Source organism: Gottfriedia luciferensis (assembly GCF_002156865.1).
GTDB classification, from domain to species: domain Bacteria; phylum Bacillota; class Bacilli; order Bacillales; family Bacillaceae_G; genus Gottfriedia; species Gottfriedia luciferensis.
On the sequence record NZ_NCTA01000028.1, the window covers coordinates 57,672 to 115,342 of the forward strand.

Annotated in this window: 55 protein-coding genes and 4 tRNA genes (1 of these 59 only partly in view); 14 read left to right on the forward strand and 45 right to left on the reverse strand. The window is 34.0% G+C overall.

Translation table 11 applies throughout. The features are described from left to right. Nucleotides 1–154: 154 nt before the first annotated feature. From B7R67_RS16165 to B7R67_RS16185, 5 genes are all read right to left on the reverse strand, one after another. On the reverse strand, nt 155–1,774 hold the full coding sequence (locus B7R67_RS16165) for an amidohydrolase (protein ID WP_088072025.1): 1,620 nt from the start codon (nt 1,772–1,774) through the stop codon (nt 155–157). 278 nt (nt 1,775–2,052) lie between these two features. Beyond that, on the reverse strand, nt 2,053–2,334 hold the full coding sequence (locus tag B7R67_RS16170; protein WP_088072026.1) for a cupin domain-containing protein: 282 nt from the start codon (nt 2,332–2,334) through the stop codon (nt 2,053–2,055). Nucleotides 2,335–2,361: 27 nt separating this feature from the next. Next, nucleotides 2,362–3,780 (reverse strand): MATE family efflux transporter, encoded by a 1,419-nt coding sequence (locus B7R67_RS16175; RefSeq protein ID WP_088072027.1) that lies wholly within the window; start codon nt 3,778–3,780, stop codon nt 2,362–2,364. Nucleotides 3,781–3,826: 46 nt separating this feature from the next. After that, a complete protein-coding gene (locus B7R67_RS16180) occupies nt 3,827–5,299 on the reverse strand; it encodes an aldehyde dehydrogenase family protein (RefSeq protein ID WP_088072028.1) in 1,473 nt (490 codons plus the stop codon). A 13-nt stretch (nt 5,300–5,312) separates the two neighbouring features. Further along, a complete protein-coding gene (locus B7R67_RS16185; RefSeq protein ID WP_088072029.1) occupies nt 5,313–6,599 on the reverse strand; it encodes an NAD(P)/FAD-dependent oxidoreductase in 1,287 nt (428 codons plus the stop codon). Between the two features lie 184 nt (nt 6,600–6,783). Here B7R67_RS16185 and B7R67_RS16190 point away from each other — a divergent pair, with 184 nt between their 5' ends. Continuing rightward, a complete protein-coding gene (locus B7R67_RS16190; RefSeq protein ID WP_088072030.1) occupies nt 6,784–8,016 on the forward strand; it encodes a MerR family transcriptional regulator in 1,233 nt (410 codons plus the stop codon). Between the two features lie 153 nt (nt 8,017–8,169). On the opposite strand, the gene B7R67_RS16195 is transcribed toward B7R67_RS16190, so the two are convergent. Then, complete coding sequence (locus B7R67_RS16195; RefSeq protein ID WP_088072031.1) at nt 8,170–9,618, reverse strand: DEAD/DEAH box helicase; 1,449 nt, start codon at nt 9,616–9,618, stop codon at nt 8,170–8,172. Between the two features lie 773 nt (nt 9,619–10,391). Between B7R67_RS16195 and B7R67_RS22530 the strand changes: the two genes are divergently transcribed. Next, a complete protein-coding gene (locus B7R67_RS22530; RefSeq protein WP_235822190.1) occupies nt 10,392–11,111 on the forward strand; it encodes a GGDEF domain-containing protein in 720 nt (239 codons plus the stop codon). A 302-nt stretch (nt 11,112–11,413) separates the two neighbouring features. Here B7R67_RS22530 and B7R67_RS16205 read toward each other — a convergent pair whose 3' ends face one another. Next, complete coding sequence (locus B7R67_RS16205) at nt 11,414–14,290, reverse strand: Ig-like domain-containing protein (RefSeq protein ID WP_158095134.1); 2,877 nt, start codon at nt 14,288–14,290, stop codon at nt 11,414–11,416. 435 nt (nt 14,291–14,725) lie between these two features. On the opposite strand from B7R67_RS16205, the gene B7R67_RS16210 reads away from it, so the two are divergent. Beyond that, nucleotides 14,726–15,934 (forward strand): macrolide family glycosyltransferase, encoded by a 1,209-nt coding sequence (locus B7R67_RS16210; RefSeq protein WP_088072033.1) that lies wholly within the window; start codon nt 14,726–14,728, stop codon nt 15,932–15,934. A 374-nt stretch (nt 15,935–16,308) separates the two neighbouring features. On the opposite strand, the gene B7R67_RS16215 is transcribed toward B7R67_RS16210, so the two are convergent. The 3 genes from B7R67_RS16215 to B7R67_RS16225 all read right to left on the reverse strand — a co-directional run bounded on the left by B7R67_RS16215 (nt 16,309) and on the right by B7R67_RS16225 (nt 18,279). Then, nucleotides 16,309–16,515 (reverse strand): hypothetical protein, encoded by a 207-nt coding sequence (locus B7R67_RS16215; RefSeq protein ID WP_088072034.1) that lies wholly within the window; start codon nt 16,513–16,515, stop codon nt 16,309–16,311. A 77-nt stretch (nt 16,516–16,592) separates the two neighbouring features. Further along, entirely contained in the window at nt 16,593–17,282 is a 690-nt protein-coding gene (locus B7R67_RS16220) for a hypothetical protein (protein WP_142289579.1), read from the reverse strand. Nucleotides 17,283–17,739: 457 nt separating this feature from the next. Continuing rightward, nucleotides 17,740–18,279 (reverse strand): Cthe_2314 family HEPN domain-containing protein, encoded by a 540-nt coding sequence (locus B7R67_RS16225; protein ID WP_235822191.1) that lies wholly within the window; start codon nt 18,277–18,279, stop codon nt 17,740–17,742. Between the two features lie 556 nt (nt 18,280–18,835). Between B7R67_RS16225 and B7R67_RS16230 the strand changes: the two genes are divergently transcribed. Continuing rightward, a complete protein-coding gene (locus B7R67_RS16230; RefSeq protein WP_235822192.1) occupies nt 18,836–19,606 on the forward strand; it encodes a hypothetical protein in 771 nt (256 codons plus the stop codon). Between the two features lie 110 nt (nt 19,607–19,716). Here B7R67_RS16230 and B7R67_RS16235 read toward each other — a convergent pair whose 3' ends face one another. The 3 genes from B7R67_RS16235 to B7R67_RS16245 form a co-directional block, all read right to left on the reverse strand. Continuing rightward, nucleotides 19,717–20,418: a DUF2711 family protein gene (locus B7R67_RS16235; RefSeq protein ID WP_088072036.1), complete on the reverse strand. Its 702-nt coding sequence runs from the start codon at nt 20,416–20,418 to the stop codon at nt 19,717–19,719. A gap of 109 nt (nt 20,419–20,527) precedes the next feature. Further along, nucleotides 20,528–20,944, reverse strand: coding sequence for a hypothetical protein (locus tag B7R67_RS16240; RefSeq protein WP_088072037.1), 417 nt, complete (start codon nt 20,942–20,944; stop codon nt 20,528–20,530). Between the two features lie 270 nt (nt 20,945–21,214). Further along, nucleotides 21,215–21,715 carry a hypothetical protein gene (locus B7R67_RS16245; protein ID WP_088072038.1) on the reverse strand — a complete coding sequence of 167 codons (501 nt, stop codon included), beginning with the start codon at nt 21,713–21,715 and terminating at the stop codon, nt 21,215–21,217. A 296-nt stretch (nt 21,716–22,011) separates the two neighbouring features. Here B7R67_RS16245 and B7R67_RS16250 point away from each other — a divergent pair, with 296 nt between their 5' ends. From B7R67_RS16250 to B7R67_RS16265, 4 genes are all read left to right on the forward strand, one after another. Then, a complete protein-coding gene (locus tag B7R67_RS16250) occupies nt 22,012–22,989 on the forward strand; it encodes a hypothetical protein (protein ID WP_088072039.1) in 978 nt (325 codons plus the stop codon). A gap of 105 nt (nt 22,990–23,094) precedes the next feature. Continuing rightward, the gene (locus tag B7R67_RS16255) at nt 23,095–23,592 is read left to right on the forward strand and encodes a helix-turn-helix domain-containing protein (protein ID WP_158095135.1); all 498 of its coding nucleotides are present in this window, start codon (nt 23,095–23,097) and stop codon (nt 23,590–23,592) included. Between the two features lie 64 nt (nt 23,593–23,656). Then, nucleotides 23,657–23,836, forward strand: coding sequence for a hypothetical protein (locus B7R67_RS16260; protein WP_088072041.1), 180 nt, complete (start codon nt 23,657–23,659; stop codon nt 23,834–23,836). 1 nt (nt 23,837) lies between these two features. After that, nucleotides 23,838–25,535: a recombinase family protein gene (locus B7R67_RS16265; protein ID WP_158095136.1), complete on the forward strand. Its 1,698-nt coding sequence runs from the start codon at nt 23,838–23,840 to the stop codon at nt 25,533–25,535. Here the strand turns inward: B7R67_RS16265 and rlmH are convergent. The 22 genes from rlmH to B7R67_RS16375 form a co-directional block, all read right to left on the reverse strand. Then, nucleotides 25,470–25,949, reverse strand: a complete 480-nt coding sequence (gene rlmH / locus B7R67_RS16270; RefSeq protein ID WP_088072043.1) for a 23S rRNA (pseudouridine(1915)-N(3))-methyltransferase RlmH — start codon at nt 25,947–25,949, stop codon at nt 25,470–25,472. The genes B7R67_RS16265 and rlmH overlap by 66 nt on opposite strands. A gap of 59 nt (nt 25,950–26,008) precedes the next feature. Further along, entirely contained in the window at nt 26,009–26,200 is a 192-nt protein-coding gene (locus tag B7R67_RS16275; protein WP_088072044.1) for a CxxH/CxxC protein, read from the reverse strand. 73 nt (nt 26,201–26,273) lie between these two features. After that, complete coding sequence (locus B7R67_RS16280; protein ID WP_088072045.1) at nt 26,274–27,068, reverse strand: MBL fold metallo-hydrolase; 795 nt, start codon at nt 27,066–27,068, stop codon at nt 26,274–26,276. A gap of 2 nt (nt 27,069–27,070) precedes the next feature. Continuing rightward, nucleotides 27,071–27,871: a two-component system regulatory protein YycI gene (locus tag B7R67_RS16285; protein WP_088072046.1), complete on the reverse strand. Its 801-nt coding sequence runs from the start codon at nt 27,869–27,871 to the stop codon at nt 27,071–27,073. Further along, entirely contained in the window at nt 27,858–29,204 is a 1,347-nt protein-coding gene (locus tag B7R67_RS16290) for a YycH family regulatory protein (protein ID WP_088072047.1), read from the reverse strand. Before B7R67_RS16290 ends, B7R67_RS16285 begins: the two co-directional genes overlap by 14 nt. Then, complete coding sequence (gene walK / locus B7R67_RS16295) at nt 29,201–31,036, reverse strand: cell wall metabolism sensor histidine kinase WalK (protein ID WP_088072048.1); 1,836 nt, start codon at nt 31,034–31,036, stop codon at nt 29,201–29,203. The genes B7R67_RS16290 and walK overlap by 4 nt, the downstream gene beginning before the upstream one ends. Then, entirely contained in the window at nt 31,036–31,740 is a 705-nt protein-coding gene (gene yycF / locus B7R67_RS16300) for a response regulator YycF (RefSeq protein WP_056467188.1), read from the reverse strand. Before yycF ends, walK begins: the two co-directional genes overlap by 1 nt. Nucleotides 31,741–32,103: 363 nt before the next feature. Continuing rightward, a tRNA-Phe gene (locus B7R67_RS16305) sits at nt 32,104–32,176 on the reverse strand. A gap of 6 nt (nt 32,177–32,182) precedes the next feature. Then, nucleotides 32,183–32,258 (reverse strand) — tRNA-Asp (locus B7R67_RS16310). A gap of 20 nt (nt 32,259–32,278) precedes the next feature. Continuing rightward, nucleotides 32,279–32,350 (reverse strand) — tRNA-Glu (locus B7R67_RS16315). A gap of 18 nt (nt 32,351–32,368) precedes the next feature. Then, nucleotides 32,369–32,441 (reverse strand) — tRNA-Lys (locus tag B7R67_RS16320). Between the two features lie 143 nt (nt 32,442–32,584). After that, nucleotides 32,585–33,874: an adenylosuccinate synthase gene (locus B7R67_RS16325; RefSeq protein ID WP_088072049.1), complete on the reverse strand. Its 1,290-nt coding sequence runs from the start codon at nt 33,872–33,874 to the stop codon at nt 32,585–32,587. A gap of 203 nt (nt 33,875–34,077) precedes the next feature. After that, a complete protein-coding gene (dnaB, locus tag B7R67_RS16330; RefSeq protein ID WP_088072050.1) occupies nt 34,078–35,439 on the reverse strand; it encodes a replicative DNA helicase in 1,362 nt (453 codons plus the stop codon). A 25-nt stretch (nt 35,440–35,464) separates the two neighbouring features. Next, nucleotides 35,465–35,908: a 50S ribosomal protein L9 gene (gene rplI, locus B7R67_RS16335; protein ID WP_088072051.1), complete on the reverse strand. Its 444-nt coding sequence runs from the start codon at nt 35,906–35,908 to the stop codon at nt 35,465–35,467. Next, nucleotides 35,905–37,881: a DHH family phosphoesterase gene (locus B7R67_RS16340; protein ID WP_088072052.1), complete on the reverse strand. Its 1,977-nt coding sequence runs from the start codon at nt 37,879–37,881 to the stop codon at nt 35,905–35,907. The genes rplI and B7R67_RS16340 overlap by 4 nt, the downstream gene beginning before the upstream one ends. Before the next feature lie 78 nt (nt 37,882–37,959). Further along, nucleotides 37,960–38,886, reverse strand: a complete 927-nt coding sequence (locus tag B7R67_RS16345; protein ID WP_088072053.1) for a YybS family protein — start codon at nt 38,884–38,886, stop codon at nt 37,960–37,962. A gap of 131 nt (nt 38,887–39,017) precedes the next feature. After that, a complete protein-coding gene (gene rpsR, locus B7R67_RS16350) occupies nt 39,018–39,251 on the reverse strand; it encodes a 30S ribosomal protein S18 (protein WP_025568960.1) in 234 nt (77 codons plus the stop codon). A gap of 77 nt (nt 39,252–39,328) precedes the next feature. Further along, nucleotides 39,329–39,817: a single-stranded DNA-binding protein gene (gene ssb / locus B7R67_RS16355; protein WP_088072054.1), complete on the reverse strand. Its 489-nt coding sequence runs from the start codon at nt 39,815–39,817 to the stop codon at nt 39,329–39,331. Nucleotides 39,818–39,852: 35 nt separating this feature from the next. Then, a complete protein-coding gene (gene rpsF / locus B7R67_RS16360) occupies nt 39,853–40,143 on the reverse strand; it encodes a 30S ribosomal protein S6 (RefSeq protein ID WP_088072055.1) in 291 nt (96 codons plus the stop codon). Between the two features lie 129 nt (nt 40,144–40,272). Next, entirely contained in the window at nt 40,273–41,373 is a 1,101-nt protein-coding gene (gene ychF, locus B7R67_RS16365) for a redox-regulated ATPase YchF (protein WP_088072056.1), read from the reverse strand. A 163-nt stretch (nt 41,374–41,536) separates the two neighbouring features. Next, on the reverse strand, nt 41,537–41,734 hold the full coding sequence (locus B7R67_RS16370; protein ID WP_088072057.1) for a DUF951 domain-containing protein: 198 nt from the start codon (nt 41,732–41,734) through the stop codon (nt 41,537–41,539). A gap of 37 nt (nt 41,735–41,771) precedes the next feature. Then, a complete protein-coding gene (locus B7R67_RS16375; protein WP_088072058.1) occupies nt 41,772–42,674 on the reverse strand; it encodes a mechanosensitive ion channel family protein in 903 nt (300 codons plus the stop codon). A gap of 198 nt (nt 42,675–42,872) precedes the next feature. On the opposite strand from B7R67_RS16375, the gene yyaC reads away from it, so the two are divergent. Next, nucleotides 42,873–43,448 carry a spore protease YyaC gene (gene yyaC / locus B7R67_RS16380; RefSeq protein WP_088072059.1) on the forward strand — a complete coding sequence of 192 codons (576 nt, stop codon included), beginning with the start codon at nt 42,873–42,875 and terminating at the stop codon, nt 43,446–43,448. A gap of 111 nt (nt 43,449–43,559) precedes the next feature. Here yyaC and B7R67_RS16385 read toward each other — a convergent pair whose 3' ends face one another. The 10 genes from B7R67_RS16385 to rpmH all read right to left on the reverse strand — a co-directional run bounded on the left by B7R67_RS16385 (nt 43,560) and on the right by rpmH (nt 52,520). Next, nucleotides 43,560–44,396: a ParB/RepB/Spo0J family partition protein gene (locus B7R67_RS16385; protein WP_088072060.1), complete on the reverse strand. Its 837-nt coding sequence runs from the start codon at nt 44,394–44,396 to the stop codon at nt 43,560–43,562. Further along, nucleotides 44,389–45,150, reverse strand: a complete 762-nt coding sequence (locus B7R67_RS16390) for a ParA family protein (RefSeq protein WP_088072061.1) — start codon at nt 45,148–45,150, stop codon at nt 44,389–44,391. The genes B7R67_RS16385 and B7R67_RS16390 overlap by 8 nt, the downstream gene beginning before the upstream one ends. A gap of 129 nt (nt 45,151–45,279) precedes the next feature. Continuing rightward, nucleotides 45,280–46,131 (reverse strand): nucleoid occlusion protein, encoded by an 852-nt coding sequence (gene noc, locus B7R67_RS16395; protein WP_088072062.1) that lies wholly within the window; start codon nt 46,129–46,131, stop codon nt 45,280–45,282. A gap of 85 nt (nt 46,132–46,216) precedes the next feature. Further along, on the reverse strand, nt 46,217–46,936 hold the full coding sequence (gene rsmG, locus B7R67_RS16400; RefSeq protein ID WP_088072063.1) for a 16S rRNA (guanine(527)-N(7))-methyltransferase RsmG: 720 nt from the start codon (nt 46,934–46,936) through the stop codon (nt 46,217–46,219). 20 nt (nt 46,937–46,956) lie between these two features. Then, nucleotides 46,957–48,843 (reverse strand): tRNA uridine-5-carboxymethylaminomethyl(34) synthesis enzyme MnmG, encoded by a 1,887-nt coding sequence (gene mnmG, locus B7R67_RS16405; protein WP_088072064.1) that lies wholly within the window; start codon nt 48,841–48,843, stop codon nt 46,957–46,959. A 20-nt stretch (nt 48,844–48,863) separates the two neighbouring features. Continuing rightward, complete coding sequence (gene mnmE / locus B7R67_RS16410; RefSeq protein WP_088072065.1) at nt 48,864–50,240, reverse strand: tRNA uridine-5-carboxymethylaminomethyl(34) synthesis GTPase MnmE; 1,377 nt, start codon at nt 50,238–50,240, stop codon at nt 48,864–48,866. A 163-nt stretch (nt 50,241–50,403) separates the two neighbouring features. After that, the gene (gene jag, locus B7R67_RS16415; protein WP_088072066.1) at nt 50,404–51,042 is read right to left on the reverse strand and encodes an RNA-binding cell elongation regulator Jag/EloR; all 639 of its coding nucleotides are present in this window, start codon (nt 51,040–51,042) and stop codon (nt 50,404–50,406) included. Next, on the reverse strand, nt 51,039–51,803 hold the full coding sequence (gene spoIIIJ, locus B7R67_RS16420) for a YidC family membrane integrase SpoIIIJ (RefSeq protein WP_088072079.1): 765 nt from the start codon (nt 51,801–51,803) through the stop codon (nt 51,039–51,041). The genes jag and spoIIIJ overlap by 4 nt, the downstream gene beginning before the upstream one ends. A 60-nt stretch (nt 51,804–51,863) precedes the next feature. Then, entirely contained in the window at nt 51,864–52,244 is a 381-nt protein-coding gene (gene rnpA / locus B7R67_RS16425) for a ribonuclease P protein component (RefSeq protein ID WP_088072067.1), read from the reverse strand. A 141-nt stretch (nt 52,245–52,385) separates the two neighbouring features. After that, entirely contained in the window at nt 52,386–52,520 is a 135-nt protein-coding gene (rpmH, locus tag B7R67_RS16430) for a 50S ribosomal protein L34 (RefSeq protein ID WP_056467137.1), read from the reverse strand. A 727-nt stretch (nt 52,521–53,247) separates the two neighbouring features. On the opposite strand from rpmH, the gene dnaA reads away from it, so the two are divergent. From dnaA to gyrB, 5 genes are all read left to right on the forward strand, one after another. Further along, on the forward strand, nt 53,248–54,594 hold the full coding sequence (dnaA, locus tag B7R67_RS16435; protein WP_088072068.1) for a chromosomal replication initiator protein DnaA: 1,347 nt from the start codon (nt 53,248–53,250) through the stop codon (nt 54,592–54,594). Between the two features lie 156 nt (nt 54,595–54,750). Then, nucleotides 54,751–55,896 (forward strand): DNA polymerase III subunit beta, encoded by a 1,146-nt coding sequence (dnaN, locus tag B7R67_RS16440; RefSeq protein ID WP_088072069.1) that lies wholly within the window; start codon nt 54,751–54,753, stop codon nt 55,894–55,896. Between the two features lie 218 nt (nt 55,897–56,114). Further along, on the forward strand, nt 56,115–56,333 hold the full coding sequence (yaaA, locus tag B7R67_RS16445) for a S4 domain-containing protein YaaA (protein ID WP_088072070.1): 219 nt from the start codon (nt 56,115–56,117) through the stop codon (nt 56,331–56,333). A gap of 17 nt (nt 56,334–56,350) precedes the next feature. Continuing rightward, the gene (gene recF, locus B7R67_RS16450) at nt 56,351–57,472 is read left to right on the forward strand and encodes a DNA replication/repair protein RecF (protein ID WP_088072071.1); all 1,122 of its coding nucleotides are present in this window, start codon (nt 56,351–56,353) and stop codon (nt 57,470–57,472) included. Nucleotides 57,473–57,570: 98 nt separating this feature from the next. Continuing rightward, nucleotides 57,571–57,671, forward strand: partial view of a DNA topoisomerase (ATP-hydrolyzing) subunit B gene (gyrB, locus tag B7R67_RS16455; RefSeq protein ID WP_088072080.1) — the 5' end (the start) only. It continues 1,819 nt past the right edge of the window; the window shows 101 of its 1,920 coding nt (coding positions 1–101); the start codon lies at nt 57,571–57,573; its stop codon lies off the right edge, out of view.

Consider the following 57,671-nt stretch of genomic DNA (forward strand, 5'->3'; position numbering starts at 1 on the left):
AATTTAATCGACATGATTCTGCATAAATCTTGTTTTTGAATAGTTAAAAATAGATCGTATACTTTCAAAAAATAGACTGTCGGGAAAAACCTGACAGTCTATTTTTATCCTCTTTAACGTAATCCTCTGTTTTTTGCATGCAAACCATGATACTTCAAATTTTTACTGATTGTTCCCGTTTATAAATAATTTCACCATCAATAATAGTTGTTTCTACTTTTAAATCTTTAATTTGGTTTGGGTTAACACTTAAAATGCTGTCACTTAATATAACTAAATCGGCCAACTTTCCTACCTCTATGCTCCCTTTTATCTCTTCTTCAAAACTCGCATAAGCTCCATTCCAGGTGTATAGTCTAATAGCTTCCATTACTCCTATAGCTTGATTAACACCGAACTCCATTCCAGACTGGCTTTTTCTGTTGACAGCAACTTGAATTCCTAATAATGGATTAAAGTCAGTGACTGGCGCGTCCGATCCACCTGCTGCCATGATCCCTCGATCAATATAATCACGAACTGCGTACATATAATTAACACGATCACCATAGTGTTGAACATATATCTCTCCAAATTCATATGGAAATGGCGGATTCGGAATAGGAATCATCTCGAGTTTTTTCATTCTCTCTTGTAAATCCGGTGAAGAAATTCCCGCATGCTCAATCCGGTGACGATGGTTTTTTCTAGGTAATTCCTCCAACGCCTTTTCTACGCAATTTAAATACATTTCTATCGCTTTATCACCTTGCGCATGTACAGTAATTTGATAGCCTTTTTTATGTGCTTCACCTAAAATCTGGTAGATCTCTTCCTCACTATAATAAAGAATGCCATAATTGTTAGGGTCACTGGAGTACGACTCACGGGTTGCAATTGTAGGCCCGGTGCTACTTCCATCTGTAAAGAGTTTAACTGGTCCAACTTTGAATCTATCATCTCCAGTACCAGTTAATACACCAGCTTTGATCATTTTATTAACAAATTCATGAGAGTTATTTAACTGACATATCATTGCATAAATCCGTACACGAATATCCTTACTCTTTATAGCTTGTTGCAGCAAACGGTAACTCTCAGGACCATGTCCACCTGCCTCATGTATACTTGTTATGCCCGCTGCAACGAAATGCTCTGATGCAATTTTCACAGACTTCATTAGTTCACTTTCCGTATAACTAGTAATCTCATTTATCCCCATATTTGCTGCTTCTATTAATTTTCCCGTGAGCATTCCTGCCTGATTCTTTTCAAAAACTCCGCCATTAGGATTCGGTGTATCCTTGTTAATTTGCGCAATTTCTAATGCTTTGCTATTCACCACACTTATATGGCCACAAGTACGGGATACAATAATGGGATGTTCAACTGAAATTTCATCCAGCTCATCGATTGTTGGGTAACGCTTTTCCTTCATAGCAGTTTCATTAAATCCCCAAGCGCGTATCCATTCACCTTTAGGAGTTTCTAATGCTTTCTTTTTCAGGTCATCTAACAAAGCCTCAATGGAATCAATATGTTCAGCTTTACAACTTACCGCCAATTGATTGATTCCATAAAAAATAAGGTGAATATGAGAATCAATGAATCCAGGAAGAAGTGTTTTTCCTTGCAAGTCAATTACATCTGTTTTTTCTCCTATAAAACTCTTAACCTCCTGATTTGAACCAACAACTGCAATACGATTATTTCTTATTGCTACAGCTTCGACTACTGTATTCATTTGGTCTACGGTAATAACTTCTCCATTTATCAATACAATATCAGCTTTCATAAACTCCCTACCTTTCGAAATTATCTTTCTGAGTAACCAGTTTAGTATTTAAAGCTATATCTCTCGATTGGCTATTCCGCTTTCTATTGAGATTTATCAATAATGGTAGTAAATATAAACTCTATTAAAGGAATCTCGTTGTGTAGACTTTACTTATGGGAACAATATCGATTAATTGGTCCACTATGCTTCTTCGCTTTACTTTACTATTCTAAACTTTTTATCCTTTACTTAAATGGGGCAGTCATCTACTTTCATTTTCCCACTCCCATATCACATTATTTCAGCTTGATCTCATGGTTCAATTTATAATTCTTTTTCAAAAAGACTGGACAGTCCCATTCACAGACAAGGTCCTTAGCCAAGGATACAACCCAGTCCTTTGTAATATGATATTTTTCTCCATCAACAGTAATAAACACTTCACCATCCGTCACATAGAAAACTTCCTGTTCTTCTAGATGCCACGTTCCTTTATCTGTTTTGCCTACCCATGGTTCCCATGTGTCAACCCCTAGTTGTTGCGCTTCCTCTACTGTAATTTTTTTCGCAAAAAACATGATAATTCCCCACTTTCTGTAATTTGTTCATAAATGCACTTTTTCCCCATTGGTATCTTTTAAACGTTTAAACTCTTTTTTCATAAAGTATATGGCAACGAGAATGCCAGGAATTTCTGCTGCAGGACCTGCGTACCATATACCTTCAACACCCCAGAATTTAGGGAAAATAAATAGAAATGGGAACGAAAACAGCAGTACTTTGCTAACACTAATAAACGTAGCTGACCAGTTTCTTTCTTGCGATTCGAAGTAACCAGAAATAAGTAAGCTGACTGCATTAAGTGTAAACATGGAATTGAATACAACTGTCGTCCATATCCCCAGTTTCTGCAGTTCAGGATTACCACCGGAAAAAAATGAAACAATTGGATCTGCAAAAACAATTAGAATGGCAGTCAAACTCACAAAGAAAGCGATCGTAAAAATGAGCCCCATCTTAATAGCTTGTTTAACTCGATCTAGGTTGCCCGCACCGTAATTATAACTAATAATTGGTTGAAGGCCTGTCATCCCTCCGAGCGCTGCCAAGGCGAGTAAATTAGTAATATAACCATTTTGAATCGTAAAGGCTGCAACATGCAGACCACCACCGTAGCTTTGCAGTAAATTGTTGAAGAAAATAATTGCAATAAACATCATGAACTGACTGGAGAAAGATGCAAAACCCGTCCAGGCCACTTCGCCGATTGTCTTGAGATTAATGATCATATCTTTCATTTTTGGCTTAAGTTTTGTTTTACCGAACCAGAAATAAAAAATTAATAAAACTGGGATCGATTGTGAAATCGTATTAGCCCATGAGGAACCCATCATTCCCATGTCATATTTCGTTATCATGATCCATTCTGTAATCGCAGAAACGATTGCTGCGACTAACCAACTGTTCATCGATAATACAGGTTTTTCATCGATATTGGTTAAAATACTTAGTACAACTGCCAATATCGTTAATGGCAATGAAATCCATAGCAGACGGCTATATTCCACCGCATATGGAAGTACTTCATCACTAGCTCCGAATAAGGTCATAATTTTATTTTCAAATACTAATCCAAGTACAGCTAGCAAAGTGGAGAAGAAAAGAGTAAACCATAACGTTTGCCCCATAATACTTCTAGCTTCTTCGATCCTCCCTTTTCCAAGTCGAAGTGAAATGACTGCACCTGCCCCAACTCCCAAAAGAACGCCAAACATACGAGTAATAACCATTACCGTAAATCCAATTCCGACCCCTTCGATTTCCAGCTCCTGAAAGCCGCTAACGAAATAGCCATCGACAACCGCTACAACTCCTAAAATCGCGTTAGCCATAATCCCTGCCAAAGCAAAGCGTAAATATAATATCGGAATGCTTTTAGTTCCCAGCGCTGAATCATATGCTGAGTTATTCGTTTCTTCTAGTTGTACTATCGTCGATGAAGGCTGTTTGGCTTTTATTTCCATGAGCATATCCCCCTATAACATAATTTATGTAGCACGTTAAGCCCAATTAATTCGCGTACCAACCTACAGGCTTGGCATACTGGTGGATATTGATTTGCTTCGTTTCCATAAATTGCTCCAGCCCCACAGCACCTAACGCCCTGCCGATTCCACTTTGCTTATACCCTCCCCAAGGACCTTCAACATAAGCGAGATGATAACTATTAATCCAAGTTATTCCCGCACGTAATTTACTAATCACACGTTTTGCTCGATCCATATCTTCAGTAAACACAGCACCTGCTAATCCATAAATGGAATCATTCGCTTTTTGGATGGCATCTTCCTCATCTTTAAATTTCTGTACAACAAGGACTGGTCCAAAAATCTCTTCCTTCACAATAGCCATGTTCACATTTACGTCAGCAAAGATCGTTGGGGCAATAAAAAATCCGCGATCAAGCCCATTTTCTGTTAAGCGCTTACCACCACAAACTAATCTTGCACCTTCTTCGATTCCGCTCTTGATGTAATTCAAAATTTCATTCATATGAGACTCGGTTGTGAGAGCTCCCATTTCAATGTTCTCATTTTCACCATTGCCAACTACAATTTTACTTGAACGCTCTGCTAATCTTTCAACAAACTTATCGTAAATAGTTTCTTGTACAAGCAAACGAGACGCAGCTGAACAAACTTGGCCAGCATTGTGGAAAATACCAAACATCGCATTCTCGACTGCAGTTTCAAAATCCACATCTTCGAACACAATAAGTGGAGATTTCCCACCCAGCTCAAGTGTGATTTTTTTCATATTGCCTGCAGCTGCGCGAATAATGCTTTGACCTGTTTTTGTTCCACCAGTAAAGGCAATCTTGTCAACATCATGGCTCTCTGCAAGCTCATTCCCAACTTTTGATCCAGGTCCCAATACCAAGTTTGCCACTCCAGCGGGAAGCCCAACCTCTTCGAAAATTTCAAATAATTTGAATGCGCTTACAGGAGTGGCCTCAGCAGGCTTAAGGACAACTGTATTCCCTGCGGCGAGTGCAGGGGCAATTTGCCAAACAGCTAACATAAGCGGGAAGTTCCAAGGTACAATCAGTCCACAAACACCAATCGGTTCATGAATAATAATTGTTTCCGAAGAGTCAGCACGAGTGTAAGATTCATTTTTCATGCTTTTGATTAAGTCAGCGTAATAGCGGAAGCATTGAATCGATACCGGAATATCTACATAGTTGGTTGCACGAATAACCTTACCGTTATTTGCTGTTTCCAAACTTGCAATTTCAACTGCCTTCTCTTCAAGACGGTCTGCAATCTTATAGAGATAGTCAGCTCTTTCATCAGCCGATAAGGTCGACCAAATCCCCTTGTCAAAAGCTTTACGAGCCGCTTTTATCGCAATCTTTGCATCGTTTACTGATCCATCAGCAGCCGATGCAATCACTTCTCCAGTCGCAGGATTTATAATGTTTCTTCTAACACCGGATAATGCTTCAACCCATTTCCCATCAATAAACATGTTAATATTCATAAACAAAACTCCTTTATGAAATAATATCGAACAGTTTGAAACCGAAATGTGCTAGATTTACTAGCATCGTTTTCTGATTATAGAACGGGAATGATTTGAGGCGTTCCTTTTCAAATCGATATCCACCTGCACTTCCCGTAACAATCCACTGTGCCAATAACTTACCAAATAATGTCGAAAGTGAAGCTCCGTGACCAGTATAACCCGTTGCGAAATATGCACCTTCTTTGGATCTACCGATCACCGGGAAGGTATCGATTGTAACCCCAATAAATCCACCCCAATGAAAATCAATCTTGCTTCCTGCCAGTTTTGGCATTATTTTAACCATGGCATCGTAAACACTTTGATAAACGGCATCACCTAAGTTTGGACGAACATCACCACCACCAAAAACAATCCGATTATCTGGCGTACGTCGGAAGTAGTAAAGGAAATTGCTTGTATCAAAAACCATGCGATCTTTAGGAATGACAGTATTCACAAGTGATTCTGGGAGCTGTTCAGTAGCAATAATACGTGCCGAAAGTGGCAGTACGCCTTTGTTCAGTTCATTCACGATTTTTCCGGAGTAACCATCAGTAGCCACAATAATGTCTTTCCCAATAACAGTACCTTTTTCTGTTACTACCTTCACACTGTTTTGGCCGTACTCAATAGATAGTGCTTTTGAATGCTCAAAAATTTTTGCACCAATCGATTTAGCTGCCTCTCCCAAACCAATTGCATAGTTCAGCGGCTGGAACGAGTAACTCGAACTGTCAACTAAGCAGCCATAATAAAGTGTTGAATTGATTTCTTGATGCAACTGACTTCGATCAAGCACACTTGATTCATATCCGAAATTTTTGTTTAAGTATTCGCTTTCATATTTTAATGCTTCAAAATGTTTGGCTTTGTAAGCCGCTACTATGTGACCTGTCTTTCTAAAGTCACACTTGATTTGATGCTCGTCAATGATGTTTTTAACCAGTTCAACACTCAACAATGAGAGATCATTTAGTTGTCTCGCCTCTTCGGCTCCATACTTTTTGACAAGCTCCTGCATCGTTGGCTTATAGCCTGGCAATACCATCCCGCCATTGCGACCGCTTGCGCCATATCCGACCGTTTTTTGCTCAAGGACAACAACACTCTTTCCTAGTTTTTGCAAATGATAAGCAGAAGAAAGACCTGTGAAACCTGCGCCAATAATGACAACATCTGCCTCTTCATTTCCTTCAAGAATCTTCCCTTTTTCATAGCTGTTTGCAGTCGCTGCCCAAAGTGAGAGAGTATCCATTCGATCCATCTTATCCATAGCTCGCTTCTCCTTATGTGACATGTATGTTACAATACTGTCAAGATTATTCTGATTATTCAAACTTCATGGGTCCATCATATAACTTGAAGCTTCCTCCAAGTCAATAGCCATTTGAGAGTTTTTTAAATTCATTTTCTAAAAAAAGTGGAATAACTCCACTTTTTTCGATAGGAGAGTATCTATGAAAATTGGTACGTTTGCAAAGCTTTTTAATGTTACGACTGATACCGTACGTTATTACATTGAACTGGGATTATTAATAGCAGACAAAAAAAACACACAGTATCAAATGAACCAATTATGTCTTGACGACATGGCCTTTATTACTGAGCTTAAAAAATTTCATTTTTCGCTGCTAGAAATACAACAAATTTTATCTTATCAACGTGTCACAAACTTTTCGGACCATGAGGATATCGACTACTACAACAATTTGCTCATGGATAAAAAGAACCAGCTTACCAAGAAAAAAGAAGATATATCAAAAGCGATCCAATTGATTGAAAAAGCGGTTCAAAACAGTTCGCCCTCATTTAATGAAGAGAATTATACAGGGATTCCACTTTCCTTTGTAAATCTACTTTATTGTCCGAAGTGCCGCATTCCACTTGAAATGGAAGACGTAACGATTAAAAAAATCTATATTCAAACTGGGAATTTAACTTGTACCTGTGGATACGAGGCAGTTATCGAGGAAGGAATTATTATTACATCGAACTTATACGAGACGTCTCCTTATCCTTCCTATTTTTACGATAAAGAAACAATTAAAGAGATTAGTCCTAAAATGATTAATTTATTTGAAAAAAGTAACTTTTGGTTTCAAAAAGTTCTGCAAAATACAGATTTAAAAAACAAATTAATTGTGGAAACAAACGTTGACGTTTTTGTGACACTACCCAAATATATCGATACTCTTGAAACAAGTGCATCCTATGTTTTCTGTGGCTATTCGCTTGCGATGCTCAAGAAAGTAAAAAAAAGAATTGAGCGAATAAATCCTATGCTAAACGTCCTTTATATTTTGAATTCTGATTTAAATCTGCCATTGAAACCACTTTGCATAGATGTTTTTGTAGATAGTTTTACAGTAACTGATTTTTCATTGCTCAATCCGAAATTCCCTATTCACGTTCTTAAAAACAGTTTACATAACAGTTCAACGATTGTTGGAGGTTACTCCTATTATGATAGCTCGGCTAAATCCTTGAAAAATATCTCAGCCTTATATCCAAATTCCCACGAGCGTATTTTGTATCCAAAATATATGGAAGAAAACTTATCATTTAACGGATTTCAAATCGAGCATAGTGAAAATATCGGTTACTGTAAAGATCCAGGACCTTTTTTTGATTATCATGTAATAGGTGAAAAATTCCACATGTTAATGTACTTGGCTAGTCCGAAAAAATAGACAACAACAAGTCGTTTTTAGGATAGTTGGGTAGTTCATAGCAGAAATAACTTCCTTGTAGCTAAAATCATAGTTAATTAAAAAAATGGTAGCGCAGGCATAAGCACCTGCGCTACCATTTTCGATTAATTTCTTCTAGCAACCATTACTAACTCACTTTTTATTCGCTTCATGTACCTTTAATAACTTACCCTTTATTGTGGTATTTTTCATTTTCTTCAATACAAGTGCTCCTTTATCATTCAATATTTCTACGTATGTAACAGTGTCTAGTATTGTAATGATCCCAATATCTTCAGCTGATACTCCATCGAGTTTAGCAATCGTACCAACGAAATCTACTGCTCTCAGTTTCTTTTTCTTACCACCGTTAAAGTATAATTTCATGATTTGTTTATTTAATTTTTCACTTTTATCTTTTTTAATTGTTGGTTTATGATTCATTTTAGTTTCGAATTCTGATCTTTTTTTAGAAACTTCTTCTTTTGTTGGAGCTGCCAATTTAGGAATATCAAAGCCAATATATTCTTCAATTACTTTTAAAAACTTATCTTCGAATGGTGTTACAAAGGTGATTGCTTTCCCTTTTTGACCTGCTCGACCAGTTCTTCCTGTACGATGTACATAGCTTTCTTTTTCTAACGGGAGGTCATAGTTGATAACATGAGTAATATTATCAATATCAATCCCTCTAGCCGCTACATCTGTTGCAACTAAATAGCGAAATTGTCCCCTTTTAAAGTCATTCATTACGTCAAGGCGATCTTCTTGTACCATTCCACCATGAATTTTGTCACTGCTATAACCTAAATCAATTAACTCGTCACATACCATATCTACCCTATCTTTTGTTCGACAAAAGATTATGCAACTATCTGGATTCTCAACAATTGTTACATCTCTTAGCATAGTGATTTTATTTTCATCAGCAACTTCAATAAGAGCATGTTCAATTTTATCTGTTGTTAGCCCCGCTGCCTTAATTTCAATGTTAATAGGTGACTTCATATAGTTAGTAGATAGCTCTTTTACCTCTTCTGGTATAGTAGCTGAAAATAACATTGTCACTCGGTTTCGAGGTATTTCATTGATAATGGCTTCCACTTGTTCAATAAAGCCCATATTTAACATTTCATCAGCTTCATCAATTACAAGATAGCTAATTTGTTCTAAAGTCAAAGTACCCCTTTCAATATGATCCAACACTCGTCCAGGAGTACCGACAACTACATGTGTTTTTTGTTTTAATTCTGTTTTCTGAATTGAAAAAGGTTGTTTACCATATACCGCAGTAGCTTTAATTCGTTTAAATCTACCTAAGTTTATAAAATCCTCTTTCACCTGAACTGCTAGTTCCCTCGTTGGTGTCAAAATTAACGCTTGTGGTTTGTTTTCATTCCAATCAATTAATTCACAAATGGGAATCCCGTATGAAGCAGTCTTTCCACTTCCAGTTTGTGATTTAACAACAAGATCATGTTTCTCTAATACTAAAGGTATAACTTTACTTTGAACTTCGGTTGGATTTTCATACCCTAAACTTTCAAGAGCGTTTTTAATTTCATTGCTTAACTTATAATCTCTAAAACTCTTTTTATCCATTCTTAAGCCTCTTTTAATAAGGAATTTTTTATTAATTTCGTAAATAACATTACAACCTATATGGGTGTTTTTTGTTGTATGGTTCACCGTAAACAAAACAACATCGACTTTATTATATCTTATTACAAATATAAAATTTATTTATTTTACAATACAATCCAAAGTTAAAGTTTCGATTTAAATAACCGAAATTTAATGTATAGTCTTTATCGACGAATTAGCTTCTTAAATTACAAATAGTTGAATATGTGCCCATAATTATAGGAGGTCCAGCTTTAGTGAAAATTACTTTAACTTTTAAAACTGTCTTATTACATATTACTTATATTTTAATTCTTTTAGGATGTTATTTCTTGATTAAAAAAAGCCCTTCATTTACTCCTCCTGTCATACTTGTTATTAAGTATTCTTCTTATGTACTATTCGGGTTAGGAATCACCTTAAGCATTCGATTTAATCGAGGGAGAGTCTTCCTAATTATATTACTGCTTACTCTATCTCAATTATTTTTAAACTATTATTCAGAGTTATCAATAAACCATACAATTTTCTCTCAGATCCTTTATCCTGTTATGTGCTTACTTATCCCTCTTAATATCGTTACTTTCTCGAACTTAAAGGAAAGAGGCATATTCTCTTTTTGGGGAAAAATACGGATCTCTCTTTTACTAATCGAGCTGTTTGTGATATATCAAATTGCGGTGTCGAATACTTCATCAATACAAAAGGTATTGAATTATAAATTCATAAATATCCCTTTTGAGAAGACGATTATGAATCAAACAACTTTGCTAATATTCTTTTTAACACTGATATTTTTTATACTAAAAGCTTATGTGAAAAATAGTGTCTTTGAAATACGATTAGTTGGCGTTATTATTTCTGTTTTCATAGCTCTCTATTTCATTAATGATAAAATATCTTTTTCTATATTTCTAAGTGCCGCCGGTTTAATGTTAATTATCAGTATCATTGAGGACTCCTACTCTATGGCATATCTTGATGAACTTACAGGGATCCCTTCTCGTCGTGCCCTTAGGGAGAACTTGATGAAACTAGGAAATAAATATGTTATCGCGATGGTAGATATTGACTTTTTCAAAAAATTCAATGATAAATACGGACATGATGTTGGAGATGATGTTTTAAAATTAGTAGCTTCTAATTTAGTGCAGGTAACAGGTGGTGGAAAAGCCTTTCGTTATGGCGGGGAAGAATTTACAATTTTATTTCCTGGTAAATCGATAAATGATGTCATTCCACACTTAGAAAGCTTACGTGAACAAGTATCAAAATCAGGGTACACTAAAAAATCATCAAAAGCTCAAAGTTCAAAATCAAAACGCGGAAATTCCAGCCAATTATTTGTTACTATAAGCATGGGAGTATGTGAGAAAACCAGTAAATATAAGGATCCTACCGATGTAATAAAAGGAGCTGACAAAGCCCTTTACAGAGCTAAGAAAAAAGGACGAAACTGTGTAAGTAAATAACAGATGATCATCTTAAATTTTATATTATAAAAAAGGTTTCAGCGTCTTGCTGAGACCTTTTTTTGGTGGTGAGAAGTGAGATGGAATCACTCCTAATTTGATTCATTAAAATGTAGCCCAATCTGATAACAATTAGTTTATAGCTTTCATTTATTCTACATCCTTTTTCATATTTTGATTTCTTTCTTAAAAGTTTTCTCGTTTACAATGCTTTACAGAAAAAAAGAAGATAAATCATCTTTAAAAGACAATTTACCCTCTTGTAACTTACCTATTCTATTATTCCCAGTATTTATACTATTTTAGTTCGTAACCGTTACTGTAACTGTTGCCGTCTTGGCTCCATCTGTCGTCGTTACAGTGATCGTTGCCGTTCCTATTGATTTAGCTGTAATGATTCCAGTTGAACTGACAGTTGCAATTTTTGTATCACTACTAGTCCATGTTACGCTTTTTGTTGTAGCTAAAACTGGCTCAACTGTAGCAATTAATGAAAAAGTCTTATTTATGCCTATCGTTAAGTTTGTCGTGTTCAAAGTTACGTTACTTACAGGTATTGATACTGTGACAGCCGAAGTAGCTACCGCATTACCTAGGACAGATTTAGCTGTTATCGTAGTTTTTCCAGATGCCACCGCATGAACTACTCCATTTGCGTCAACTGTTGCTACAGATGGGTTGCTTGATGTCCACGTAAGTGATTTATCGGATGCATTAATTGGGCCAACCGTTGCTTCTAGCTTAAAGTCTGGGTCTCCAACTTTTAAAGTTAACGCTGTTTTATTTAATGTTATGCTTGTTACCGGCTGAAGTACTGTTATTGTTGATTCAGCTTTTTTACCGCCATCAACTGTCGTTGCTGTAATTGTCACTGTTCCTACTGCTTTCCCTGTTACAACGCCAGTTGCACTTACTGTTGCGATATTTGTATCGCTACTAGTCCATGTTACGTTTTTATTTGTAGCATTTGTCGGACTTATTGTTGCAGTCAGTGCCGAAGGTGTACCTATGTTGACTGTAAGACTCGATTTATTTAATGAAATTGAACTCACATCATAAGCTACTGTGACTGCCGATGTAGCCACTGCATTACCAAGTAAAGATTTAGCTGTTATCGTTGCTGATCCCGATGCCACCGCATGAACTACTCCGTTTGCATCTACTGTCGCTACAGATGGGTTGCTTGATGTCCAAGTAAGTGATTTATCGGATGCATTATTTGGACCAACTGTTGCTTCAAGCTTAAAGTCTGGATCTCCAACTTTAAACGTTAATGCTGTTTTATTTAATACTATGCTTGTTACTGGCTGAAGTACTGTTATTGTAGATTCAGCTTTTTTACCGCCATCAACTGTCGTTGCTGTAATTGTAGCCGTTCCTACTGCTTTACCTGTTACAACGCCAGTTGCACTTACTGTTGCAATATTTGTATCGCTACTCGTCCATGTTACATTCTTATTCGTAGCATTTGTCGGACTTATTGTTGCAGTCAGTGTCGAAGGTGTACCTATGTTGACTGTAAGACTCGGTTTATTTAATGAAATTGAACTTACATTATAAGCTACTGTCACTGCCGAAGTAGCTACCGCATTACCAAGGACAGATTTAGCAGTGATCGTTGTTGATCCTGAAGCCACCGCATGAACTACTCCATTTGCGTCGACTGTCGCTACAGATGGATTACTTGATGTCCAAGTAAGTGATTTATCGGATGCATTATTTGGACCAACTGTTGCTTCAAGCTTAAAGTCTGGATCTCCAACTTTAAACGTTAATGCTGTTTTATTTAATGCTATGCTTGTTACCGGCTGAAGTACTGTTATTGTTGATTCAGCTTTTTTACCGCCATCAACTGTCGTTGCTGTAATTGTCACTGTTCCTACTGCTTTCCCTGTTACAACGCCAGTTGCACTTACTGTTGCGATATTTGTATCGCTACTCGTCCATGTTACGTTTTTTATTGAAGCATTAACCGGCTCAATACTTGGTGCAAGCGTTAAGGTGCCTGCAATCTGTACGTTTGTGTTAGTTGGCTTTAAGGTAATACCAGTAACTGCGATAGGATCGCTATAATTTAAACTAACTGTTAAAATACCGTCTGTTAACGATTCGCTTCTTAAATAATCTGAGATTTCGTATCTATAAGATGAAATATTACTAAACCCAGATATTGCGGCTTTTAAATCGGTAAAGGCAGCAGCTTTATTTGTATGACGAACTTTAAAAGTTGGCTGATGAGTGCTAATCGCATTTTGAATCTTAGCTGCTAATTCAATAGAATTATTAACTGTATATTCTGGTTGAGAATACTGTGAATCTATCAATCCCTTAAGCTCTTGATAAAATGGTGCGTTAACCGCATCTGTAATAATTTTGTCATTAAGTGTAGTTTCAAAGGAAGTAGTAGCTGATGGATATATTTTAGTCCAAGTATGGACAGCTTTAATTTGATTGTCAGTTAAGTTAAAATGGTCGAATATGACTCTTCCAGCTATATCCGGTACTGGATCATCCCAGGTTGTATCTAAGTGGTACCAAATTCCATCAATCTTGACAATATTCCAAGCGTGAGGTGTTGCTCCAGCCATTCCCTCAACAATTTTATTCTCAATGCCCGCTTCTTTTAACATCTTATATGTAATTAGTGCATACCCTTGACAAACCGTTTTCTTATTTCCAAATAATCCAGCATAAGCTGAGTGTTGTACTAGAGTAGTATCATAAGATACATTCGTCTCTATCCAGTCATGAATTGCTTTTTCTTTCTGAAAATCGTTCATATTTGGTGTAATAATAGTAGATAGAACCTCAGTAACTTTTGCCGAAACTGCATTGGTTTGATCTAAAGATTCCCAATAAGAGAAAGTATAGTTCACTGTTTTAGATGTTCCGCTATATGAGTAAGATTTAAGACTATACATTAAGTAATCATCAGAATTCAAGATATCTGAAATCATCCCCTTAAGAGCCTCTGTACTTAAAGATCCCCCCGTATATTCGATGCTGAACGAAGTCACCCTATTTTGTAAAGCGTTCTCTAGTTTACTCTTATATTCTTCTACACTTGCTGCACTATCCGAAGCTGCGTAGGCTGACGTTTCAGAATAAACTAATGAAAAAACAGTGAAGCCTAGTAAAAGCGCTATAGACATCAAAGTATTTTTAAACAATCTTCCCATTATTTTCGACCTCCAACTTAAGTTCCCTAAGACTTTTTTCATATTACATATCGACAGTTTGTTAAAAATCATTAGAATAATCTATCTAATGATGTAAAAAAATAGTTCTAAAGATTGGTTAGTTACTAAAAAGTTGTAATGCCTTTTCTTCCTTGAAAAGGGAAATCTCGAAAATTTAGTCAAACTAATACACAAAAAAAGTAAGATAACATCTTATAAAGAAGTTGTCTTACTTTTTTTATGTGCAATTGTTCTCTAGAACTAGATAAATCTAATACTACCTTCTTGCATCTGGATAGATATTCACTAGGCAAGGAACCAATTAATTCACCAATGTGCAAGGTAGACATAAGCACTCAAACACACTAGAATTAGTAGTTACAATGAGCACTTACTGCTTAAATATTGAAGATTACATATAAGGAGAGAATAAACGTGGCTAAGATATTAGTAATTGGTGGAATTGGCGATGGACATGTGAATCCCATGCTGCCGATTATCAAGGCATGGTGCGAAAACGGGGATGAGGTACACTTCTACAGCACTGAGGATGCCCGTAGCAAAGTGGAGGCCACAGGAGCAATCTTCAGGCCTTTCGCCAACTTCCTAGGGGGTGTACGCCAAGAGGACATCTCTCATTTTTTAGAATTCATTGTTTTGCTACTAAACTCCGCCGACCAAGTCGTGCCAACGGTGGTGGAACAAGCCCAAAAAGAGGGTTACGACTATGTGTTCCACGACTCCCTTTTCGGCTGGGGTAATTTAATAGCAAGGCACCTAAGGCTACCAAACATCGCCTCACATGCTTCCTTTGCCTCTACAGGTAAGAAACCTAAGATGGCAGGCGATACTCTGATGAAGCAAGTCGTCGACCTCCTGAAGGGAGGGAAGTTCATTCCCGAGATCAAGAGGCTGTCCACCAAGTTTGCCGAAACATACGGCGTACCGGCACCATCAATCAATGAGGTATTCTGTCAGACCGGACAACTGAATCTGGTCTATACTAGTACCTTCTTCCAACCGGATTACGACCGCCTCGACAGTTCATACGTTTTTTCGGGGCCATCCATTTCCAAACGTGAAAGCCTTTCGGACTTCTCGCTAGACGCTCTGAAAGGGGATGACAGACCAGTAGTCTACATTTCTATGGGAACTGTATTAGCCAAGAGCGAGCACTTCTTCCAGTTATGCATGGATGCCTTTCGTGATGCAAGCTATCAGGTGGTGATTTCAGCAGGACGCTCTATGGATATGGGACTTTTCCGAAACGCACCGTCCCACATCATTGTCCGTCAGTATGTGCCACAGCTGGAAGTTTTGCAACAGGCGACAGTCTTCGTGAGTCACGGCGGCATGAACAGCGTGTCTGAGGCACTATACTACGATGTTCCATTGGTGCTTATCCCCCACGCGGCTGATCAGCCTATTATCGCGGCACGTGTAGATCAGCTGGGGGCCGGTGTCGTGTTGAACAAATCGCAGCTTACCGCCGCCAAGCTGCGGGATGCCGTAAATCAGGTCATTAGCGAACAACGCTTCAAGAGGAGTGCCACTACCATCGGTCAATCCCTCCGCGATGCCGGTGGCTATCGGACTGCTCTGGCAGCCGCAGAGCGCTTTCGTCAGGAACAGGGCATCAAATAGTTAGAAGTGTTTCCCGAATATGAATTTTGTTTTTTGTCGTACAATTCATCAGTGCCTATAACAACAACTATAAAAGGGAAGGGCCATCCTATGTGTTGGATATCCCTTCCCTTTTATGAAAGACAGGCACAAAGTTGTTTGTATTGAGCCAACCTAGCGACGCGCCTACTAAGACCGCTAGGAGTTTACCAATTGCCTTTATTTATGATATGGTTCACTGAAATGATTTAAAGGTATCGGTTATATCTAAAATAAGAGGGATTTTAATCCCTCTTTTATTTCATTATTAAATAATATTGTCGATTCTTAGTAATCTACGGTTTCTCAAAGAAGACTGGTCATCTATCTGGTGGAGAGATATCACTACAAACTATTTAATAATTAACGTTACGCTGGGCATTTTTTACAATTAGCACCATTGTTGAAAGAGAAGCCTCCTGATTAATTCTATCATTAGATTTTATAAAAATGGACATTAATTCAACGTAATCTTTTAGCTGTTCCTCTGACATAAGCTCTATTGCATAGTGTTGCTCTTTCAATAATTGTCCCAGTAATATGTATTTTTCCTGATTTGTCATCGGTTAATTGAACCTCCAACTCCTTCAACATAAAAACCGTTTCAATAATTTCCAATAGTTTAATTTAATTAGAAGAATTATTTTAGTAATATCAGAATTTTTTTCTTCTTTGAAGCCATCCCTATATAATCATCTACATATATAGAGTCTAAGATTGTTTTAACTGCTTTTTTATTACTCCAAAACAATGTAAACTTGGGATTCTTTCTTCCTTTTACATCTTTGACAATGGAACCTTCTTTTACACCAAAGTTTGCTGAAACCTCTTTATTAAGCCAAATAAGAAAATCCTCTGACCCGGATACTATTCTTATATGATAATGTTTAATTACACCCTGTTTGCTTTCTCTTACTAAAGTATTATAGTTACCATCACCATCAATAACTCCTAATAAGAAGTAAGGAAAAAACTCAGTAGGGATTAGTAAGTCCTTTAAAATTAAACTTTTATTTGGTATTAACCCAATACAGATACAAAAATCATAAAAAAGATGGTTCGTGAATTGATAGGTATGGAGTAGAAATGTTTTTTTTCCTATTTTCTTTTTATCAATATAAATAGCATATTCTCTACCAATAACTTCTTCCTTAATTACTTTTCTAATAAATTTGATTGTTCTTCTATCTTTTAAACCTATTTTTATTGTCTTTCTGTTTTTTCTTAAAGTCCCATCTGTTGCTATAATTCCTATTACATAAGCCAATCTTTTTGTCCAAATAATATCCTTAGCCTCTGGTAGTTGTTGTTTAATTCCAAACTCAACCATTTTCCTATGTAAACCCTTGCAATGTCTGCTACAATATTTAGCTGTTTTTAAAAGACTTGGCTTAACTTTAAATTCATTGTTACAACCCTCTCTTAGACATATAAGAATAATTCTAACCACCTCCTGATACCCATTATGGCCAGGAGATTTTTTTTTAATCGTATAAAGAGTCATTTGTTTGAACATAATAATAATTTGTAGTAAAAAATAATTTACTAAATTCTTAACCTACTATATAGTAACTATCTAATTTTAAAATAAGTAACTTAGGGATACTATATTACATTTTAAAAAAAAATATTTTAATCCTCTCTGCTATGTTAAATTAAATTATTGATTTTTGAACTAAAAAAGACTGTCTAATTAGACAATCTTTAATCTTTCTTACTTAACACATTCGTTAGTTGTATTGAGTTTAGGGGCAAATAAACTGCTACTGCTTTACAATTTAGCAATTTTATTTTAATTCTACTTTCCCCCTAATGGTATCGGTTATTTCTCCTAATAGGTCTAAACTGTCATATATGTTAATTAAGAACTCACTTGATGTCGTGTAATTCCCAATAGACATTCTTATATTTTGTGAGCCATCTGTTTTTTTTACTTTTGTGTAGCCTGAATCAATTTGATTTGGTCTATAGTTATGTACAATGTTATTACGGAAATCCTTAACTTTTTGAAATACGATATTGTCGGGTAAAGCATCCAGATAATCAAAAAGGTCTTTATCAACTACTTTGAGTCCCTTTAACACTTTTTTTCTAAAACCTAAAGCTGGTTCAAAGTCAAATTTGTACTTTATATTTATTACATGATAAACAGTATCAATTAGACCTTCAAACCTTGTGTAAAAACTTTCCATATAAAAACTAAACCAGTAAAGGTTTCCGAAATGCTCCTCCTCAAAATGAGGGAAATATTGAACGCTTTGCCCTTTTTCTCCAGGCGATATGTACCATTCCTCATCTGGAATACCAGAGTCATAATAAGATTTCAAAAGTGTATAGTTTGTAATTAAATCAAAAGCACGGTTGTTAAACTCTTGTAGCCAATAGCTAAGCTTGATCCCGTAATACCCTTCATCAAAGTTTAATATATTGAAAATTTATTGTTTTCAAGACCCAGCTTATCCAAAATATCGACTTTATCTCCACATAACTTAACCCACTCTTCTTTGGAGGGGTACTTTGCGTAATCATAAATATCCACGCTTATCATTCCTTATAAATTGATAAATTTACATATTCGACAAATTACTGGCAATTTCCTTTGATTGAATAACCACTATCTTAGTTTTGTAGTTTTTTGATTTTATTCCTTTTTAGGAGTCATTCACAACATCTAAAAGAATTAAAGAAGATAAAAAAAGAAACAATTAAATCGAAAATTAATACCTCTTATTCAACTATTGAATGTCTTAGTTCAATAAGAATGTTTCACCAAGTTACTTTAAATATAGCTTGATATCAAACTTCACTTTTATTTAATTCCCATATTAACTCCTTGAATATATTACCTTTAGTACACCAATAATAACTTAGAGGTGAAGGTATTTGCTAAAAACAAGTATTGCTACTATCTGTTTATACTCCATTTTTTTGTGTGATTTTTTTAGTACAACCACTAACGCAAAAATGAGCTCTCTTAAGACTATTAATAAGCAAGATAATAATGAATGCTTTGAACTGCAAGAACGGTTAAATAGGCTTGAACCTCCAAAGCCAATTACTATACTAAAATCTCCAGAACAAAAAGAAATAGAGGGGAATTATCCTTCAAACACCTTTTCTATTTCTGAAATTTTAATTAAAGGAACAAAAATACCTTTTAATATAATTAAAAATGAACCAAATTATGAAAGACCTGTATATCAAGAGCAATGGCACAGCACCTATGGAAGATGGAGTTATATTCCAAGTAGGATATATTACGCACAACATCGTTTATTCCCAATCTATGATATTGGACTTTCAGGTTTATTTAATATTGGAAATCATTTAGGTATTGGTTTCCCAACATTTCAAAATAAAACCGATCTTGACTTATATATTATTGTTTTTCAAACAAATGTTACTAAAGTTTATACAAAAGAAAATCAAATTGTTGTTGTTGGAAATCCACAACGCAATGGAGTTCAAGTTATAACTGTAAAAACAAAAGATATACATCCGTCTGATTTTAAGAAAATGTTACTTATACAATTGGCAATTAACAGTTATGAACTCGATTATTCACTGATTAATTATCAACCACCTGATTATTGGAAAAAACACATTAAACAAAATCAAAAAATATCTTGGAGGTTTAAAAATACGTGTAATTGAGCGTGTTTTTTCATTTTTTAGGGAAGCCTTCTTATTTGAACTAAACTGCCAGTTTGTTCAATAAAAAAAGAGCCACTTTTGTGACTCGTGATCTTCAACTATCGCATGCGTTAGTTGAAGATACTCCAATATATTTCTGTAAATTCATCGCAGTAAAACCCTTCTAAGTTACATAATTTAACTATTTTATCAATAGTAAGTTTATCCGAACAGAGCATAGAAAAGTGGCTATCCCAATGAGTTGTTATTAAGACTTTACTATCATGGGTAAAAAGATTTAAATGTTCATTTCGCAATGCTTCATTATCTTCAATTAAGTCTGCGATATATTCTAATTTACGTTCAGTACAAAATTCATCTCCAACCCAAATCCAATCATGCCCTTGATTTTTTAAAACACTTAGGATTGAATTCATTACAAACTCTGGGAAGAAGCCTTCTGTTGGAGTAATTATCTTATGCTCTTCACAAACCTTTTGAATTACTTCTGCTGTTTTTTCATTTTTGTATTTTTCCCTTAAACCTGATATGAGAGTTCTTAAGCCTATATCTAATTGTTTATAATTTTTAATTCCAGAAATATTTAGGAATTGTTTCCAACTTATCATTTCACAATTATTAATAATGTCATTTTTACCTGGATATGTATCTGTATCAAATAAATCATAATCTAAAGTCTTAGGCTTAATAAAAGGATGAAAAAAAATATAAACCTCCTCGAATACTCCTTTGTAAAATTCCTTAATAGACATATCAGCTGAAGCACATACTGAATACTTATGTGGTTCTGGTAACTCTCTTGTTTTATTCATCAATTCACCTACTTTAATCTTTTATTCCAACATGGATTATATATAAAGCCTTATCAAACTAAAGCATTACGTTAGGTGCATAAGGTTGACTTAAATTGTTATGTATCAATTAATTTTTATTGGTACTTTTCTTTTGCTTAAGAATTTCCACTGGAACAACAAATGAAACGTAAATAAATGATATAACTACTAATATAGTTATCGTATATCCAATACCTTTTGATAAAAATTTAATCGGCTTTAAACCAACTGACACTAAGATTAGATAAATAATGTGATACAAATATGTTAAAAAAATAAATATTGAAACGTCTTTGATACTTTGCTTCCAATTTATTTTTTTTGATTCGAAATAATAAATAGAGTTCTTTCCGATAAGATACATAACTACATAAAAAAATGCGTCTGTTAAATTTATGTCTTTTCCACTTAATAATAAAATGGCATATATTATTCCAATAATGACATATGGTCTTAAACTATTTTTTAAAAACTGTTGCCTTAGTTTATTAATGAAAGATAGCATGAGATAACTCCTTAGAAGTTGTATTTACTTGAATTTTACCATAATTCATCTGATATTTTTTATAATAATTAACCTTGTCTTATGCGACTATTCTGCCATTTAGTACAATAAATAAATCAACTATACAGATGATCGGGTTGTTTAATTAATGCAAAGTTAGTTCAACAACTCAACTCTATTATTACCTTACTTTGTTTTCTATTTGGTGCTGATACCAAAAGGTAGAATCCATGTCTTTAAAGACATGAATTCTGCTTATTATATTTTCAACTATCCTATATGCTTCAAATGAAAATCATAAAGAGCTTGCCCCATTAAATCCATCTGTCGATACATCGGAAATTTTTCCTTGCATAAGTTTATAAATTTTTGGTAAACATTATCATTTATTTTAAAACTCTTATTTGATGCTCCCCCATCGAAGATAGCTTCACAAAGGATTAACTGTTTTCTCTCGTGTATCTCTACAATTTTTTGTAACACCTCGAAATTCTCCTGTAAAAATGCTTCAAACTCTATAGTCAATGTACCGCTGGATTCTTTTAAATTTGATTTATTCTCAGTCTCTTCATCCATAAACTTACAATATTTATTCAACCTTTTTATATAAACATAGTTTCCCTTTTGCATTTCTTTTGTAAATTGACTGTAGGTAATTCCTATTTTATCCGCTGTTATCTTTAATTGATCTTCCTTTTCTTCTTTTAATAATTTATTCACCATTAATACTCTTTTAGTTAGATTCATATTAAAAAACTCACTTTCATTCAATACTTATCGCCCTCTCTTTCATTTATTTTTTAATTGTTTATTAATTATAGATTCTCAAATCGTAATTATTCAGTAATTTGTCAATTATTACTGTAAGGTTTTCTTAAACCAGATTAATTACAAAAATAATTATTAAAAGATTTTTTTTGTATAAAGTATAATTCACAACTTGATAAATCACTCCAGATTAACATTCTTAGGTATATTGAAAAAAAAACTGCTGAAAAATAGGTTTAAACCCTTGATACGATTGATAGAAGGACAAGTACAAAAATAAATTAATAGGAGGTTATAAAATGATACACACAATTGATTTACTAATATATTTAGATATGGAGGATGTCCGTCTAATAAGGAAAAAAAGCGTTTATGAAATTAAAGAAATTAGAAGAGATATTTCAACTTCATTTGGAGGTACATCTTTTCGGTTTTATATAAACAACGATAATCCTTATTTTACACTGAGAATTAATGTGATTGAATTGATTAAGACCCCTATCATAACAGAAGCTTCATACCCTATGGTTGAAAATAAAATTAGAGATATTTTAATAACAATTTTAGGTCATGATAGGAACTTTGATACACACATTCTACTAAGAATAGATTATAGAAAAGATATTGTAGTTCCTGATGAAAAGCTTCGAGAATTATATTTTGCATTAATGACCAGATCAAGATCACAGGTGAGGAAAAAAGTAAAAAAAACAGAGCATGTGCATAAAGAAACAGGCGAAATTATCAATTACGAAAGAGGAATATATTATGGAAATAAGTCTTCCGAAGCAATTATTTACGACAAAGAAAAAGAGAAGGAAGATAAAAAGTATTCCCTATTTGAATATGAAAAAGAAATTATAAGATTTGAATGGAGATTATATAGAAATTATATTTTACAGAAAAAACGTAAAATCCAAAAAAATCCTCTTTTTTCACAACTTAAATATTACTTCACAGATTACAATTATTATCATTTTATGAATAAATGTTTCCCTGAGATTTTACACAAAGGTACATTTTATAAACCATGGGTATACAAAAAAATTATTAACTCCTCAAATTTTACAAAACACACAAAAAAACAATTAATACAATTTTTAAATAAAGTAAATAAGTATGGATTAGACTACCCTAAGTCAAATTTATCTGCTCCAACATTTCGATTAAGATTAAAACAGTTAGAACAATTAAACATTCACCCTTTTCCAATTCCCCACGATAATAAAGAATATCCTTCCCGATTTGAAAATCCTTTTACTCCAACATTTATTTAATTAAGATAATTAACTATCCTTCATTTCTCACTTTGGCAACAAATAACATTCTTGTTGACTATAGTTAAAGTTATTGGTAAATTATGTATTAAGGAGATGATTATTATGACAGATCAACAATCAAAACAAAATGGTAAAAATAAGCTCGGAGAAATAATATCTATACTCCGTAAGCAGAAACAAATGACATACAGGGACTTAGAAAGTTTAACTGGAATTACTCCCTCTTATATAAATCGAATAGAACGTGGGGACAGAGGTAATCCAAGTTATTCAATCATTCAAAAATTAGCAATAGCATTAGAGGTCAATGAACAAATTTTATTAAATGCCATTAGTGGAGACGAAAATACGGTTAACACTAATGAAAACAAACTTCAAATTAAAAGTTTTTCAGATGTAATTACTGAAACCATTTTAATGTCCTCATTCTCCCTATGTGAAATAGAAGCCACAATTGAAATTAAGGAAAAATTGGTTAGCACATTAAATAAAATGGAACCTTTTATACTAAATCCTAATAGAAAAAGTGATTTTGAAATTCTTGTAGCTCTTGATGAACTTACTAAAATAATTAAAGACAATAACAGAACTTCAATCTGAGGTTCTGTAGAGCCTCTTTAATCCCCCCTTTTAGCCCCAATAAAAATGAAAAAGGAGAATTCCAATGAATAATATCAATACCACCTCACAACATCCTCACTTATTTAATAATAAACTTCCTGATCTTCCCTATTCTTCATGCCTTGCAGAAAAAACAGATCCCATAGATATACTTGCCTATTATATTTATCAAAGCTTAAAACGTTCAAATATTAAAAAACCAAATAGAAATGGAGATAAATAATATGGAAAATACAATGAAAGTTATTGGTCTATATATGAGAGTTTCGACATCTAAGCAGTTTCATGAAGGATATTCATTAGAAGGGCAAAAAGAAGAAGGCACTATTCTTGCTAATAGAATGTTTGGAAACGATATAAAAATTGAAACTTATGTAGATGGAGGTATAAGTGGAAAAAATATACAAAAGCGACCTGAATTAAATCGAATGATGAATGATGTAAGGCGTGGTAAACTCCATGCAATTATTACATTTAAAGTAAGTAGATTAAGTCGTTCTCTATCCGACTCACTTAAATTAGTTGAACTAATTCACAATTCTAATGTTCGTTTCATAAGTATTAAAGAAGGCGAATATGGCACTCCCCATGGCAACTTACAATTTAATATTTTAGCTTCCGTTGCCCAATACCAGCGTGAAGAACTTGTAGAAAACGTTCAACTTGGTATGACCCAGAGAGCAAAAGAAGGAAAATGGAATGGCGGACAAGTTTTAGGATATGGAACTGCTGGAAAAAAGGAATTAATAGTAATCCCTAATGAAGCAGATACAGTACAACTTGTATACCATAAATACGTTAACCAAGGATGGGGATTTAAAAAAATAGCTACCTTTTTAAACTCTCTTGGAATTCATACAAAAAAAGGCAAGAACTTCACTCCTAATACTGTATCAATAATTCTGGGAAATCCGCTTTATAAAGGATATATTCGTTTTAACCAAGTGATTGATTGGGAAAAGAAACGTAGAAAAGGCAAGAACCCTGACTATATATTAGTTAAAGGTATTCATGAACCAATAATTGATGAAAAAATATGGGATAAAGCTCAACAAATTTCAAAAGAGCGAGCATCTGGAATTCCCCGTCAATATTCTGGTACCTTTCCTTTAACAAAGATTGCAAAATGTCCTGAGTGTGGAAGCTATATGACAAGTCAATACGGAGGGGCCAGAAGAAAAGATGGAACAAAAAAGCGATATTATACTTGTGGACAATATCATAATAAAGGAAAAGCAGTATGTAATCCTAATACAATTTGTGCAGATTGGCTTGAACGAGAAGTATTCGAACGACTAACACAAGCCCTGCTTTCTGAAGCTATAATTGCAGATATAACACATCGTATTAACAATCAAATAAAACAACACCCTGATTTAAACGAGCAACCAAGTGACTTACTCATACTCCAAAAACGTCTTTCAGATTTAGAAATTCGCAAAAATCGTATTCAGGAATTGATTGAGTCGGGAATTTATACCCAAGAAGAAGCCAGAGATCGTATGATTAATCTTCGTTCTGAAATTAATGAAGCCCAGGTTCTACTATTAAAATCACAAAAAGAACATTCCAATAACGGCACCCTCATTGAATCTGTTTCACCTGATATGATTAGATTACAAATACAAGAATTCTTGGATTTTGCTAATAAATTAGAACCTTTGGAATTCCGACAGTTATTACAAGCAACCATTGAGAAGATTGAAGCAACAAAAAGTGAATTAAAACACATTCATTTTTCTTTTATTGCTCATATTCAAGAAAACAAAAAGGGTCACGATGACCCTTCTTTACATACTCATTCAGAACAGACCTCTTTACTTCTACGAGGTTTACCTTATACCAAAAACCAATACCTACTTGTGGTACGGTTCATTCCTATTTATACGAAAAGCTCGATATACTTGCTCCACCAAAATTAATTTCATTAATTGATGTGGAAAAGTCATTTTTGAAAATGATAATGTATCATCCGCTCTTTTCATGACCGCATCACTTAAACCTAAAGATCCACCAATTACGAAAGCTACTTTGCTGTTTCCATATGTAGCTAGTTGGTCAATTTTTTTTGCGAGTGATTCAGACGTATGCTCTTGCCCCTTTATTGCAAGTGCAATCACATATGAGTCTTCAGCTATTTTACTTAAAATTCTTTCGCCTTCTTTTTCTTTTACGATCAACATGTCTGCTTCACTTAAATTTTCAGGTGCTTTTTCATCTGGAACTTCTATTATCTCCATTTTTGCATAACTAGATAATCGTTTTATGTATTCATCTATCCCCATTTTTAAATATTTCTCTTTTAGCTTTCCTACACTGATTATTGAGATATTCACACTATATCCTCACTTTACAAACAAGTTATTCACAAAAGTTATCCACATACCCACAATTTCTATCCACATTTAGTGGGGGAATCTATGTTCGATACAATATATATGGCATCATTTTGACAATATTCACAGGTTGTGGATATATTTTGCGTTTTTTCGACTTTATTCAACAAAGGTGTTTCGCTATACTTATCCACAAAATCATCTAAAGCCCACTCTACATGTTCATCACAGCTTAAAATTAATTTTTCCACTTATACACAACTCCTTTTTTTTAGCAAAAAAAAAGAGGAGAAAGTAAACTCTCCCCTCAGTATACGTTCATTATTATACATACACTATATCTGTTGGTTTTTGAGGATCTGTATCATGAAGTGCAAATTGCTTTCCAACTTCAAATCCCTTTCCCTCTAATGTTTGAGTAACAGACATTTTGGCAAGCTCTTTCATGTTATTATCTTGGCTTAAATGCGCAAGATAAATACGTTTTGTTTTATCTCCAATTACATCTGCCATTGCAAGTGCAGCATCTTCATTTGATACGTGACCAACATCACTTAAAATACGACGTTTGATACTCCAAGGATATTTTCCCATACGCAGCATCTCGACATCATGGTTACTTTCAAAAATGTACATATCTGCGTTAGAAATGATTCCTTTCATACGATCACTTACATAACCCGTATCTGTAATTGTAACAAATTTTTTCCCATTATGATGAAATACGTAAAACATTGGTTCAGCAGCATCATGCGATACGCCAAATGATTCAACTTCGATATCTCCAAATTGAATGGTTGTTTCCATGTTGAAAATGAACTTTTGCTCAGTAGGAATTTCTCCAATTAAGTGGTTCATTGCTCTCCATGTTTTTTCATTCGCGTAGATTGGAATTTGGTATCTTCTAGCCAGTACACCAAGTCCCTTGATGTGATCACTATGCTCATGAGTAACAAGAATTCCAGAGACTTCCTTAATATCTCTATTGATATCTTTAAATAACGATTCCATCGCTTTACCGCTTAGCCCAGTATCAACTAAAAGCTTAGTTTTCTCCGTCCCAATGTATAACGCATTTCCGGTACTTCCACTTGCAAGTACACTAAAATGCAAACTCATCTCTACTCACTCCATTGCTCTTTATCAATCTTTATTACTTGTCCCTCTATTGCATTTACAAAGTAATCTTCTTGTTCGTTGACAACTATATGCCATGCTGGTGCAATGAATTTTACCCCAGTCGATAATGGAATTACCGTATAATACCCAAAATCAACTTTTGTAACTCGATCACTTGGTTTTAACTCATCTTTAACATACAGATTTTCAATCGCTTTAATTGCTGGTAATACCTCTTGTATATTCTTTTTATCTACCATTTCCTTTAAGCCTTCTAAATATCGTTGGCGATAAGAGTATATTTCATTTTTATCATTATACTTTAATTCAACAACCGAGCTTTCGATATTATAGATTAGACGATCCTTATAGGTTTGGCAGAAATAAATCGTTTTTGAATTTGTATCTAATCGGCAAAAACGGTAATTACTTCCGTTCCATACATACTCTTTTACAAAATTCTCTAAGAAAAAAGTTTTGTTGTTCGTATCAGGTATTGGAACGTTCTTTTTTAAAGTACTTTGCAAAACATCTTTATAGATTTCTATGGTCTGTCCTTTTTTATTGGGAATTGTTTTCTTTGAGAAATCTTTGCTATTTCCAGCAATGTAGGATTCCTTCAAAGAATTTTTTGGTAATGTCACATACGTGATATCATTTTCTTTCAATTGCTCCTCAATGCTAGATTCTGCCATCATATCGAATTGATCGCTACTACGCTTTTGATAAAATTGAATGGCTAAAAATAAATCTAATACTAAAAAAGTTAAAATAAATATTGTTTTGATTCTACTCCAATCCAACAATATTCACCCCAGTTCTGCTGAGCAAATCTTGATCGATCTTCTTATAAGAATCACCGTAATTGATTATCCATACAGGTTTCAATTGGATCGCTCTGTTATAGTAAGGCTGATTGATTGATGTTTGACTATCATCAAATATCGTTTCATATCCCAAACTAATATCTTTAATTAGGGATTTGTTAATTGATTTATTGTTTGCTATTACTTCCATGATTTGTGGACCAGACATTAACTCGATTTCACTTTCTTTTTTATCCGCTATTCTAAATTTATACAATGGACGTTTGAAAGTTTCGATATCGTCTACTCCCCATCCAGTCGTAATCGTTGAGTTTTTATAGACAGGTAAATTATTTATAAACAGTCTAAATGATACTTCATTACTTTCAGGTTTTACTCCTGATAAGATATACCCATCTGTCCATCCGCCATGTGCGTTAATAAAGTCAACGCTTCTTTGAACTAATAGATTAGGGCTTTGGTTAGTATCCTCTGGAGCTGTTGGATTAACAAATGAAATCGTACGATTTAATGGAGAAACTGTCATCAATCTCGTACCATCTGTATAAGTATCTCCTGAATCTGTACTCTCTTTACGTACATTTGAAGGATCACTAAAAATCGCATTTTTTAACTTATCAACATCTATATCTGTAGTTAAGAATTCCATTGTTGTTAATTTCAACGTTTTTTTCGGTAAATAGATTACTTTACCTGATTCTAATTTATATCTTAAGCTTTCTGTAAAGTTTTGATAACTATCTCTCAACTTTTCAACCGCTGAAATAATTGGCGAATTATCAAATGTAGCTTCATAAATTACATTTTGTTCTTCATTTGAAAAATAGATTTTCGCTGAAGAATCTTGCTTCGTTGATAAATTAATCACAATTCGATCAAAAACTATATTTTGTAGTCTTTTTGCATCGAGACTTAAAACTTTATTTAAAGTCTCAACAGGCACTACAGTTGGAAAAATAATTTCTACTTTATTTTTTCCTTTTGTTATTGAGTGGAAAGCATCTTCTGACGTTTTATTCGTTAGATTTTCGAAATTCGTAATTTCTGTTTTTTGTAATGCTCTATATATTGGTGAGATATTATTTTGTTTGGTTGTCACAAAATTTTTGCTTGATTCGTGGACAACTAGCTGATTTGGAATAATGATGTCTTTAAAGTCTCTTTTTGCCCCAATCGAGACTTTTTGTACATAGTCTTGATTTTGAATGACATCGTAATTTGGCTGGTATGACCATAAGCTATATGAAAGAACTAAGCTTAATATAACAAGAGTAGTTAATATAACTGATTTTATATGTTCTCTTCTCATTCCCACTCATCCTCTTGGTCTTCAGCTACAGGAAGTGTGAAATAAACGGTAGTACCTTTCCCTTCCTCACTTTTAGCCCAAATATGACCATCATGCGCATAAATCATTTCTTTTGCAATAGCAAGTCCCAGACCGGTTCCTCCAACTTGTCTTGATCTTGCCTTATCCACTCGATAGAATCGATCAAAGATTTTAGATAGATTTTCTTTAGGAATTCCCATCCCTTCATCTGTAATGCTAACTAATATTTGATCTCTAGACTCTTTGATTCGAAAAGTCACTGTCCCACCTTCAGGTGAATACTTTAAAGCATTTGAAACGATGTTATCTAACACTTGTGTAATTTTATCTTCATCAATAAAAACAAATCTAGTTTTGTTCGTAAACTCACGTTTAAATGAGACCGCTTGAGACTTGCTCATTCCAAAACGATCGATTATACGATTAAATAAATCTGTAAAGTTAACCCAATCCTTCATTAAACGATATTCCGTACTATCTAATTTCGATAATTGGAGTAAATCATTTACTAGTCTAATCATTCTTTCTGTTTCATCTTGGGTTACTTGTAAAAACTTTGGTGCTATTTCTTTGTTTTCCCATGCACCATCTGTTAATGCCTCTAAATAACTTCTCATCGTCGTTAAAGGCGTTCTTAATTCATGAGACACATTTGCAACAAATTCTCTACGCTCTTGCTCAATTTTTTCTTGCTCAGTTACATCATATAGTACAGCAATTAAACCATTAATTTTACCAGTGTCTTTTTGCATAGTTGAAAAGCTAGCTCGTATAATCATTGGTCTTTTATTATCGCTGTAATCTAACATAATTGAATCTGGCTCTTCGTATAAGTCATCTAAAGTATTAATCTTTTCAATTCCTAAGACTTCCAAAATTGACTGATTTAAAACTGTTTCACGTGAAACATTTAACATCGTTTCACCTGGATCATTTAATAGAATGATTTTCCCTCTACGATCAGTAGCAATTACACCATCAGTCATATGCTCTAAGACAGATTGCAGCTTTCTTCTTTCACCTTCAGTTGAGGCTCTGGCCTGCTGCAAATTACGTGAAAGATTATTAAATGAAATTGTTAATTCTCCAATTTCATCTTCACTGTAAGCTCTTAATTTACGGGAGAAGTTTCCTTTCGCCATTTCCTGAGCTTGTCTTCTAATTTCAGAGATTGGTTTCGTTATTGCTTTAGCTAATAAAATGCCGAGAATCGATGTAATTGCAACTGCAATAAGTGTACCAGTTGTAAAAATACGATTAATAAGTTCCATTCTCTCATACGTACTTTCCATTGAAGCACTTGTAAAAATTGCAGAAACGATTTCGTCACCTTCCATTACTGGTGTAACAATTATCCTCATTCGATGTCCATTTTTAGGATCAATTAATACCTTTTCTGTTCTTGTACCTACTAACAGAGCTCTTTTAATTAAGATATCAGTCGTCCTTTTGCCAACAATTGAACGATTACTAGAATCTGACGTAGCGATTACTTCACTATTTTGGTTATAAACTCTAACATCAGAAATCCCAATGTTTTTTCCAAAATCTGACACTATCTTTTGTATATTTGCTTTTATTTCAGGATCATCTAATGTTTTCTTTTTTTCATACTCAATCTTAATATTATAAGCTAACAGTTTTGCTCGTTCATTTATCGCAACTGAAAAACTATTTACGAGTTGTTTCTCAAGTTCCCTAGAAAAATAAACACTAATAATTTGCATAGCTACTAATATTAGTAAGATATAAACTAATACGAATTTAAATACGATTGATTTAAATAAACCAACTTTATTATAAGCCGCCATTAATCTTGCTCCGGATCACGCAGATAGTAACCTACTCCTCGTCTCGTTACAATGAAAAGTGGATAGCTAGGGTTGTCTTCAATTTTTTCACGAAGTCTTCGAATTGTAACATCGACAGTTCGAACATCTCCGAAATAATCATAACCCCAAACAGTTTGAAGTAAATGCTCCCTAGTCATAACTTGACCAATGTGTTTCGCTAAATAATAAAGTAATTCAAATTCACGGTGAGTTAATTCGATCTTCTCACCTCGTTTTGTGACAATATATGCGTTTGGATTAATAACAAGAGAACCGATAATAACTTCAACAGATTCTTCTTTTTCAGAAGTAGCACCTGTTTGATGTCTTCTTAAGTTAGCCTTAACTCTCGCTAATAGCTCTCGTGTACTAAATGGTTTTGTTACGTAATCATCTGCTCCCATTTCTAATCCTAATACTTTATCTAATTCAGAATCTTTTGCTGTAATCATAATGATTGGCATTTCATGATTCTTTCTAATTTCTCTACAAACTTCTAACCCGTCTCGAATAGGCAACATGATATCTAATAAAACTAGATCTGGAAGAAACTCGTCAACTTTTTGTAATGCTTCCTCTCCGTCATATGCACAAACAATTTCAAAACCTTCTTTTTCTAAATTAAACTTTAATATATCAGCAATTGGTTTTTCATCATCGACTATTAATATTTTCTTATTCATTCCCCGCACTCCTTTTCTAGTCAGTTTTTGATGCCATCAATTCTATTCATATCTTTTGCAATTTAATATTAAATTAGGCACCAAATAAACTATTCATAGTAATTTCGTTTTGTGGATTTTCTCTTTAAATACAATACGACTAATATCTTACTAATCCTGTTTATAAGTTTAATCACTAGATTTTTGATTTGATATTTTTTGAAAAAAACCTCTAGCTTGTTGCTAGAGGTCTATTCCACATACTTCTATTTTAAATTAAGTAGGTTTTTTTGTAAAATCGAACATCATTCTACCAATCTAGAAATTCAATAAAAAAGGTTGATATATAAATAAAAACTACTGTATAAACAGTAGTTTTTATGATGGCTCGGGACGGAATCGAACCGCCGACACGAGGATTTTCAGTCCTCTGCTCTACCGACTGAGCTACCGAGCCAATATATGGCGGTCCCGACCGGGATCGAACCGGCGATCTCCTGCGTGACAGGCAGGCATGTTAACCGCTACACCACGGGACCAATATAATTTATTAAAAAAATGACCCGTACGGGACTCGAACCCGTGTTACCGCCGTGAAAGGGCGGTGTCTTAACCGCTTGACCAACGGGCCATGGTAATAAAGAAAAGATGAGCCATGAAGGATTCGAACCTTCGACCCTCTGATTAAAAGTCAGATGCTCTACCTACTGAGCTAATGGCTCATATTAAGATTAAATCTCATAAACTATGTATCAGTTATGACGACAAGATTTATCTTATCATATTAACCAACAGTTTTGCAATAGTTTTTTTAAAAAAAATAATTAAAGCCCTTAAATTTTATTATAAGGGCTTTAATTTATTATTAAGCTCCGTATACGTTACGAACAATATTTGTTTGATTACGATCTGGACCTACAGAGAACACTGATAATGGGATCCCTACTAATTGAGACACACGCTCAACGTAATGTCTTGCATTAACTGGTAATTCATTAAGTGTTTTTACGCCTGTAATATCTTCTGTCCAACCTGGAAGTTCTTCATACACTGGCTCACATTCTGAAAGCTGTTTTAAGCTAGCAGGGAACTCAGTAATAGTTTCTCCACGGAATTTGTAAGCTACACAGATCTTAACAGTTTCTAGTCCTGTTAAAACGTCAATTGAGTTAAGTGATAAATCAGTGATTCCACTTACACGGCGAGCATGACGTACAACTACGCTATCAAACCAACCAACACGTCTTGGTCTTCCAGTAGTTGTTCCGTATTCACGTCCAACTTCACGAATAGTGTTTCCAATTTCGTCATGAAGTTCAGTTGGGAAAGCACCTTCACCAACACGAGTTGTATATGCTTTACATACGCCAACAACATGATTAATTTTAGTTGGGCCAACACCAGATCCAATTGTTACTCCACCTGCAACTGGGTTTGAAGAAGTAACGAACGGATATGTACCTTGGTCAATATCTAACATTACACCTTGTGCGCCTTCGAATAGTACACGTCTGCCCTCATCAATTGCATCATTTAACACAACTGAAGTATCGCAAACGTATTTCTTAATTTGTTGTCCGAACTCATAGTAATCTTCAAAAATATCCTCGATATTTAATGCATTTGAATCATACATTTTTTCGAATAAGTTATTTTTCTCTTCAAGATTACGTTTTAATTTTTCATAAAACTCTTCTTTATCTAAAAGGTCTGCCATACGAATTCCGACACGAGCAGCTTTATCCATGTAAGCCGGTCCAATACCTTTTTTAGTTGTTCCAATCTTGTTATCACCTTTACGCTCTTCTTCTAGCTCATCTTGTTTTAAGTGATAAGGTAAAATGACATGCGCACGGTTACTAATACGTAAGTTATCAGTTGAAACTCCTTTATCATGTAAGTATGCCAGCTCTTGAACTAAAGCTTTAGGATCTACAACCATACCATTTCCGATTACGCAAATTTTTTCTGAGAAGAAAATACCTGATGGAATTAAATGAAGTTTGTATTTTTCACCATTAAAAACGATCGTATGACCTGCATTGTTACCGCCTTGATATCTAGCAACTACTTCTGCCTGTTGTGATAAAAAGTCAGTAATTTTTCCTTTTCCTTCGTCTCCCCATTGAGAACCAACTACTACTACTGATGACAATGTATTGCACCTCCGATTAAAATACGCTATTTCCGAACTAAAACCAAAACTAGTATATCAAACTTACGGAATTTGTCAATAAATCTCGTTGATTTTTTCTGTTTTTAGTTTTATTTGTTCGTAAATACTTAATAAAGAAATTGATATTACTAGTTTACCCTAACAAAAAAAAATAATCACATAGATAATCTATGTGATTATTTTTATGCACCTGGTGCTTGTTCATCCGTAAACCTTCGCTCTAAGTTAACGAACTTATTATATTCTTTAACGAACGCCAAGGAAACAGTTCCTACAGGACCATTCCTTTGTTTAGCGATAATGATTTCAATTATATTTTTGTTCTCTGATTCTTTATCATAGTAATCGTCTCGGTATAAGAACGCAACGATATCCGCATCTTGCTCAATACTCCCTGATTCACGAATATCAGACATCATTGGACGTTTATCCTGCCTTGATTCTACACTACGTGACAGCTGAGATAAGGCAATTAGAGGTACTTTTAATTCCCTTGCTAGCCCTTTAAGAGATCTCGAAATTTCGGATACTTCTTGTTGACGATTCTCTCCACTTTTTCCATTACCTTGGATTAGCTGTAGATAATCAATTAAGATCATTCCTAATCCATGCTCTTGCTTCAATCTTCTACACTTTGCACGAATATCATTTACTCTAATACCAGGAGTATCATCGATATAAATTCCTGTACCTGCTAAGCTACTAGCAGCCATCGTAAGCTTATTCCAGTCCTCTTGTTCTAGATTACCAGTACGTAGTGCTTGGGCATTGATATTACCTTCCGCACAGAGCATACGCATGACAAGCTGGTCTGCACCCATCTCAAGACTAAATATCGCAACATTTTCGTCTGTTTTTGTCGCTACGTTTTGTGCAATATTCAATGCGAATGCTGTTTTACCTACTGACGGACGTGCAGCTACGATAATTAAATCATTGGGTTGAAATCCCGCTGTCATTCGATCTAAATCAGTAAATCCTGTTGGGACACCTGTGATTTCTCCTCGTTGATTAAATAATGTTTCAATTTTACTAAAAGTAGTCATTACTACATCTTTAATACTTTGAAATCCTGAAACATTTGTACGTTGAGAAACCTTTAAAATACTTTTTTCTGCTTCATTAAGAATAACATCTACTGGTACTTCTGGCGTATAGCTTTCCGTCACAATATTGGTAGCCGTTCTGATTAATCTTCTTAATGTTGATTTTTCCTCAACAATCTTTGCGTAATAATCAACATTCGAAGCAGTCGGAACAGAAGCCAATAGATCATTTAGGTAAGATACTCCACCTACCTCTTCTAGCACCCCTTGGTTGGCTAGTTCAGAAGTTAGAGTGATAACATCAAGTGGCTCATTTCTTGAAGCAATTTTAAGCATCGCTTCGAAAATTTTTTGATGGGCAGCTCGATAAAAGTCATCTGGTAAAAGCCGTTCTGAAGTTGGTATTAAAGCTTCCGAGTCTAACAGTACTGCTCCTAATACAGCTTGTTCAGCTTCTATATTCTGCGGTGGAGTACGATCGTTTAACAAATCACTCATTTCTAGTCCTCCAGATGCTTGTTTCTTATTGTTCTTTTACATGTACTTTTAACGTTGCACTTACTTCTGGATGTAATTTTACTTTTATATTCGTTACTCCAAGACCTCTAATTGCATCGTTCATTTCAAATTTACGTTTATCTAATTTAATTCCGTGTACTTTCTGAAGTTCGTCTGCAATTTGCTTGCTTGTAATTGAACCAAAAAGGCGACCACCTTCACCAGATTTAGCTTTTAATTCGACCGTTAAAGCTTCAATCGTCTCTTTCAGTTTTTTACAATTTTCTAGTTCAATTGCAGCATCTTTTAATTCTTTATTTTTTTTCGCTTCAAGTGTTTTCACGTTTCCAGCAGTCGCCTCAATTGCATCGCCATTTTTTATTAAAAAGCTAGCATATCCGTCTGCAATGTTTTTAGTTTCTCCTTTTTTACCTTTTCCTTTTACGTCTTTTAAGAAGATTACTTTCATTTGTTTGTTCTCCCTTCAATGTATTGATCAATTATTCTTAATAAGCTTTGTTCTACTTCTTTAATTGATGAAGATTCTATTTGTGCAGCAGCATTTGTTAAATGCCCACCGCCACCAAGCTCTTCCATTATTAACTGAACGTTTATATTACCTAATGAACGACTGCTAATACTAACAAGATCATCAGATCTTTTCGCGATTACAAACGATGCAATTACATCCGTCATTGTTAATAATGTGTCTGCAGCCTTTGCAATTAAAACTTGTTCATAATTAACGTTTTCTTTTCCATAACTAATCGCAAAGCCATTTTTATACATATAGGCTTCCTCTATTAGCTCAGCTTTACGAATATACTCATTCATATCTTGTTTTAATAAATTTTGAACAAGAATCGTATCAGCACCATTTGATCTTAAATAGGAAGCAGCATCAAATGTTCTAGCACCTGTTCGGAAAGTGAAGCTCTTTGTATCAACAATAATACCTGCAAGTAAAGCAGTAGCTTCTAACATATTTAATTTAATTTTCTTAGGCTGATACTCTAATAACTCAGTTACTAGTTCCGCTGTAGACGATGCATACGGCTCCATGTAAACAAGAATTGCATCTTTGATAAAATCCTCACCTCTTCGGTGATGATCAATAACTACAATTTTATCTGTTTCATCTAAAAGTGATTCTTCTTCTACCATTGTTGGCCTATGAGTATCGACCACAATAATTAGCGTATCCTCTGATACAAGCTCTTTTGCCTTTTCAGGCGAAATGAAGCAAGACATAAACTGTTCGTTTTTTGACATCTCTCTCATTAAACGATTAACACTTCGATCTACTTCATCTTTATTAATTACAACATAACCATTCACTTCATTGTGCATGACCATTTTTAAGATACCTACTGCTGATCCAAGCGCATCCATATCAGGTAACTTGTGACCCATTATCATAACATTAGAGCTACTCTTCATTAAGTCCCTTAAAGCATGGGAGATTACTCTCGCTCTAACCCTTGTTCGCTTTTCAACTGGGTTGGTTTTCCCACCAAAGAACTTTACTTTACCATTAATGTTTTTAACTGTTACTTGATCTCCTCCACGTCCAAGAGCTAAATCAAGACCAGATTGAGCTAGTTGTCCAAGTTCCGGTAAACTTTCACTTCCAACACCGACACCTAAACTTAGCGTAATAGGTAAATTTCGTTTTGTTGTTTCTTCTCTTACTTGGTCTAAAATAGAAAATTTATTGTTTTCTAAATTACCTAGAATTCCTTCATTTAAAACTGCACTATATCGATCTGATGAAACACGCTTTAAGAAAATACCATGTGTATTTGCCCAACTATTTAACATTGTTGTAACTGCCCCATTTATACTAGAACGCTCCTGATCATCTAAACCTTGCGTCAATTCATCATAATTATCAAGTAAAATGATACCAATTACAGTTCTCTGATCTTCATATAGCTTTTCCATTTGGGCTTGTTCAGTGACATCAAACAAATAAATAAATCGTTCTTCTCTTTTAATCACTACACGATAAGTTCTTTTATTTATACTAATTACATCTTCTTTTTTTTCTTTTTTCGAAATTAAAGCCATTAATCCTTCTGATAAATCATAGATGTGTTTTCCAATCAATGAGTGATCGTCTAAAATATTAATAATATATTGATTACCCCATTCAATATGATATTCTCTATCATACAGTAAAACTCCAATAGGCATATCCGTAATTGCTTCATTACTCAAATTTTTCACTCTCGACATAACCGATTCAATATACATATCTAAAATGTAGCGATACTTTATTTCTATCTTAACTACTAGAAAAATAACCAATAAGAAGATAACAATAAAGATTATCCCTAATTTCGGTTGTATATAAACGACGGTACCGATAAGAAATATTGAAAGAGCAGTTAATAGATAGACGGGAATAAGAAACATTTGTTTCTTATGAAAATCTTGCATAAGTTCAGCCCCTAAATCAAATAAAATCTTACTTCCATTTAAAGTTTACTCCACCTTTTCAGCTAACACTGGTGTAATTTAATTTATTCTTCTATTAAATATTCCAATTGAAACGATCCCGATTAGTAAAACAATATAAATTAATGGTTGAATAATAAGACTTGCAATCATTATGATAATTGGTACCGCTTTAGAAAATTGCTTTAAATAACTAAAATAAAAAATCGATGCATATCCTTGAACAATAACTAAAACTTGAAGTACATACGTTACGTTAATAACTGCTACATTGAAGAAACTTCCTTGTTTTAATTTGAAAAATGAAATAATCATTACGATTAAAAAGAACCACATGAATCCTGCTGGGAGTCTAAATTCTCTAAATGGTTTAAATTTTGGTGTTTTATAACCAAATCTTTTTATTAATGGAAAAGTTACTAACTGAGTTAAAAAGGCAAGTGTAAAACTAAACATTAATAATAATGTCGGGAATAATGTAGGGATTAGTTTAATTACAGCTAATAGATCATCAAGTCCATTCTGATTAGGTTTGACACCAAGACTTGAGTACATTTCCTTGCTTTTTTCAATAGCATCTGTCATAGAGTTCATCATATCTTTTACAATATCCATATTAAAAAGAGTCTTGGCCAATAAGTATATTAGTACTATATGTATTAAATATAAGAAAGTACTAGTAATTAATATTTCACCTTTACTTCTCTCATTTTTTATTAGATATCCCAATGCGATGCCAATTGTAGAGAACATTAAAGTACTTGGAATTACGGTAGCAGATGTAATAACCATTGTTATACCAATTGCTACACAACAAAGCAGTAGTGACTCTTTAATTGAATATTTTAAACTAAAAACGATAAATGGCAGTGGCATAAGAAAGGTTAAAATAAGTGAGAGAAATGGTACATATGTAATCATTAATAACAGTACTGAGTATATTGCTAAAAGTACTGCTCCTTCAGTTATAAAGCGAGTAGATTTCAAAACAAATCTCCTTTCAATTTCCCTAACTTATTCTCGATAAGCATACTATTTACTATTTTACCATAAAACGTATTTTTTCATAAATACAAAAAAAGTACAGCACGAGAATGCTGTACTTTTCATTATTCAGCTTATTCAGCCACGTATGGTAATAATGCCATTTGACGAGCGCGTTTGATCGCGATCGTTAATTTACGTTGGTATTTTGCTGAAGTTCCAGTTACACGACGAGGTAAAATTTTACCACGCTCAGAAACGAAACGTTTTAATAACTCAGTATCTTTAAAGTCGATAGTAGTGATGCCATTTGAAGTAAAGTAACAAACTTTACGACGCTTAGCACGTCCACCTTTACGTCCACCCATTGCCATTGTTATTTCCCTCCTCTACTTAGAAATTAGTTTTTAGTAATGTTTACCGTTCAACATTACAGTTATATTATTTAGAAAGGAAGATCGTCATCAGTGATATCGATTGTTTTGCTTGTCCCACCAAATGGGTCATCATTAAAGCTAGGCTTTTGAGATGGTGCTTCGAAAGGATTTCCAGCGTTAAATCCACCTTGGTTTTGTTGGTTCATACCAAATGAACCTCCTTGGTTACCTGACGCGTTTCGTGGTTCTAAGAATTGAACAGAGTCAGCTACAACTTCAGTTACATATACTCTCTTGCCATCTTGACCATCAAAACTTCTAGTTTGAATACGTCCCTCAACTCCAGCTAAGCTTCCTTTTTTCAGGAAATTCGCTACGTTTTCAGCAGGCTTTCTCCAGATAACACAGTTAATAAAATCTGCTTCTCTTTCACCTTGCTGATTTGAGTAGGTACGATTCACTGCTAGAGTAAACGTTGCTACAGCAACCCCACTTGGTGTATAACGTAAGTCTGGGTCCTTTGTTAGACGACCTACAAGCACAACACGATTGATCATCTGATTCTTACCTCCCTAAGGCATTTCAAAAATTATTATTTGTCTTCTTCACGGATAACGATATGGCGAATGATATCTTCGCTGATCTTCGCTAAACGATCGAATTCTTGTACAGCTTCTGGTTTAGCAGAAACATTTACAAGCATGTAGTGTCCATCACGGAAATCGTTAATTTCATAAGCTAAACGACGTTTACCCCACTCTTTAACGTTTGTGATTTCAGCACCTTGTTCAGTTAAAACGTTGTTGAAACGCTCAACTAATGCTTTTTGAGCTTCGTCTTCCATGTTTGGTCGAACGATGTACATGATTTCGTATTTATTCATCACAATGTCACCTCCTTTTGGTCTAACGGCCCAATAAAGGGCAAGGAGCAATTTATTTAATCACTCACGAGTTAAAATTATAGCATAGTTTTTTTTAGATAGCAAATCAATAAATTTAGAGCTAATTTATTAAACATTAAATCGGAAATGCATTACATCTCCATCTTGTACGATATATTCTTTACCTTCAAGGCGTACTTTACCAGCTTCTTTGGCAGCAGTCATGTTACCATAGTTCGCTAAATCTTCAAAAGATACTGTCTCTGCACGGATAAAACCACGCTCAAAATCAGTATGGATAACACCTGCACATTGTGGAGCTTTCATACCCTTTTTAAATGTCCAAGCTCTTACTTCTTGTACACCTGCAGTAAAGCAAGTTGCTAGTCCTAATAAAGAGTACGCTGCACGGATTAATTGATCTAAACCAGATTCTTCAATCCCTAATTCTTGAAGGAATGTGCGTTTTTCCTCATCATCTAACTCAGCAATTTCTTCTTCAATTTTTGCACTAATAACGATTACTTCTGATCCTTCTGCAGCTGCAAACTCTCTTACTTTTTGAACATACTCATTTGAAGATGGATCAACGATATCATCTTCACCAACGTTTGTAATATAAAGCATTGGTTTAGTTGTTAATAGGTGTAATCCTTTTACTACCTTCATTTGTTCTTCAGTAAATTCTACTGAGCGAGCAGGCATGTCACTTTCAAACGCATCTCTTAGTTTTACTAAAATTTCATGCTCATACGAAGCATCTTTATCTTTTTGTTTAGCTAATTTCGCTACTCGATCAATACGTTTTTCAACTGATTCTAAGTCAGCAAGAATTAACTCTAGGTTAATTGTTTCAATATCAGCAATCGGATCAACTTTACCAGAAACGTGCGTAATATTATCATCTGCGAAACAACGTACTACTTGGCAAATTGCATCTACTTGGCGAATATGTGATAAAAACTTATTTCCTAAACCTTCACCTTTACTTGCACCTTTAACGATCCCTGCGATATCAGTAAATTCAAAAGTTGTTGGAACAGTTTTCTTAGGTTGAACTAATTCAGTTAACTTTTCTAAACGATAATCTGGTACTTCTACCACACCTACGTTTGGATCAATTGTACAAAACGGATAGTTTGCTGATTCAGCTCCCGCTTGTGTAATTGCATTAAATAAAGTCGATTTTCCTACGTTTGGTAATCCTACGATACCTGCTGTTAATGCCATAATTTCCACTCCTATACGAACTTAGTTAATCTTTCACAATTATATTGATTTCGAAAAAAAATAACAAGAAAATCTGATTATTATTTCTGAACATACGAAAGGTATCTAGTAGAGGCAATCCTAAATGTTGCTCTACTAGATACCCTTTGATTTTAAAATCGTTCTACTCTTCAGCTCGAACTAAAACCTTTTTTAATTTTCGTGCGAACTCTCTGCGTGGTATTAATACGCTATGTTCACACCCTTCACATTTTAAACGAATGTCCATACCCATTCGAATAATTTTCCATCTGTTCACACCACATGGATGAGGTTTTTTCATTTCTACTACATCATTTAAATTAAAAACTTTTTCTTCCACGCGAAAAACTCACTTCCTTAAAATAGTAGCATACAAACTATACATTCGCATTTTCATTTTTAGCTTCTCGTTGTTTATATAATACCATTTTTGGATATGGAATTTCTATGTTATTTCTTTCTAGTACTTCTTTTATCTCTTTTCGAATTGCTCTAGAAATTTTAAATTGCGTCATCGGTTTAACCTCTGAAGCTATTCGTAACGTTACTTCAGAAGGACCCAAATTTTGAATTCCAAGATACTCTGGAGGCTTTACCATGTCCTCATATCTTTCAGGCATCGTCACTAAATGTCTTTCGATTACACTTTGAGCATGTTCGATATCTCCTTCATATGAAATACTAATATCAACCATCGCTACTGCATTATGCAAAGAAAAGTTAGTAACTTCAGTAATCATACCATTTTGTATAATATGAAGTTCACCTGTTCCACTTCTGATTTTAGTTGTTTTTAAACCAATTGATAATACTGTGCCTTCAAAATTTTGTACTCTAATATAATCCCCAACCGAAAACTGGTCTTCAAACAAAATAAAAAATCCTGAAATGATATCTTTTACCAAACTTTGTGCTCCAAAACCGATTGCTACACCACCAATTCCAGCTCCAACTAAAAGACCTTTTATCTCCACTCCGAATATTGGTAGAATGGTTAAAGCTGCGATAAAAAATATAACGTAGGCTAATACATTTTCCATCAGCTTTATAAGTGTAACTGACCTTCTTTCTGATACTTGTAATGGTCCTCTAGCGTTAACCTTTAGAAGCTTACGAATTAATTTTCTTCCAATTTTTACGGCTAATACTGAAACAATAATAATTAGCGCGATTTTTATTGAGGCACTTAAAAAAGCATCCCATTGACTTTGAGTTATCATATTATCTTTTATCGTTTTTTCAGCTGCATCTATTTGATCTACTGCATTTAACTTACCCATTTGGTATTAGAATCCCCCTATCTCTTTTTTTCAATTACTTTAATGGTAATACTAACCGAATTACCTACTTAAAACCATAAATATAAACAATTGTAATAATAGTTTAATTTAGCAATAAAGATAGATTGATTAGAGTATAAATTTTCTAAAAATTGCATAAACTGTTATTACTCTCTTAAAAGAAAAGTAGGCGATATTATGCAATTTTCAGCAAATCCTTTACGTAGCTTATTTAAGGACGATTATTCTGTATTTTTAGATGATGAAAATGCAATAAATCGATTTGCAGATCGATTAAGTAAGTCGCTTCCTAGTCTTTATACAAACGAAATTGTTTTTGTCTGCATTGGTACTGACCGTTCAACTGGAGATTCACTCGGTCCCCTTGTTGGATCTATGTTAGGAGAATTGAACTTAAGTAGATTTCATTATTATGGTACTCTCGACGAGCCAATTCATGCGTTAAATCTTTCGGAACAGCTTGAAGTAATTAAAAACAAGTATAACAATCCCTTTATCATTGCTATTGATGCTTGTTTAGGCAGAGTAAAAAGTATTGGTAGCGTTCGTCTATCAAATGGACCACTAAAACCAGGCGCAGCGATGAAAAAAGATTTACCCTTAGTAGGTGAAATTAATTTAACAGGTGTAGTTAACGTTAGTGGTTTTATGGAGTTTTATGTACTACAAAATACAAGATTAAGCCTAGTAATGAAAATGGCCAAATTCATTGCAAACTCAATAAAGGAAACTGAAAAAAGACTTATTACGTAGTGTTACTCACTATAAAACTAGTTTACTAACTATCAATCTGAAAATCCTACAAAAACAAAAGGGAGTATTAATTGAATTGGAGACCAAAACAATCAATATTCCCTAAATAACTCATTTTATGATTGAAAGGATTCTTTCTAAATCTTCTTTATTAAAAAATTGGATCTCGATTTTCCCTTTATCTTTTGATGATTTAATTTTAACTGACGTACCAAACTTTTCTTGTAACACTTCTTCATACTCACTAAAGAAAATATTCTTGTTAGCATTTTTCTTTGGTGTTTCACGTGAAACATTATCATTTAACTCATTAACTAAGTGCTCTACTTCTCTAACGCTAAGGTTCTTTTCAATTACTTTTAAGGCAGTACTTTCGATTAAACCCTTTCGTTTAAGTCCTAAAAGCGCTCTTCCATGCCCCATAGAAAGAGTACCTTCCTCAACCATTTTTTGAACAGAATTAGGTAATGTTAAAATCCTTAAATAGTTAGCGATATGTGGGCGACTTTTCCCAAGTTTTTTCGCCAATTGTTCTTGTGTTAAATGCAGTTGTTCAATTAATGTTTGATATGCTTCCGCTTCTTCAAGAGGATTTAGATCATCTCGTTGTAAATTTTCTAAAACAGCTAACTCCATCATTTGCTCTTCAGAAAGCTCTCGAACAATTACAGGAACTGTATTTAGTCCTGCGTTCTTTGCAGCACGGAAACGTCTTTCACCAGCTACAATTTGGAAACCTTTTATACTTTTTCTTGCAATAATTGGTTGAAGAATCCCATGTTCAACTACAGATTGTGTCAATTCCAACATTGCTGTCTCATCGAATACTTTTCGAGGTTGGTACGGATTAGGTCTAAGTTCTTTAAGCGCAATTTCTTGGACTAATTCTTCTTGTTGATTGATATCTTGAAAGAATGCTCCTATACCTTTTCCTAAACCTTTAGCCATTATCAATCACTTCCTTTGCTAGTTCGAGATATACTTCTGCACCTCTAGACTTTGGATCATAAGTAATGATCGGTTTTCCATGACTTGGTGCTTCGCTTAAGCGTACATTTCTTGGAATAATTGATTTATAGACTCTATCTTGAAAATATTTTTTTACTTCTTCAATCACTTGAAGCCCTAAATTTGTACGAGCATCTAGCATCGTTAACAAAACGCCTTCAATTGCTAAGTTTTTATTTAAATGTTTTTGAACTAATCGAACTGTACTTAATAACTGACTCAATCCTTCAAGTGCGTAGTACTCACATTGAACAGGAATAATAATTGAATCAGATGCAGTCAATGAGTTTAGAGTCAATAATCCAAGAGATGGAGGACAATCTATTAAAATATAATCATAGTTTCCTTTTACAGTATCTAAAGCTCGCTTTAAACGTACTTCTCTTGAAATAGTTGGTACTAACTCAATCTCAGCTCCAGCAAGTTGAATTGTTGCCGGAATAATATCGAAATTTGGAATAGCAGTGTTTAAAATGACATTTTTCGCCTCAACATCATCAACTAATACATTATATACACACTGATTTACATCAGCTTTTTCAATACCAATACCACTTGTTGCATTGCCTTGAGGATCTATATCGACTAATAATACTTTTTTTCCTAAATGAGCTAAACAAGCACTTAAATTAACTGATGTTGTAGTCTTACCAACACCACCTTTTTGATTAGCTATAGAGATTACTTTAACCACTATGTAATCTACTCCTTCCACAACAAACAATTCTTAATTTCTATTCTACCATGAATAGATTCGTCAATGTGTCTAGATTTATAAATGAACAAAAAAAATTCACCACTACAAAAGAGGTGAATTTTACACTTATTTTTTTGGAATTTTAATCGTTATTTGGTAATAGTCATCGTGTTCTTCTTCCTGACTATCAATATTCATACCAGTTTTCGTAACCATCTGTAAAGATTCACGAATTGTATTCATAGCTATTCTAATATCTTTACTAATTGCTTTAAATTTTGGTTTTGGTTTTGGTTTTTTTTCCGTCAATAATGCTACTACTCGATCTTCAGTTTGTTTTACATTTAATTGTTTATCAACGATTTCTTGAAGTAGCGTTATTTGTAATTGTGGTAACTTTAATGGTATAAGTGCTCGAGCATGGCGTTCTGTAATTGTCTTGTCTAATAAGGCTTGTTGAATCTCAGCAGGAAGTTTTAAAAGTCTTAATTTGTTAGCAACTGTCGACTGTCCTTTTCCTAATCGTTGAGCCAATGCCTCTTGAGTTAAATTATGTAGGTCTATTAATTTTTGATAAGCTACCGCCTCTTCAAAAGGAGATAATTCTTCGCGTTGTAAATTCTCGATTAGAGCTACTGAAGCAGTCTCTGTATCGTTAAACGTTTTCACAATTGCAGGGATTGTGTCCCACCCTAAAGATGAAACAGCTCTGAATCGTCTTTCCCCGGCAATTATCTCATAAAAGTTCGGTCTGATTTCTCTTACTACTATTGGCTGAATAATACCATGAGTTCGAATCGTTAGCGCTAGTTCTTTAATTTTCTCATCATCAAAAAATGTTCTAGGCTGATACTGATTTGGTACAATTTCTGATACTGGAATTTGGCGTATAACTTCATTATTTGAAACCGAGCCTTGAACATCATCATTAATTTCTTTTTCTGATAAGCCAAATAACCTAGATAATGTGCTTTTCAATGTGATTCCCACCCTTTTAGAATTTCGTTCACAATAGAATAAACTTAACAAATGTTTCACGTGAAACATTTGTTAGTTTATCATATTAAATTTCTAATGGTTCTTTACCAGGAGTACCCGGTTTACGTGGATACTTAGTTGGCGTTTTACGTTTCTTTTCTACTATAACAATATTTCGATCACTTTCTTCTCCAGGAAGAGTAAAGTGATTAGTTGATTTAACTTCTCCACCAAGTGTTTTAATAGCATATTTTGCTTTCTCTAACTCATCTTCTCCGGCAGCACCTTTAAGTGCAACAAAGTAACCGTTTTGTTTTACAAGAGGTAAGCATAATTCAGTTAAGACTGACATTCTAGCAACCGCTCTAGCTGTTACAACATCAAAAGATTCTCTCATACCAGCTTTTTTAGCAAAAGTTTCTGCTCGATCATGAACAAATGTTACATTTTCTAATTGTAACTCTTTCGCTAAATGATTTAAAAACGTAATTCTTTTTTGAAGTGAGTCTACAATAGTTAATCGGATAGATGGGAAACAAATTTTAATTGGGATCGAAGGGAAGCCCGCTCCTGCACCAATATCACATACTGTCATTTCACCTGAGAAGTCAAAATAAAAAGCAGCACTAATCGAATCATAAAAATGCTTTAAATAAACTTCTGTTTCTTCTGTTATAGCTGTTAAGTTCATTTTATTATTCCACTCCACTAAAGTGTGGAAATATATTTCAAATTGTTTTAATTGAAAATCCGATAATAGAATTCCTTTTTCTTTAAGTGCAGCGATAAACTGTTCTTTATTCACTCGTAATTCCCCTATCTATATTAGTTCGATATTCTTGCAATTTTTCCTTGTTCTAAATAAACAAGTAGAATTGAAATATCTGCTGGATTTACTCCAGAGATACGAGAAGCCTGACCAACTGATAGTGGACGTACTTGCTCAAGCTTTTGTCTTGCTTCAGTTGCAATACCATTAATAGCTTGATAATCGATATTTTCAGGAATTTTCTTCAAATCCATTTTCTTCATACGTTCTACTTGATTTAATGACTTTTCAATATAACCTTCATACTTAATTTGTATTTCAACTTGTTCTTTTACATCCGGATGTAAATCTTTCTCAGATGGACTAATTGTATGAATATGTTCATAAATCATTTCAGGACGTCGTAAAAGATCTGCTGCACGAATTCCATCTTTTAATTCGCTTCCACCGTTTTCAACTATTAAATCTTGTAATTCTTTTGTCGGTTTTAATTGAGTTGCTTTTAATCGAGCAATTTCTTCTTCAATCAGCATTTTCTTTTGTTCAAAGTCTGCAAATCTTTCGTCAGAAATTAAACCAAGTTTATGACCTATTTTTGTTAAGCGTAAGTCAGCATTATCATGACGTAATAGTAGACGATATTCCGCTCTAGAAGTTAGTAGACGATATGGTTCATTTGTCCCCTTTGTCACTAAATCGTCAATTAATACTCCGATATAAGCTTCCGAACGATCCAAAATAAGCTCTTCTTTATTTAAAGAACGGCATGCAGCATTGATTCCGGCAATTAATCCTTGACCTGCTGCTTCTTCATAACCAGAAGTACCGTTAATTTGACCTGCAGTATAAAGGTTTTTAATGTTTTTTAATTCCAGTGTAGGCCATAATTGAGTTGGTACAATCGCATCATATTCGATAGCATAACCAGTTCTCATCATTTGAACATTTTCAAGACCCGCAATCGATTGAAGCATTTTTTCTTGAACATCTTCAGGTAAACTAGTAGATAGTCCTTGAACATAAACTTCTTGTGTATTTCTTCCTTCTGGCTCTAAGAAGATTTGATGTCTCGGTTTATCATTAAATCGGACAACTTTGTCTTCAATTGAAGGGCAATAACGAGGTCCAGTTCCTTTTATCATACCAGAGTACATAGGTGAACGGTGTAAGTTATCGTCAATAATTTGATGAGTAGTTTCACTTGTATATGTTAACCAACAAGGAATTTGTTCAGTTTCAACCGGTTCTGTTTCAAATGAAAATGCTCGCGGTACATCATCACCTGGTTGTATTTCTGTTTTTGAATAATCAATGCTATGACTATTTACACGTGGAGGAGTACCTGTTTTAAAACGAACTAGTTCAATTCCTAATTCCTCTAAGTGCTCAGATAGCTTAATTGCTGGTTGTTGATTATTAGGACCGCTAGAGTACTTTAATTCTCCAACGATAATTTCACCACGTAAGAATGTACCAGTTGTAATAACAACTGTTTTAGAACGATAAATCGCACCTGTTTGAGTGATTACTCCAGTACATTGACCATCTTCTACAATTAATTTTTCTACTAACCCTTGTTTTAGTGTTAGGTTTTCTGTATTTTCGATTGTTTTCTTTAACTCATGTTGGTAAGCAAATTTGTCCGCTTGAGCACGTAATGCACGCACTGCAGGACCTTTACCTGTATTTAACATTCTCATTTGGATATGGGTCTTATCGATATTTCGACCCATTTCGCCACCCAGCGCATCAATCTCACGTACTACAATCCCCTTAGCAGGTCCACCTACTGAAGGATTACAAGGCATAAATGCTACCATATCTAAATTAATCGTTAACATTAGTGTTTTTGCACCCATTCGAGCCGCTGCTAAACCAGATTCACATCCAGCATGGCCAGCACCAATAACGATTACATCATAATTGCCTGCTTCAAAACTCATTTTTCTCTCCTCCTAACCTTTTATTTTCCTAAACAGAACTGAGAAAATAACTGGTTGATTAAACTTTCTTGAACCGTATCGCCCACGATTTCTCCTAATAATTCCCACGCTCTAGTTAAGTCAATTTGTACTAAATCTATTGGCATGCCATTTTTCATTGCTTCAATTGCGTCATTAATTGTTTGTTCAGCTTGTTTTAATAAAGCAATATGTCTAGCATTAGATAAATAAGTTAAATCTTGTGCCTCAATTTGCCCTTCGAAGTATAGATCAGCAATTGCTTTTTCTAAATCATCAATTCCTTTTTCTTCTTTTAGTGAAGTTGTTACAATTGTAGCATTTCCTACTAACTCTCTTACTTCGTTCATATCAAGATTTTGTGGCAAATCTGTTTTATTAACAATCACGATTACGTCCTTATCGCTCATTTGCTCATATAACTTGCGGTCTTCCTCACTTAATTGCTCATTATTATTTAATACAAATAAAACAAGATCAGCTAGATTTAGAACTTTTCTTGACCTTTCGACACCAATAGCTTCCACGACGTCTTTCGTTTCACGAATACCTGCAGTATCAATTAATCGCAAAGGAACTCCTTTTACGTTTACGTATTCCTCGATTACATCTCTCGTAGTACCTGGGATATCTGTTACAATTGCTTTACTTTCTTGCACAAGTGTATTTAGAAGAGAAGATTTCCCAACATTCGGTCTACCTATAATTACTGTTGAAAGACCTTCACGTAGAATTTTCCCTTGTTTTGATGTTTCAAGAAGCTTTTGTATTTCAATTCGAACCTCTTTTGCTTTTTCGATTAAAACAGTGTTAGTCATTTCTTCAACATCATCATATTCAGGGTAATCGATATTCACTTCGATATGAGCGAGAATTTCCAGCAAAGTTTGTCGTAGTCGATTAACTAATTTAGATAATCGACCTTCTACCTGATTCATTGCTATCGCCATTGCTCGATCAGTTTTTGAACGAATTAAGTCCATTACTGCTTCAGCCTGTGATAAATCGATTCTTCCATTTAGAAAGGCTCTTTTTGTAAATTCACCTGGATCTGCCAGTCTAGCTCCCTGAGACAGTACTAATTCAAGTACTTTATTAACAGAGAAAATACCACCATGACAATTAATTTCGACAACATCTTCACGTGTGAAAGTTTTAGGTGCTCTTAAAACAGATACCATTACTTCCTCAACAGTGTTCCCAGAGCTTGGGTCAACTAAATGACCGTAATGAATTGTATGTGAATCTACTATATTTAAATCTTTTTCTTTAAATAATTTATTTGCTATTTGAACAGCCTCATCACCACTTAGTCGAACGATTGCAATTGCACCTTCGCCTTTTGGAGTTGATATTGCTGTAATTGTATCAAATTCCATCAAAAATCACCTCGGAGCATGTTAACTCAAGCTAACATGTTACTTCTAAACTTATAGCATAGCATAAAGAATTTTATAATTGAATGTTTTTATATTATAACCGTACGAAAGTACAAGTAAACTTAAATGCTTGAATGATGAACATTAAAAAACCAATTAAGGATTAGCCCCTAATTGGTTTTTTGAAATCTATAACTAATTGACGATATGGATCTTGGCCAATTGACTTTGTAGTGATATTTGGCATATCTGTAAGAATGTGATGAATAATTTTTCTTTCAAAAGATGGCATCGGCTCTAAAGAGATTGCTTTTCTTGTCTTCAAAACAGATTGAGCAGTTTTTTTAGCAAGAATTTCGAGCGATTCTTTACGCTTTAATCGATAATTTTCTGCATCTACCACAACATGAATCAATTGTTTTGAATGACGATTTACAAATGTTTGCACTAAGAACTGAAGAGCGTTTAAAGTATTCCCTCTTTTTCCGATAATAAGAGCTACTTTCTCACCCTTAATTGTAAATACGAAGGATTCTTCTTTTTGTTCTTGTAATTCATAGCTTATATCTGCAGTCTCATCAAGACTTTGAACAATATTTGAAAGATAATCATATGCTTTTTCAATTAAAGTTTTCTTTTTTACAACGAATACTTTAGCAGGTTTAGCACCAAATCCTAAAAATCCTTTTTTGCCGTCTTCGATTACTTCGATTTCTACTTCTTCTTTTGTTGAACTAAGTTGCTGAAGTGCTAATTGAACTGCTTGTTCGATTGTTTGACCAGTAGCAGTTACTTCTCTCACTTACTAGCCCCTCCTACATTGTTTTTTTGTTGAGTAGTATTACCTCTATTAACAAATAACGTTTGAAGAATCATAAATGTGTTACCAACTACCCAATATAATGCTAATGCTGAAGGTAGTCTAACAGCAAATACTAAAATCATGATTGGCATAACATAAAGCATAATTTTCATTTGTTGTGCAGCAGGTCCAGTCATAGAACCAGTACTCATAGAAACTTTTTGTTGTATAAATGTCGTGATACCAGCAATGATTGGTAAAGCATAGATTGGATCTGGATGGCCCAATTGGAACCATAAGAAATCATGTGCTTTAATTTCCATCGTTCTCATAATCGCATGGTAGAAAGCAATTAAGATTGGCATTTGAATGAAAATTGGTAAACAACCAGAAAGTGGGTTTACTCCATGTTGCTGATACAGCTTCATTGTTTCTTCATTTAATTTTTGAACTGATTTTTGATCCTTAGATGAATATTTTTCTTTTAATTTCGCCATCTCAGGTTGGATCGATTGCATCGCTTTTGTGCTCTTAATTTGTTTAATCATTAATGGTAATAATGCTAAACGAATTAAAATTGTTACCACGATGATTGACATACCGTAGCTTCCACCAAATAGTTTTGATACGGCTGTAATTAGCCATGATAATGGATAAACGAAATACTCGTTCCAAATCCCTGTACTCTCAGGTGTAATTGGTTGATTTGTTTGCGAACATCCAGCTAACAAAACTACTAAGAAAAGAACTGCAACTAGCATTTGGTACTTCTTAGTCTTCAAACTAGCTCCTCCTTTAAGAAGTTACATTTAAATATGTAATTACTTAATTTGTTTTTTTTCTATTTTAATTTTTGAATCACGATTTTTAAGTGCTTCAGCCCTTTTCAAAACGTGAATTAAACTTTTCTTAAATTCATTAAAAGGTAGCTCAGTACAGGGCTTTCTTGCAATTACAACGTAATCTAAATTTATTTGAAGATCATTACTTAGTTCATTAAGCGCTTGTCTAATGTATCGCTTTATATGATTTCTCATTACAGCATTACCTAACTTTTTACTAACAGATAATCCTATACGAAACTGTTTTTGGTCTTCTTTTTTTAATGTGTAGATTACAAATTGTCGGTTTGCAGTTGATGATCCCTCTCGAAAAACGCGACTAAAATCTGCATTCTTTTTTATTCTGTTTTTCTTGTTCATGTTCCACTGACACCTCAAAAGATTCCTTCAATAATCATAACAATTTTTTTATAAAAAATGAGGCCTTTTTTACTTACAAATTGTGACATGAGAGCAAAAAAGGCCTTCTTATTAGTGAAAAAGACCACTGTTGACAGTGGCCTACGCAGATAATACTTTTCTTCCTTTACGACGACGAGCCGCTAGAACTTTACGTCCGTTTGCAGTGCTCATACGGCTGCGGAAACCATGTACTTTGCTGCGTTTACGTTTGTTTGGTTGAAATGTTCTTTTCATTATATGACACCTCCCTGAGGAATTCCTGTAATAGACAGTCCTATAAATTATAAAGAATAAGTACTAATAATGTCAATGTAAGATGTTAAAACGTACGAATATTTATTTTCCAATTAATGAAGAATACTTGATTCTGTTAGTTTTTTGGAGGAAAAAATTTTAATAAATAATAGTTTATTCCTATCTTTTCCCTTCAATAAATTTATAAACAATCAAATCATCTTAAAAATTTAAGGGTGTCGAAAGATTTTTTTTACACTTTTTTAAATGAATAAAAAAATCGTTAAAAAGTTTCTCCTACCTCTTTTTATATAATTGTGAAATGCTCTGTGGATAAGATTTTTCTACAGTTTTTTTACCCACAACAGTTATCGACAATTTTTACACAAGTTATTTTTCTGTGGACAATTTTTTTAAACAAGTGGATTAGCATGTGGATAACACGAACTACTCATTGAAATAGCTCAAGATTTTTGATATCATTATTTTGTTTTCCACTTTTGACAAGTTGTTCATTATTAATAATTGTCCACAACTGTTGATAACTTGTGGACAGGTTTTACACTTATGCTCTTTTAAAGTTATCCACATAGGTGAATACTGTCAAATAAAGTGGAATTTTGCAGATGGATGAAATTACGCATATTCAATTAACTGAATAAAAATTTACGTTAAAATAAAGTACTTGTACAAAACTTGAACACGCGTTGTAGGGAGGGATTATTGTTTGGAGAATATAGGGGATCTTTGGTCTAGAGTTCTAAACGAAATAGAGAAAAAAATAAGTAAACCAAGCTTTGAAACATGGCTAAAATCTACTAAGGCATTTTCATTAAAAAACGATATATTAACGATCATCGCTCCTAATGAATTTGCACGTGATTGGCTTGAATCAAAGTATTCATCTTTAATAATGGACACAGTATTAGAAATTACCGGAGCGGAACTAGAAATTAAATTTATTCTTCCTCAAAATCACGTCGAAGAGATTGAGATGAATATACCAGCTGTTAAGGCAAAGGTTAAGTATGACGAACCAGTAGAATTCGGACAAAGTATGTTAAACCCTAAATATACGTTTGATACGTTTGTAATTGGGTCTGGGAATCGTTTTGCTCATGCAGCATCTTTAGCGGTTGCTGAGGCTCCAGCAAAGGCCTATAACCCATTATTTATTTACGGGGGCGTAGGTTTAGGTAAAACCCACTTGATGCATGCAATTGGTCATTATGTACTCGAACATAATCCAAATGCAAAAGTAGTTTACTTATCATCTGAAAAGTTTACGAATGAGTTCATCAATTCAATTCGTGACAATAAAGCAATCGAATTTAGAAATAAATATCGTAATGTAGACGTGCTACTTATAGATGATATTCAGTTCCTAGCTGGGAAAGAACAAACTCAAGAAGAATTTTTCCATACTTTTAATACTCTTCATGAAGAAAGTAAACAAATTGTTATTTCAAGCGATAGACCACCTAAAGAGATTCCTACACTAGAAGATCGACTTCGCTCACGTTTTGAATGGGGCCTAATAACGGATATAACTCCTCCTGATTTAGAAACAAGGATTGCGATTTTACGCAAAAAAGCAAAAGCTGAAGGTCTAGATATTCCAAATGAGGTAATGTTATATATTGCAAATCAAATTGATACAAATATTCGTGAATTAGAAGGTGCACTAATTCGTGTCGTAGCGTATTCTTCTTTAATCAATAAAGATATTAACGCAAGTGTAGCCGCTGAAGCCTTGAAAAATTTAATTACAGCTTCAAAGCCTAAAACAGTATCAATACATGATATTCAACGAACAGTTGGAGAATTTTTTAGCATTAAACTAGAGGATTTTAAAGCAAAAAAGCGTACAAAATCTGTAGCTTTTCCAAGACAGATTGCTATGTATCTATCAAGAGAACTAACAGACCATTCTTTACCTAAAATAGGAGAAGAGTTTGGAGGACGAGATCATACAACTGTTATTCATGCGCACGAAAAAATTTCAAAACTAATCGAATCTGACTCACAGCTGCAATCTCAAATTAAAGAGATCAATGAAAAATTAAATCAGTAGACTCATTAAGCTGTGCATAACTTTTACTTTTTTTTACACAGTCTATCCACATGTTGATAGACTTATTTTTCTTGACTAAACTATAGTTATCCACAAATTAACAGGCCCTACTACTATTACTATATTATTTTATAAATTATATAAGGAGTACAAATCATGAAATTTACTGTACAAAAAGAATATCTTGTTAAAGCTGTACAAGATGTTATGAGAGCTGTTTCTTCTAGAACAACTATACCAATCTTAACTGGTATTAAATTAGTCGTTACAAATGAAGGTCTTACATTAACAGGTAGTGATTCAGACATTTCTATAGAGTCTTATTTACCAACAGTATTAGATGATCAACAATTAGTAGATGTAAAACAACCTGGAAGTATTGTATTAAATGCTAGATATTTCGGTGACATTGTAAAAAAATTACCGTCTGATTTTGTCGAATTAGAATCTGACAGTCATTATGTAACTACTATTAGATCTGGAAAAACTGAATTTAGCTTAAATGGATTTGATTCTGAGGAGTACCCATTACTTCCACAAATTGAAGAACATGAAACAATTTCAATTTCTGCAGATTTATTAAAGTTTATGATTCGTCAAACTGTATTTGCCGTATCGACTTCAGAAACTAGACCAATCTTAACAGGTGTTAATTGGAAAATTGAAAATGGAGAACTTACTTGTATCGCAACGGATAGCCATCGTTTAGCACTAAGACAAGCTAAAATTGAAAATGGATCATTATCTAATGAGTTTAAAGCAAGTGTTGTAATCCCTGGTAAAAGTCTTAATGAATTAAGTAAAATCCTTGATGATGGCAATGAAAAAGTAGAAATTGTGTTAACTGAGCATCAAGCATTGTTCAAAACAAAACACATATTGTTCTTTACACGACTATTAGAAGGAAATTATCCAGATACATCAAAGTTAATTCCAAGTGAGAGTAAAACTGAACTTACTGTAATGACGAAGGAGTTCTTACAAGCTATCGATCGTGCTTCACTATTAGCAAGAGAAGGAAGAAATAATGTCGTTCACCTTGAAACAGTGGGTAGCTCGGTTGTTAATGTTTCATCCTATTCACCTGAAATCGGTAAAGTAGTAGATGAAATTGTTTGTGAAGACATAAAAGGTGAAGAGTTAAAAATTTCATTTAGTGCGAAATATGTAATGGATGCATTAAAAGCAATTGAAAGCCCTGAAATTTACATTCAATTTACAGGTGCAATGAGACCATTTTTAATTCGTACTGCAAATGATTCAAGAACGCTGCAATTAATTTTACCAGTTCGCACATACTAGTTAGTAAATTCTAATAAAGGGGGCTGACCTAGCGGAATGTACTAGCAATTTCTAAAGATTTATTAGAATGAATTATGTCATTTATTCTGTTGATCCTTGGAGAAAGCAAAGTACAATAGGTCACCCTTTTTTTACTTAAAGAGAAAAAAAGGGAATACTGTTTTTTTTCTTTCAGAAGTTTAGTACAATTAAGAAATGGATATTTGAGGGTGATAAAAATGAAAAATGAAAAAGTTAAAATAAATACAGAGTATATTACGTTAGGTCAATTTTTAAAACTTGCAGGTGTAATTGATACAGGTGGAATGGCGAAATGGTTTTTATCGGAGCATGAGATCTTTGTAAACAATGAACCTGAAAATAGAAGAGGAAAAAAATTAGTTTTAAATGACACTGTTTCTATTACAGGAATAGGTTCGTATACTATAACTTCATAAGTTTTGGGGGAATCCCATTGTATATTAAAGATTTACAATTAAAACAATATCGTAATTATGAGAACCTAGAGTTGAATTTTCAAAATAATGTTAATGTCATTATCGGAGAAAATGCACAAGGCAAAACAAATTTAATGGAATCCATATATGTGCTAGCTTTAACAAAGTCACATCGAACAAGTAATGACAAAGAAATGATACGTTGGGACGAAGAATATGGTACAATAAAGGGTACGTTACAAAAGAAAAATCAACAAGTAACGCTGCAATTAATCCTCTCAAAGAAAGGTAAAAAAGCAAAGCTAAACCATCTTGAACAGATGAAGTTAAGTCAATATATAGGCGTAATGAATGTCGTTATGTTTGCACCAGAAGATTTACATTTAGTAAAAGGTAGTCCACAGGTGCGCCGTAAATTCCTCGATATGGAGTTAGGACAAGTTTCGCCGGTTTACCTTCATGAATTAAGTCAGTACCAAAGAATCCTCCAACAACGAAATTCACTACTTAGAACATTACAAACTAGTCGAGACCGGAACTATTTAATGCTTGAGGTCCTAACATCTCAACTGGTAAAACATGCAGTAAAAATAATAGAAAAGCGAATTTCGTTTATCAAATTATTACAAGATTGGGCATCGCCAATTCACAGTCAAATTTCTAGAGATACTGAAAAACTAGAAATTATATATAAACCAAGCATTAATGTATCAGATTTAACAGATTTGACGAAAATGGAAGATGAGTACATAAAACAGTTCGAGGCTGAAAAAGAGCGTGAAGTATCAAGAGGTACTACTTTGCTTGGTCCGCATAGAGATGACTTAGTTTTTATGGTAAATGATAAAAACGTCCAGACATTTGGATCACAAGGACAACAGCGGACAACAGCACTTTCATTAAAGTTAGCTGAAATTGAACTAATCAAGGAAGAAGTCGGAGAATATCCGATATTATTACTAGATGATGTTCTTTCGGAGTTAGATGACTATCGTCAAACGCATTTATTAAATGCTATTCAAAATAAAGTACAAACTTTCGTAACAACGACAAGTGTTGACGGGATTCAACACGAAACGATAAAGCAAGCAAATATTATTAATGTTTCACATGGAACAATTATTAGTACATCTCTTTAAGTAATTTATCAAATTTCTACTACGCCGCCTAAAAAGCATAGCTGAAATTTACTAATTCTTTTATGTAAAATAAAAAAAGTAGGTGAGTGTTCATGACAATGGATCAAAAGATGCAGGAACATAATTATGATGAAAATCAAATACAAGTTCTTGAAGGATTAGAAGCCGTTCGTAAAAGACCTGGTATGTATATCGGATC

Coding starts and splice junctions, on each gene's coding strand:
- B7R67_RS16165 (WP_088072025.1), bottom strand. CDS start 1,774: ATGAAAGCTGATATTGTATTGATAAATGGAGAAGTTATTACCGTAGAC.
- B7R67_RS16170 (WP_088072026.1), bottom strand. CDS start 2,334: ATGTTTTTTGCGAAAAAAATTACAGTAGAGGAAGCGCAACAACTAGGG.
- B7R67_RS16175 (WP_088072027.1), bottom strand. CDS start 3,780: ATGGAAATAAAAGCCAAACAGCCTTCATCGACGATAGTACAACTAGAA.
- B7R67_RS16180 (WP_088072028.1), bottom strand. CDS start 5,299: ATGAATATTAACATGTTTATTGATGGGAAATGGGTTGAAGCATTATCC.
- B7R67_RS16185 (WP_088072029.1), bottom strand. CDS start 6,599: ATGGATAAGATGGATCGAATGGATACTCTCTCACTTTGGGCAGCGACT.
- B7R67_RS16190 (WP_088072030.1), top strand. CDS start 6,784: ATGAAAATTGGTACGTTTGCAAAGCTTTTTAATGTTACGACTGATACC.
- B7R67_RS16195 (WP_088072031.1), bottom strand. CDS start 9,618: ATGGATAAAAAGAGTTTTAGAGATTATAAGTTAAGCAATGAAATTAAA.
- B7R67_RS22530 (WP_235822190.1), top strand. CDS start 10,392: ATGAATCAAACAACTTTGCTAATATTCTTTTTAACACTGATATTTTTT.
- B7R67_RS16205 (WP_158095134.1), bottom strand. CDS start 14,290: ATGGGAAGATTGTTTAAAAATACTTTGATGTCTATAGCGCTTTTACTA.
- B7R67_RS16215 (WP_088072034.1), bottom strand. CDS start 16,515: ATGACAAATCAGGAAAAATACATATTACTGGGACAATTATTGAAAGAG.
- B7R67_RS16220 (WP_142289579.1), bottom strand. CDS start 17,282: ATGGTTGAGTTTGGAATTAAACAACAACTACCAGAGGCTAAGGATATT.
- B7R67_RS16235 (WP_088072036.1), bottom strand. CDS start 20,418: ATGAATAAAACAAGAGAGTTACCAGAACCACATAAGTATTCAGTATGT.
- B7R67_RS16240 (WP_088072037.1), bottom strand. CDS start 20,944: ATGCTATCTTTCATTAATAAACTAAGGCAACAGTTTTTAAAAAATAGT.
- B7R67_RS16250 (WP_088072039.1), top strand. CDS start 22,012: ATGATACACACAATTGATTTACTAATATATTTAGATATGGAGGATGTC.
- B7R67_RS16255 (WP_158095135.1), top strand. CDS start 23,095: ATGACAGATCAACAATCAAAACAAAATGGTAAAAATAAGCTCGGAGAA.
- B7R67_RS16260 (WP_088072041.1), top strand. CDS start 23,657: ATGAATAATATCAATACCACCTCACAACATCCTCACTTATTTAATAAT.
- B7R67_RS16265 (WP_158095136.1), top strand. CDS start 23,838: ATGGAAAATACAATGAAAGTTATTGGTCTATATATGAGAGTTTCGACA.
- B7R67_RS16280 (WP_088072045.1), bottom strand. CDS start 27,068: ATGAGTTTGCATTTTAGTGTACTTGCAAGTGGAAGTACCGGAAATGCG.
- B7R67_RS16290 (WP_088072047.1), bottom strand. CDS start 29,204: ATGAGAAGAGAACATATAAAATCAGTTATATTAACTACTCTTGTTATA.
- walK (WP_088072048.1), bottom strand. CDS start 31,036: ATGGCGGCTTATAATAAAGTTGGTTTATTTAAATCAATCGTATTTAAA.
- yycF (WP_056467188.1), bottom strand. CDS start 31,740: ATGAATAAGAAAATATTAATAGTCGATGATGAAAAACCAATTGCTGAT.
- dnaB (WP_088072050.1), bottom strand. CDS start 35,439: ATGAGTGATTTGTTAAACGATCGTACTCCACCGCAGAATATAGAAGCT.
- rplI (WP_088072051.1), bottom strand. CDS start 35,908: ATGAAAGTAATCTTCTTAAAAGACGTAAAAGGAAAAGGTAAAAAAGGA.
- B7R67_RS16340 (WP_088072052.1), bottom strand. CDS start 37,881: ATGCAAGATTTTCATAAGAAACAAATGTTTCTTATTCCCGTCTATCTA.
- rpsR (WP_025568960.1), bottom strand. CDS start 39,251: ATGGGTGGACGTAAAGGTGGACGTGCTAAGCGTCGTAAAGTTTGTTAC.
- ssb (WP_088072054.1), bottom strand. CDS start 39,817: ATGATCAATCGTGTTGTGCTTGTAGGTCGTCTAACAAAGGACCCAGAC.
- rpsF (WP_088072055.1), bottom strand. CDS start 40,143: ATGAATAAATACGAAATCATGTACATCGTTCGACCAAACATGGAAGAC.
- ychF (WP_088072056.1), bottom strand. CDS start 41,373: ATGGCATTAACAGCAGGTATCGTAGGATTACCAAACGTAGGAAAATCG.
- B7R67_RS16375 (WP_088072058.1), bottom strand. CDS start 42,674: ATGGGTAAGTTAAATGCAGTAGATCAAATAGATGCAGCTGAAAAAACG.
- yyaC (WP_088072059.1), top strand. CDS start 42,873: ATGCAATTTTCAGCAAATCCTTTACGTAGCTTATTTAAGGACGATTAT.
- B7R67_RS16385 (WP_088072060.1), bottom strand. CDS start 44,396: ATGGCTAAAGGTTTAGGAAAAGGTATAGGAGCATTCTTTCAAGATATC.
- mnmG (WP_088072064.1), bottom strand. CDS start 48,843: ATGAGTTTTGAAGCAGGCAATTATGATGTAATCGTTATTGGTGCTGGC.
- mnmE (WP_088072065.1), bottom strand. CDS start 50,240: ATGGAATTTGATACAATTACAGCAATATCAACTCCAAAAGGCGAAGGT.
- spoIIIJ (WP_088072079.1), bottom strand. CDS start 51,803: ATGCTAGTTGCAGTTCTTTTCTTAGTAGTTTTGTTAGCTGGATGTTCG.
- rnpA (WP_088072067.1), bottom strand. CDS start 52,244: ATGAACAAGAAAAACAGAATAAAAAAGAATGCAGATTTTAGTCGCGTT.
- rpmH (WP_056467137.1), bottom strand. CDS start 52,520: ATGAAAAGAACATTTCAACCAAACAAACGTAAACGCAGCAAAGTACAT.
- dnaN (WP_088072069.1), top strand. CDS start 54,751: ATGAAATTTACTGTACAAAAAGAATATCTTGTTAAAGCTGTACAAGAT.
- yaaA (WP_088072070.1), top strand. CDS start 56,115: ATGAAAAATGAAAAAGTTAAAATAAATACAGAGTATATTACGTTAGGT.